This window comes from Mycolicibacter kumamotonensis (genome assembly GCF_002086285.1).
GTDB classification, from domain to species: Bacteria; Actinomycetota; Actinomycetes; order Mycobacteriales; family Mycobacteriaceae; genus Mycobacterium; species Mycobacterium kumamotonense.
This window is the reverse complement of the sequence record NZ_MVHU01000030.1, coordinates 1-53,864: the sequence shown is the minus strand read 5'-3', so window position 1 is coordinate 53,864 and position 53,864 is coordinate 1. Positions and strand designations below refer to the sequence as shown.

Genomic DNA, 53,864 nt, shown 5'->3' with positions numbered 1-53,864 from the left:
GGCCAACGGTGGAACCGGCGGCAACGGCGCTGCCGGTGGTCACGCCGGCAACGGCGGTGCCGGCGGCTCGATCTCCGGTAACGGTGGTCAGGGCGGTGTCGGTGGTGCCGGCGGCAACGGTGGCGCCGGTGGCGCCGGGGTGCAGGGCATCGCGGGCGCCGACGCCGTCGCAGGTAGCGGTGGTAACGGCTCGGACGGCACCGACGGCGGCAACGGCGGTAACGGTGGCGTCGGCGGCACGGGCGGCAACGGCGGGCACGGCGGTAGCGCGACCAACGGCGTCGCCGGTCTCAACGGCAGCGGCGGGATCGGTGGTAACGGCGGTGCGTCCGGTACTGCCGGCAACGGTGGCGATGGCGGTGCGGGCGCCGGTGGCGGCGCCAACGACACTGCCGGGCACGGCGGCAATGGCGGCGCCGGTGGTGACCGCGGTGTCGGCGGTGCCGCGGGCAAGGGCGGCTTGAACGGTGACGGCGTCACCTACCGTGCGGACGGCGCGATCGGTGCGGACGGCGGCGGCGGCAACGGCGGTAACGGTGGTGCCGGTGGCCACGGCGCACTGCTCGCCGACGGGACGACCGGCCAGGCCGGTGGCTACGGCGGTAACGGCGGTGCGGCCGGATCGATCGGCACCGGTGGCGCCGGTGGCGCCGGCGGTAACGGCGGCAACGGTGTGGTCGGCGGAACCGACCTCGACGGCAACGGAACCACCGGTGGCAACGGCGGCGTCGGCGGTGCCGGCGGTAACGGTGGCCAGGGCGGGACCACGTCGGGCGCCGGCGGCGTCGGCGGTGCCGGTGGCACGGGTGGCAGCGGCGGCAACGGTGGCGATGGCGTCCTGGGTGTGGCCGGCGGCACCGGTGGCAACGGTGGCCTGGGCGGCAACGCGGCCGCCGGTGGCGCCGGTGGCTTGGGCGGCGACGCCACCCACGGCGCCGGTGGTGTCGGTGGCGCCGGCGGTAACGCCGGTAACGCCGGTAACGGTGGCGTGGGCGGCGACGGCGGTGCTGGTGGCACCGGTGCCGCAGCGGGTACCGGCGGTAACGGTGGTGTCGGTGGTGACCGCAGCGTCGGCGGCGCCGGCGGTGCGGGCGGCACGGGCCAGGGTGGCGTTCAGGCCGCCGACGGTGCGATCGGCACCGACGGCGCGGGCGGCGACGGTGGCGCCGGCGGTAACGGTGGTGACGGCCAGCTCTTGCCGGATGGCTCCGCGCAGGACGGCGGCGCCGGCGGTAAGGGCGGCGCGGCCGGTGCGATCGGCACCGGCGGGGCCGGCGGTAACGGCGGCGCCGGCACGGCCGGTGTCGACGGCATCACCAACGGCGACGGTGACGGCACCAACGGCACCGCAGGCGGTAACGGCGGTAGCGGTGGCGCCGGTGGCGCCGGCGGAACCACGTCGGGCAACGGCGGCGCCGGCGGTCACGGCGGTGTCGGTGGGGCTGGTGGCCACGGCGGGGCCGGCCTCAACGCAACCGATGGCGCTGACGCGGCGGCCAACAGCGGCGGCAATGGTGGCGACGGTGGCGACGCCACCAGCACCAACGGCAGCGGTGGTGCCGGTGGCGCCGGTGGTAACGGCGGCGCCGGCGGTGAGGCCACCAACGGCAACACCGGGGCTGCCGGTGCCGGTGGCGAGGGCGGCGCCGGCGGTAACACCGGCGACGGCGCCAACGGCGGTAACGGCGGTGCGGGTGCCGGCGGCGGCGCCAACCAGGTGGCCGGCAACGGCGGCAACGGCGGCCACGGCGGTATCGCCGGTACGGCCGGCCAGGGTGGCGCCGGCGGCACCGGTGGTGACGGCACGGTGGCGGCCAACGGTGTGGACGGATCCGTGCTCGGCGGCAACGGCGGTAACGGCGGCGCCGGTGGTCACGGTCAGATCGTGGGCGGCGTGAGCCAGGCCGGCGGTAACGGCGGTTCGGGTGGCGCGGCCGGAACGGTCGGCCAGGGTGGCGCCGGCGGTGACGGTGGAGCCGGTGCTGCCGGCCTGGCCGGAACGACGGATGTCGACGGCAACGGCAGCGACGGTACGGCCGGCGCGGCCGGCGGCAACGGCGGCGTGGGCGGTGCCGGTGGCACCAACGGCGGTGACGGCGGCGCCGGCGGTAAGGGCGGCATCGGTGGTGCCGGCGGTGTCGGCGGCAATGCCGCGAACGGCACCGCGGGTACTAACGCCGCGGCCGGCAGCGGCGCCAACGGCGGCAACGGCGGTGACGCCTCCGGCGCGGCCGGCAACGGCGGTGCCGGTGGTGCCGGCGGCAACGGTGGCGTCGGCGGTGTGGCCAACGTCGGCAACAACGGTGCCGACGGCGAGGGCGGCGTCGGTGGCGACGGTGGCGCGGGCGGCAACGCCGGTGTCGGTGGCCGCGGTGGCGACGGCGCCGGTGGCGGAAGCAATGCGGTTGCGGGCAGCGGCGGTAACGGCGGCAACAGCAACAGCACCGCGGGTGCCGGCGGCGAGGCCGGGGCCGGTGGTCTCGCCGGCGACGGCATCACCGAGGCCGACAGCGGCGCCGCTGGTGCCGCGGGTGCGATCGCCGCCGGCGGCACCGGCGGTAACGGCGGCAACGGCGTGACGCTGGGCAACGGCCAGGCGCAGGCCGGCGGGCACGGCGGCACCGGCGGCAACGCCACCGGCGAGTTCGGTAACGGCGGTGCCGGTGGTAACGGCGGCAACGGCGCCAACGGCACCAACGGCACCAACGCCGTCAACGGCGCCGGCGCGGCCGGAGGTAACGGCGGCAACGGCGGTGCGGCCGGACAGCACGGCACCGGTGGCACCGGCGGTAATGCCGGCAACGGCGGCAACGCGGGCGCCAACACCTCGGTCGGCGCTAACGGAGCCGCGGGCGTCAACGCCCCGAAGGACCCCCAGGGCCAGGTCATGGCCGGTGGAACCGGCGGCAACGGCGCCAAGGGTGCCACCGGGTTCGCCGGTGGTGCGGGCGGTGTCGGCGGCGTGGGTGGTGCCGGCGGCACCATCTCCGGCGACGGCGGCCAGGGCGGCCTCGGCGGTGACGGCGGTATGGGCGGCAAGGGCGGCACCGGCGGTAACGGCGGCGTCGGCGGTACCGGTGGTGCCGGCGGCCTCGGCTTGCCCGGGCGCCAAGGCGGTACCGGCGGCGAAGGCGGCCAGGGCGGTGACGGTGGCGTCGGCGGTAACGCCGGGCAGGGCGGCGCCGGTGGTGTCGCGCTGGGTGACGGCAAGTCCGGTGCGCACGGCGCCGGTGGTGAAGCCGGCAAGGGCGGCCTGGGCGGTAACGCCGGGGTCGGCGGCGCCGGCGGCGCCGGTGGTGCCGGCTACAACGGCCTTGCCGGTCAGGGCACCGGTGGTGGTGGCGCCGGCGGTGCGGGCGGCAACGGCGGTGTCGGCGGTACCGGCGGCCAGGGCGGTCTCAACACCGACGGCACCCACGGCCAGGGCGGCTCCGGCGGTCAGGGTGGTGCCGGCGGTAAGGGCTCCAACGGTGCCTCCAAGCCCAGCAAGGCCGGCTTCGCCGGTCGGGGTGGCAACGGCGGCGACGGTGGGGCCGGTGGTGCCAACGGCGACGGCGTCCTCGGTTCGCCGGGTAAGGCCGGTGTCCCCGGTGGCAACTCCAGCGGTAGCACTGTGGGTACGGGCGGCGCCGGTGGCGCCGGCGGAACGGGCGCGCCCTAGGCCGTCGCCCGAACCCGACCGAGGCCCGGTCCGGCACCTGTCGGACCGGGCCGCCCCTTCTTACCCGAGGCCCCTTTTCCCGCGAGGCTCCCCTTTTCCCGCGAGGCTCCCCTTTTCCCGCGAGGCTCCCCTTTTCCCGCGAGCGTGCGTGTTTGCACACCGACACGCCGCAAATCGCGGCAGTCTGCGCACGCTCGCCACGAGGACCGTGGCCACGAGGGCCGTCGCGCAGTGGGGGGCGGTCAGTCGAGGGTCAGCACGACCTTGCCGGTCACCTCACCCGACGACAGCAGCCGGTGCGCCTCGCCCGCCTGCTCGACGGGCACCCGCGCGCCGATCACCGGTTTGATCCGACCGTCACCGAGCATCGGCCATACCTTCTCGGTCACCGCCGCGACGACGGCGCCCTTCCCATGCGGACCCTCGACCGGCCGGCCGCGCAACGCGGTGCCGATCACCGCGGCGCGTTTGCCGATCAGCTTGCCCAAGTTCAGCTCTCCCTTGACCCCGCCCTGCATCCCGATGACGATCAGGCGCCCGTCGTTGGCCAGCGCGTCGATATTGCGGTCCAGGTAGGCCGCCCCGATGATGTCCAGGATCACGTCGGCTCCGCCGGCCTCGAGGATCCGTGCCACGAAGTCCTCGTCGTGATAGTTGATGGTGACCTCGGCGCCCAGTTCGCGGCAGAACGCCAGCTTGGCCTCCGACCCGGCGGTGACGGCCACCCACGCCCCGAGCTGGCGGGCCACCTGGATGGCGTGGCTGCCCACACCGCTCGCGCCGCCGTGCACCAGCAACTGCTGGCCCTCGCCCAGTCCCGCCGTCTGCACCAGGTTCGACCACACCGTGCAGGCCACCTCCGGCAGGCCGGCGGCGTCCACCAGGTCCACGCCGTCGGGAATCGGCAGTACCTGCGGCGCCGGCACCGCCACGTACTCGGCGTAACCGCCGCCGGCCAGCAAGGCGCAAACCTGTTGTCCCACAGTCCAGTCCGATACCCCTTCGCCCACCGCGGCGATCACACCGGAGACCTCCAGCCCGATGGTCTCACTGGCCCCCGGGGGCGGCGGATACTTGCCCGCCGCTTGCAGCAGATCAGCCCGGTTCACCCCGGCCGCGGCGACCCGGATCAGTACCTCGCCGGCGGCAGGCCGCACGTCATCGACCTCTTGCCAGGACAACACCTCGGGGGATTCAGCGACGATGGCATACATGTCGGCCAGCGTACGATTCCCGCGGCGGCGTGGCAGAGTGGCCTGATGTACTGGCCGGTGAAACCAAGAGACGGCTAACACCGTCCGGGGGGGCGAACCACCCCGCCGCCGCTAATCTGCCCGCCGTCACTGTGAGCTGAGGATCAGGACCACGCTAGCCAACACGTTGTTCGCCGATGTCTCCGAATTCCAAGTCCCGGTTGATGATTCATACCCGTATCGGGTGCTGTCGATCCGAGTCTGCGACGGCACCTACCGTGACCACAACTTCGCGCGCAACTACGCCTGGATGCGCACAGCGCTCGACGACGGTCGGCTGACATTCGGGATCGTCTACACCTACGTGCGGCCGGCGACCTGGCAGTCCAATGCCGACACGGTGAAGGCCATGTTCGCCGCCAATGGCGGGCTGCATCCGCGAGTGGCACTGATGCTCGACGTCGAATCCGGCGGCAACCCGGGCGGTGACCAGTCCGACCCGATCAACCGGCTGTATTGGAATCTGGCCGAGTGGTGCGGTAGCCCGGCGCGGATCATCGGCTACGGCAACGTGGGCGACCTCAACCGGCTGTGGCCGACCAAGCCCGCCGGTATCCGCCTGATCGTGGCAAGCTACGGCGCCAACCCGCCGTATCCGGGCAAGGTGGCCCACCAGTACACCGACGGCCAAGGCTACGGTGGCGGGCTGCCGGAAGGCTGCCCGCCGTTCGGGCGTTGCGACATGAACTCCGCCGACGGACTGACGCCGCAGCAGTTCGCCAGCGCCTGTGGCATCGCACCTGATCGGGGTCGGCCCGCGCCGCCTGCCGACGATCCGCGGATCAACCTGTAGCAAACGGGCACCGCGCCCGGACAGCCCGGTGCAGACGGCGGCGAGGGCCAGCCCGGTTGACCCCGGTACGATTTCCCGCGGTGGCGTGGCAGAGCGGCCTAATGCACTCGCCTTGAAAGCGAGAGACGGCTAAAACCGTCCGGGGGTTCAAATCCCTCCGCCACCGCCGATGTGCGGAGTTCGGTGACAGGTCACCCCGGCCTGGGCGGCCGGCGCTCAGCCGATCAGATCCGGCTCCGGATCACCGTTGAGCTTGCGCCCTAACAGCACCGCCGACCAGCCGTTGTCGACCACCGCGTGGCGCACCGCCTCGACACCGTATTGGCGTAGTGCTGCCAGGAACCACTCCCAGCGCAGATCGGTCCCGGGCTGGCCGGGCTCGGGGTAGACGACCCACGCCCTTCGGCCGGCGCCGACTGCGCTGTAGGCCGCCCGGATCAAGGCCACGTCCACCCGGCGCGTCACAAACGCGATGACAACATCGACGTCGTACGGGTTGGCGCGACTGACGGCGAGCGGTCGCAGCTCCGATTCGGGCGGCGCATTGATCACCGCCACCTTCTGGTGGCGCCCGATCTGCAGAATCTGTTCCAGCTGCGCCAGCCCGGGCCCGCTGGCGGTCTCGTTATACAGGACAGTCGTCATCGGTTGCTGACCCAGCCTTCCTCGCACTCGGCGACTAGCCGCAACATTGCGGAGAACTCGTTCGTCTGATGTGAGACACGGTGGCTGTCAACGGTTTCGGTCGGCGTACCGGAGCCTGCCATGTCCAGCGAATGGTGCCTCGCGCCTTCCAAATGTGTGAAAAGCGTTCACTCAGATGACATTCAGCATGGAAGACGGCGCACGCACTGTCCAATACCTAGATCCACGCGGAGCTATTGGCAGAACCAATACTCCCAGCTAGCGCCGCTCGGCGACCATCGTGGTGAGCATCTCGGCGAAGGCGCACGCCGCTGCGGAGTGGTAGACCCCGGCGCGCTGCAGCACCTGCACGGTGCGGGTGGGCAGCGGCGGGTCCAGGGGGACCGGGTGCAGGTCGAGGCGTTCGCTGGTGATCGCATCCGGCAACACGGTGGCCACGGCGCCGCGTCCCACCAGTTCCAGCAATGCGCTGACCGAGTTCGCCTCGATCGCGATGTTCTGCGGCACTTGGTATGTGGCGAAGTAGGCGTCGACGTGCAGCCGGGTGGCGAAGTCCGAACTGAGCAGCCCGAGAGGCTCGCCGGCCAGTTCGGCGACTGGCACCCGCACGGCACCCGTCTCGAGCGGATGGCCCGAGCCCACCACCAGAACCAACGTCTCGTTGAACAGTGTCCGGGCCTCGATGCCGGCCGCGTGCTGGCCGGCGAAGCCGATCCCGAGGTCGAGTCGATCTGCCAGCAGGTCGGCCTCCATCCGGTCCTGGTTGGTCTCCAGAACCGTCACCCTGATGCCGGGATAGGCCTCCCGATAGCTGTAGATCAGCTGGCCGATCAGATACGCGGTGAAGGTGGGCGTCACCGCGATCCGCAGGTTGCCGCGCGACAGATCCCGCACGTCGTGCACGGCCCGCTCGGCGGCCGCTAGATCCCGCATCGCCAGCCGGGCATGGTAAACGTAGGCCGAGCCGGCGTCGGTGAGCCGGACGGTGCGGCCGGACCGGTCGAACAGCTGCACCCCGAGCGTGTGCTCGAGTTGCTTGATCTGTTGAGACAGCGTCGGCTGGGAGATGTGCAGCGCTTCGGCGGCCCGGGTGAAATTTTGATGGTCGGCGACCGCCAGCAGGTATTTGATGTGCCGCAGCTCCATCGATCGACTATAGGAATACGGTGTCGTCGGCGTTGCGATACCGGGCCGAACTGTTGCCGTCGACCCGGCGGGGTCGCGGCGCCCGGATCGGATGTCGGCGAACGCACTCCATGAGCGTCACCGGGCGCGCGGGATCTCCGCGGCGATGGTGTCCATCAGCGCGGTGTAACGCTTGGCCTCCGGGTCGCGGCCGGGCTTGCCGCTGGAGATCAGCCCGGCGGCCAGCCCGCGGGCCGGGTCCGCCCAGATGGCGACATTGACCAGGCCCAGGTGCCCGAACGCCGACGGCGCGGCGCGCCCGAACGGGCCGAACCGCTCCGAGCCGAGCATGTAGCCGGTGCCCCAGCGCAGCGGCACCAACCCGGTCGCCACATCCGGGCGTAGCCGCCGGCACTGGGCCGTCGCCGCGGTCATGGTCTCCGGCGAGACCACCCGCACTCCGTCGAGTTCACCCCCGCGGCGCCAGATCTCGGCGAACTTCGACAGCTCGAACGCCGTGGAGATGGTGTTCGACGACGGGATGACGCTGGTCAGATACAGCGGGGTGTTGGTGAACGGGATGATCTCGTGCATCGTCCCGCCGATGGCCCGCCGGAACACCGCGGCCACCGGCCCTGGAAGCGGGCGGCCGGTGGCGTGACTGGGCGCCACTAGCGGCACATCGGCTTCGGCGACACCGAAATTCGTCCAGCGGAAGCCCAGCGGATCCAGTATCTCCGTCGCCAGGATCTCGCGGATCTGCCGCCCGGTGGCCGCCGAGACGATCTCGCGCATCAGCGGGCCCCAGGTCAGCGCGTGGTACATGTGCGCCCAACCCGGGGGATAGATCGCCCGCAGGTTCGCCAGCTGCTGCCGGGTGTACTCGCTGTCATCGACGCGATGCACGTCCGGCCGCGGCCCGGTGGCGAACGGCACCCCGGCGCTGTGGGTCAGCACCTGGCGGATCGTGGTGCGGCCCTTGCCGTGTCGACCGTACCCGGGCAGATAGTCGGCCACCCGGTCGTCGAGCGAGAAGCAGCCCCGCTCGACGAGCATGTGTACCACGGTGGAGGTGATCGCCTTGGCGGCCGAGTACGCGCAGAACGGGGTGTCCACGCCCACCGGGACCTGCTCGGCGTCGGCGGGATCGGTGGGGGCATTACCCCAACCGTGCCCGATCGCGCGGTTGAGCACGACGCGGCCGTTGTGGCGCAGGCACAACTGGATCGCCGGGTGCATACCGGCGGCATACCAGTGCCGCGCCGCCTGCCAGATCCGTTCCACCGCAGCAGGATCGAGACCAGACGAATCCTCGTCACCGACAGTGGTCACCGCGTCCAGATCGGCCGGAACACGGATCCGCCCATCGGGTGTGGTCATCTCGGGGATCTCCGGTTTCACCGCTGCCGCCCTTCGCCCCGCCCGAAGTACAGTTCCTGGGTCGCAAAGCAGACCAGCTGGCCTGCCCGGTTGTACATCGTCGAACTGGTCAGACCGCGCCCGGCGACGCCGCTGGGCGTGAACTGGTCGGACAATACCCAATCCGACAGGTCGACGGGCCGCTGAAACCACAGCGCATGGTCGATCAGTGCGTTGAACACGCTGGTCTTGGTGGCGCGCCGCATGGCGACCGCCGTCTCGACCATGGTGGTGCCGGACAGGTAGATCACCAGGGCGCTGTGCAGCGCGGGGTCCGCCGGTATCTCCGCAACAGGCTTCCACCACAACCGGATCCGCGGTGACAGCTCGCCACGGTCCAGCGCCAGGCGTGGCGGCGGGTCGACGTAGCGCAGGTCGAACGGATGCGGCTGCACCCAGTAGCCGCCCAGTTCGTCGGCGTAGTCCGCGAGTTGCTGCTGTACCGGCGGCACGGAATCCGGATCGGGCACTTCAGGCAGCGGCTGCTGGTATTCGGGCGCGTCGACGTCGGCACTGAACGACGACAGCACTTCCAGCAGGATCTCGCCGTCCTGGCGGGCGGTGACCTGGCGGGTGGACAGCGTGCCCCCGTCGCGGGCCACGTCGACGTGCAGGTCGACCGGGCGGCGGGCGTCACCGGCGCGCAGGTAGTAGACGTGCAGGCTGTGCGGTGTGCGCCCCGGGGCGGTGCGGCTGGCCGCCATCAGTGCCTGCCCGGCGATGTGCCCGCCGACGATGTGGTGGCGCGGGTTGTCCAGTTGGGTGGCCACGAACTGGTGCTCACCGGTCTGTTCGACGTCGAGGGTGGAGACGATGTCGGCCAGCGCCGGTTGCGGGAAGGACACGCCGGTCACGCGTGCGCCCCGTACTCCAACAGGTACACCCCGGCGCCGATCAGCACGACGCCGCCGGCCATCACCGGTGTGAACGGGTCGGCGAACAGGAACCGGGCCAGCGCCGCGGTCAACGCCACCCCGACGCCGGACCAGACCCCGTAGGCCACGCCGACCGGGATCCCGCGCTTGAGCACCAGCGCCAGCAGCACGAACGACACCAGGTAGCCGACGGTCACCGGGATCGCCCACTGCCATCGGCTGAAACCCTCGGAGGCCCGCAACGACAGCGTCCCGGCGACTTCGAACCCGATCGCCCCGAACAGCAGAATCCAGGCCATCACTCGCCGGTGAACTCGGGCTTGCGTTTGCCCATGACGGCGCCGATCCCCTCCATCAGATCCTTGGATGCCAGGAACGCCGAGTTCCACGCCGCGACGTAGCGCAGGCTGGCCGCCACCCGGTCGGTGCGCTGCTCATCGAGCACATCCTTGACGCCGGCCACGGTCAGCGGCGGGTTGGCGGCGATCTCGGCAGCGGTGGCGTGCGCGGCGGCCAGGCAGGCGTCGGCGTCGGCAAAGACGTCGTTGACCAGGCCGATCTTCTCCGCCCGGGCGGCGTCGATGTCTTTGCCGGTCAGCGCCAGCTCGCGCAGATGCCCGTCGGACAAAATCAACGGAAGCCGGGCCAGGCTGCCGACGTCGGCGACGATCGCGAGTTTGACCTCGCGCACGCTGAACTTGGCATCGGCCGACGCGTAGCGGATGTCGACCGCGGAGATCAGGTCCACCCCGCCGCCGATGCACCAGCCCTGGACCGCCGCGATCGTCGGGGTGCGGCAGTCGGCGACCGCGGTGATCGCATCCTGCATGCCGCGCAGGTCGCGGTGGAAGTCCGCCCGCTGTCGGGCCAGCGCACCCTCGGCCAGCATCGGGGTCAGGGTGCCGCCCATCGCGGCCAGGTCCAGCCCGTAGCTGAAATTCTTGCCGGATCCGGTCAGCACGATCGCGCGCACGTCGCGGTCGGCGTCCAGCTCGGCGAAGACCCGCGGCAGCTCCGACCAGAACGCCGGGCCCATCGCATTGCCCTTGCCCGGACCGATCAGGGTCACCTGGGCGACGTGATCCTTGGTCTCGACGGTGACGGATTCATAGGACTCGGTCATACCCAGACCGTAGCGTGGGCACATGGCCTCCGATCTACGACCCGGTCCCGACGCGCCCCCCGCCGATGAGCTGGCCGGTGCCGAAGCCACCCTCGCGGTGCTGGCACAGGTGCTGCATCACATCAGCGGCGACGAGCTGTCCAAACAGACGCCGTGCTCGGAATTCGACGTCGCGCAGCTGACCGATCACCTGCTGAACTCCATCACCGTCCTCGGTGGCGCGGCCGGCGCACAGTTTCCGGCCCGCGACGCCACCGAGCCGCCCGAACGGCAGGTCCTCGCCGCGGCCCGGCCCGCCCTGGACGCCTGGCACGACCGCGGCCTGGACGGCACCGTCACGATCGGCCCCAATGAGCTACCGGCACGGATGGCGGCCGGAATCCTGTCGGTCGAATTCCTGGTGCACGCGTGGGACTATGCGACGGCGACGGGCCGCACGGTGGACGTGGCCGAACCGCTGGCCGAGTACGTGTTGGATCTGGCGCACGCGATCATCACCCCGGCGGGCCGGGTCCGAGCGGGGTTCGACGAGCCCGTCGAGGTCGCCGACTCCGCCCCGACCCTGCAGCGGCTGATCGCATTCACCGGCCGGTCATAGCCCCGCTACCTGCGCGTCAGCCCGATGTCGCCCGACCTGCCTACCGTTGGTAGGACATGGACGTTTCCGGATGGTTATGGGCATTGACGATCGTCGGCCTGGTGGGGCTCCTGGCGTTCGACTTCTTCGCGCATGTCCGCAGGGCGCATGTTCCGACATTGGCCGAGGCCGCGGCCTGGTCCGTCGGCTACATCGCGATCGCCGTGCTGTTCGGCCTCGGCATGTTCGTCTTCGGCGGAGCCGATGCGGGCTCGGAGTACTTCGCCGGGTACCTCACCGAGAAGGCGCTGTCGGTCGACAACCTGTTCGTCTTCCTGGTCATCATGGCCGGCTTCCGGGTGCCCCGCGTCGACCAGCAGAAGGTGCTGCTGTTCGGGATCGTGATGGCCCTGGCCGCGCGGACCGGCTTCATCCTGCTCGGCGCCGCGCTGATCCACCGGTTCTCCTGGGTTTTCTACTTTTTCGGCCTGCTCCTGCTGCTGGCGGCGGGCAACATGCTCAGGTCGGGTGGCACCGGGGTGTCTCCACGCCTCCCCGATGCCATCGTCGGATTGGTGCAGAAGGTGGTGCCCACCAGCGCGCGGTATGACGGCGACCGGTTGTTTACCCGGATCGGCGGGCGCTGGGTGATCACCCCGATGTTGTTGGTGATGCTGGCGATCGCCGGCACCGATGTGCTCTTCGCGCTGGACTCGATCCCGGCGATCTTCGGCCTGACCCAGAACACCTACATCGTGTTCACCGCGACGGCGTTTTCGCTGCTGGGTCTGCGCCAGCTCTACTTCCTGATCGATGGCCTGCTCGACCGGCTGGTGTACCTGTCCCATGGCCTGTCGGTGATCCTCGGCTTCATCGGCGTGAAGCTGATCATGCACGCGATGCACGAACAGGGCGCCGGCGGCATCGAGATCGGCACCGGGACGTCGCTGCTGGTGATCGTCGGCGTGCTCGCCGCCACGGTCATCGCCTCCCTGCGGCACCGCCGCCACGCACCCCGCAACGAGCCCGAGCGCGAGCTAGCGCTGCGGCGCTGACTACACCCGCTCGAGGTAGAAGTAGAAGTAGCGGCCGTTATCCAGTACGCCCGCCTTGCCGTTCATGATGCCCATCACGGTGTCGTCGTCGACGCGCTTGAAGTGGTCGTGGGTGGGCTGGCCGTCGTAGACCATGGTGGCCACCACCTCGCCGCGGAACTCCTCGTTCCACAGGCTGGCCTCGCCCTTGCCGAGTTGGACGTTGGAGAACTTGTTGCCGTCCTCGTCGAGGCAGACCAGCGGCTGCACGTCGGTGACCGAGCGGAACGTCTTACCGAACCAGCGCGCCTTTTCCAGCAGGCCGTTCATCTTGTGGCCGGTGACGAACTCCCCGCCACGCCACTCGCCGATCATCTGCTCGAGGGTGGCCGGCGGCAGCGTCGCCCAGAACTCGTCGAGTTCGGCGTCGGCGATGGTGTCGGTGCGCTGTTTGAACGCGGTGAACCTGGTGCGGGCCTGCTCGTCGCTCATCGTGCTCACCCGGCCTTCTTGACGGCCCGCTTCAGAGCGAACAGCAGCCCGTGCGCCAGCACCGCGGCCACCCCGGGCAGCGGGTTGTCGGCGCGGACGGTGTAGCTGATCTCGGTGCCCGAACCGGCCGGGCGAAGCACCACGTCGCCGACGTAGTTGCGGAACGGGATGCCCGACACCCCCCGGTAGCTCAGCCGCTGATCGGGCTCGAAGGCGATGACCTCCTCGACCATCGGCGCCATCCCGGGCACCGCCTGGATGCGGCGCTGCGCGCCCACGCCGTTGGGCTCGGGAGCGCCGGGCTTCACCAGGGTGATCTTCAGGCCGGGCGCCCACGAGGACATGCCCTCGTGGTCGGAGAGCACAGTCCACACCCGGGACGCGGGTGCTGCGACGGTGGCGGTAGCGGTGGCGTGCATAGAAGTCCTCCTCAGATCCAGCCCTGAGCGAACCGTAACAGCGCGTCGTTCTCCTCCGGCGCGCCGATGGTCACCCGGACCCCGTCGGAGCCGTAGGGGCGCACCACGATGCGGGCCTCGGCGGCGGCGGTCACGAACTCGGCGGTGCGCTGCGCCAGCGGCAGCCACACGAAGTTGGCCTGCGACTCCGGCAGCTCGAACCCGGCGTCCCGCAGCGCCGCGGAGACCCGGGTCCGCTCGGCGACCACCGCGTCGGTGCGGGCCAGCAGTTCGTCGGCGGCATCCATCGAGGCGATCCCGGCGATCTGCGCCACGGTGGACACCGTGAACGGCACGTAGACCTTGCCCAGGGCGGTGATGATCTCCGCATCCCCGACCGCATAGCCCAGCCGCAGCCCGGCCAGCCCGTAGGCCTTCGAAAACGTCCGTAGCACAACCACATTCGGATATTCGCGAACCAACCCCAGGCTGTCGGGCGCCATGCCGTCCCGGGTGTACTCCACATAGGCCTCGTCGATGGCGACCAGGATGTGCGGCGGCACCGCGGCCACGAACCGGGCCAGCGCCTCGGGGTCGACGACGGTGGAGGTCGGATTGTTCGGGTTGCAGACGAAGATCAGCCGGGTGCGCTCGGTGATGGCGTCGAGCATCGCGTCCAGGTCGTAGGTGTGCTCGCGCAGCGGCACCTGCACCGGCACGGCACCGGCGGTGCGGACCTGCAGCGGATAGATCTCGAAGCTGCGCCAGCCGAACACCACCTCCTCGCCCGCACCGGCGCTGATCTGGATCAGCTGCTGGCACAGGCTCACCGATCCGGCGCCCGCGGCGACGTTCTCCGGGGCGAACCCGACATGTTCGGCCAGCCGGGCCCTCAGCGCGGCGTAGCCGTTGTCCGGGTAACGGTTGGTCCCGGCCAGCGCGGCTTCGACGGCCTTGACCACGCTGGGCAGCGGTGGCTGCACCGTCTCGTTGCTGGCCAGCTTGATCGATCCCGGCACCGTCTTACCCTCGACGTAGGCGGGCAGTGCAGCGATCTCAGGGCGCAGACGGGCGGTCACGGACCACAGCATATGTGCGCCGCCGGCCCGCTTGAACCCGCGGTTTCGAAGCCGGGGCATCGATCCGGTACCCTCAACGAGTTCGAGGAGGCGTGCCAGAGCGGCCGAATGGGACTCACTGCTAATGAGTTGTCCTCTTACCGGGGACCGGAGGTTCAAATCCTCTCGCCTCCGCCACGGTCGAGCTTGCTCGTCCGACAACTGAAGACCGGCGCCCGTAGCTCAACGGATAGAGCATCTGACTACGGATCAGAAGGTTGGGGGTTCGAATCCCTTCGGGCGCACTTGCAGCACAGGTCAGAGCGGTGTTTAGCCCCGCTCACTAACCCTGAACCGCCTCGCTCGAACGGTTATCGAACGAAAACGGATCGAAGCGCTCCAACGCCGCGCTGTGGTCAGCCACTTCGATGGCGCGGCGGATGTAATGCCGCCGTGTCACATCAGGGGAGGCGTGCCCCAGCTGTGCCGCCGCCGCGTCAGCCCCGTACTCCGCCTCTACCGCCGTGGCGGCGGTCTTGCGGAAGGAGCGCGGGACGACCCAGTCGTAGTCTGCACCCCTGATCTCGCGCCAGGTGCGGTTCACGTTGTTGTTCCATCGCGGCGTGCCCGCCCGTGACGGGAAGACCCACGGGAAGGGGAGTCCCCGCGCCCGCATACGCAGCAGGGCTTCCCGCCCGTACGAGGGGAGTTGCAGGGTCCTGTAGCCGTGCTCTGACTTGGGGAAGAGCTCGTACTTGCCGTGTGAGACCTTCCCCGCGATAGTCACGGCGGCGGGGCGGGTCTCGTCGTCCAGGTACGCCACATCCTCCCAGCGCAGCCCGAGCACCTCGCCTGTGCGCTCGCCCGTCGCCATCAGCAGGGCGATGATCTCCAAGATGTCGCTACCGCGAGGGGGTCCACCCTTCCCTGGCGGGCGCTGCGTGTACTCCACGGTTCGACGGGCGAGCTCCATGATGTCGTCCACGTCGAGCACGCGGCGGTCGGGCCGTGACGGGGGAGGCGGTTCGGTGTCCCGTACGGGGTTGTGCGTGAGCGCCCCCATTCGTACGCCCCACGTACAGGCTTGCATGAGCACGGTCCTGATGTGGTGGCGGTTCGACGTGGTCTTCGACAGGTACGCCTGGGCGCGCTGCGTGGAGAGCTCCCGCAGGCGTACCGCGCCCATGCCAGGGATGACGAACCGCTCGGCGGTGTCAATGTACGAGTCGACCGTCCCGTCAGCCAGGGAGCCTGCGCGGACCTCGGTCACGCTGCGGCGTTTCGGCTCCAGCGTGGCGAGCCATTGCCGTACCAGGGCTTCCACCGTGGAGTCGGGCGTGAGGGTGTCGGATTCGGTGCGGGCAGCGCGGTCTCGGAGGCGCTCGCGCAGGGCCGCCTTCGCCTTCGCGGCCGTAGCGCCGCGCGCGCCCACCTTGCGGGTCTTGCCGTCAGAGTCGCGGTAGCGGGTCGCCGCTTCGTACACGCCCTCCTTCCCTTTCACGGGGTACACGGCGATGTCGCCGTGCGTGCCAATCTCCAGTGTCGGTCGTCCAGCCATGCGCTACGTCTCCCAAGTCCAGGGCGGGGTGGAACGGCGGCGGAACGTCGCCCGCTCGTAAGCGTCCAGGGTCTCGTCGTTCAGAGCCTGCTCGCCTCGCAGCCAGCGGTACAGCGACGCGGCGGGACGTGACGGGGTACCCGTGAGGGCGATAACCGCGTCGGGGTACTCGGGCAGCGGGGTGAGCAGCGCGAGCGGTGACACCCCGAGGCACACCGCCAGGGCGGTGAGTTGGTCCACGCTCACGGCGCGGCGTCCCCTCTCTATGTCGGTGATCCCGCTGGACGACATACGCAGCCCCGTCGCGCCCACCTCAGCGGCGAGGGTGCGCGTTGTATGGCGGGTATCGGCGCGGAGCCGCGCCAGATTCACGCCCACCACCGCCGAGGTGTCGCGGGGCGGGGTATCGGCGGTCATGCTCTGAAGGTAGCACGTGCCCGTTCTGTATCACGGAGCAACTCCTGTGTCACACGTGATATGCTCTGGCAAACAGACCAAGGAGAACGAACACATGCCCAACCCGCCCCAGCGGCGGACGCCCACCCCAGAGGAGGCAGTCCACCGCGTACGTACCCTTCCCGCCATTGATCTGACCGATCTCGCCGCGTTGCTCGGCGTGAGCCTGTCCACGGTTAACCGCCAGGCGCGGGACGAGGCTCTCCCCGTTCCCTGTTTTCGTATCGGGCAGCGCTGGTGTGTGCCCTCCGCGCCCGTGGCGGCGCTGCTCCACCTCGGGGACTTGGCGGCGGTGTAACCCGCTCCCCGTTCCCCCTGTACCCGCCCTCCGCGCCGAGGGCGGGTTCTTCTTTGCCCACGGCGGGAGGGGAGGGGGCGTAGATACTCCCAGGTCAGGGGGTTTTGGAACCCGCGCCCCGCGCCGTGGAGCGTGTACACAGGGCGCGGGGGCGAGCATGGAGCGGGTCTTGGCGGGCTACGCGGCCCAGGCGGAGTTGTCCACGCCGTCGGCGGGGCACCACAGCTCGCCCAGCGCCTTGAGGTACTGCTCGCGGTACTCGGCGCGGTACTCGGGCGTGTGCAGCATCTGCGCGCCTACGAGCCACGCGGCGGCGATGCCCAGCAGGGTCGGGGTCACGCGGAGCTCCTCGGCGTCGAAGTACGCGAGGTCCAGGCGGAGGGCGTCGCGCCCGTCGAATCCAGGCACCACCGCCATCCAGTCGGTGTTGTCGGCGTCGGGCAGGGCGGCGTTGTCGTCGGTAGCGGCGGTCAGGTATTCGCGGAGGGCGTCTTCGGTACCCGCAGCGGCGTAGCGGAGGAGGGCGGTCAGGTCGGTGTTGAAGATCTCGTTGTTCATGCTTAAAGTGTATCTTGAAACCTAACCCAAGGGTTAAGACACGCCCCTTTAGAGTTTTGCCATAATGACAGGTAGGATGTACATTTCATCAACCCACGGGTTAAGGTTATGCTATACTTAGTCCATGAGATACTTTCCCACTGAAGCAGAGCATGAGGCTCTGGTTGAAATGCGGCGGCTGACCCGCCGCGCGGCGGCGTACACCGAGAAACGCCGCGCCATCACCCGTGAACGCGGCGAGCTGATCAGGGCTCACGCGGGAATCCCACCGACCCGCGTCGCCGAAGCGTGCGGGTTTTCCCCCGCGCAGGTTTCCAAGATCAGGCGCGGCGAGAAGGACTGACACAGTGAATCTTGGAAACGCCCCCGAAGAGGAACAGATCGCGTGGACGCGCGCCGTGGCGACGGTGTCCGACCCGTCGAGCGCCGAGGTGGACTGGCTCGACGCGGCGCGCGAAGCGTGGGAGGTGTGCCGCGAGCAGGAGTGGCCCGTGGAGATGTTCCAGGGGATGCTTCCCGCTGCCAGTTGATCCACAACGGAAAACGCCCCGCTGGAAGGAGGGAGCCCCGAAACAAACAAGAGAAAGAGAGACCCCCAACGTGAACATCGAAACCCCAGAACACCTCGAAATCCTCGCGGAGACAATGAAGAACGAGGTCCACGCCTCATGGACCCTGCTCCCGCGGCTCCATGAGCTCGACGCCCTCAGCGACGCCTGCACCCGCGCGGCCGTGACGCTAGCCGTTGCGCGCGCCGAGGATGACGCGCCCGAGGCGCGTGTGACCGTGGAGCGCCTCGCGCGGCTCGGAGAGGAGTTCTACCGCGCCCAGGCACTCGTGACAGAGGGCATCACGCTCCTGCGCGGCGACATGGAAGCGTCCACGACGCGCCTGCACGAGCGGGTACGGGCGGGCGAGTCCCTCGCCGCCGTGCACGGGACGCTGGACGGGAAACTCTGGCTCTTCGACTACAGCCGCGCGCTGGAGCTGCTCGACCAGTACGAGGAGACGGGCGCGTGGACCGTGGACCGCACAGCCCTGCACGCCATCGTGGAGGCGATGGGCGCGGCGGAGGTGGCGGTGGTAACTCCCTGACCCCTGAACGCGAAACGGGAGCCTGGTCAACCAGACCAGGCTCCCGTTTGCGTGTGTCGGGGTTACTTCACAGCCGCGCAGGTACTCCACACGGCGGCGGGGTTGGACACGTCGTATCCCGAGGCGAACGCTTCGAGGAGATCATCGTGTGCGCCCGAACGCGAGTCCACGGCGGCGATGGCCGTACCCGCGCCCCGTCCCGCCTCGGCGGCGGGCACACCTTGCGCGCGTACGAACGCGCCCGCGAGGCACTCAGCCTGAAGCTCATTGTGGGTGTCGGCGTCCTTGACCGTCTGTGCGATGTGCCCGAGCTCGTGACCCATCAGCGCCATCACGCTGTACACGCGGTGTACGGAGTCCCCGCCGTCACGCATCTTCGCCACGTACACCTCGCTCCACTGGATCTGGAGCGACGCGGGGCACGCACGCGCGGCGTCGGTGTGGGTGCGCGAGTCGCCCGCGCACTTCAGCTGAGTCAGATCGGTCGGGTCCAGCCGTACGGTTGGCATGGATACGCCCAGATCAGCGACGTACCAGCTCTTCGCTGCCTTTGCCACGGCTTCCACGGCGTCGCCGTCGGACATGCCCGCCACCGCTGAGACGTTGACCCGCTCCATGACCGCCCGCTTGGTGGTCGGGGTACCCGTCACGCTGGGGGTGTACTCGTACGGAGATGCAGCCGTTGACGGAGCCACGCTCACGGCTGCGTGTCCGTCCGTGTGAGACGAACACGCAGCGGAGGAGATAGCCGCGAGGGCGATAAACCCCGCCGCCATTACCTTTTGCTTTCTCGTGTTCATATGCACTAGAATACCGTCTCTTTTGTATTTCATTTCCTAATTCCCGTTTCGGCGTAGGGACGTGCCATTTTCAGGCACGTTTCCGCAGCTCACGTCATCGGTGATTGTTGTCGCGGTTCTGATCTGGAGTCAAGTCCTTGTCAAACTCCAAATTATTCCCCGCCCATTCATCAGGGCTCTTGTAGTCGGCGTTCGAGCGCTGCACGATCCCGCCCTCGACCGTCCGCGCGAGTACGTCCGCGCCGACCTGTTTCGGGTCGATGTAGCGAGAGGGGTCACCCTCCGCTTTCCGAGACTTTCCGCCGCCAGCGCCACCACCGCCCATGCCTCCCATACCGCCACCGCCCATGCCCCCAGCGCGGCGCTGCAAGTCGCCAGGGGAACCTGGGATCGGTCCCTTCGCGCCAATCGGCGTAGGTGCGGTGAGTCCCGCGCCTGAAATCTTGGTGTTGGTTCCGACACCACTCACGGACGAACCGACACCCCCAGCCGCGGCGGCTGCACCAGCGGCTCCGCCCGCCGCTGCGCCCGCGCCGTAGGCGGGCAAGTCGTCCTTCGGGTCTCGCTTCTTCTTGTCGTCTTTCGGCAACGTCGCGCCAGGGGTACCCAGCATGTTCCCTGCACCAGTGCTCGGCGCGCCGGTGCCGCCGCCTGGTTGTGCGCCCTGACCCTGCGGTTGACCCTGTCCCTGCTGAAGGGCTGACGGGTTCTGTCCGGCGTTGTTGTCTCCGCTGAGCTGCGTTCCCGCTTTCGAGGGGTCGTTGCTGGGGTCGTCTCCACCGCCTGTTGACGGTGAACTGGAGGACGGTCCGCCGCCAGTTGACGGGTCGCCAGCACCATCCGTGTCGGAGGGAGAGCTGGACGGGGGATTGTTCATCGGCTGCGCCTCGGTCGGGACCCCGTCTCCGAGGCTTCCCGAGCCCTCTTCCCCTCCTGTCGGGGCACTGAACGGCTTTGAAGGGTCGTACGTCGGGCTGCCTGGGATGTTCGGCGCGGTGGGCGGCGTGAGTCCGTTCATCTTCGCGGCGGTTTCCGTGGACGCCGCCTCGTGTTTCGCGAGAGCCGCCTCACGCTGCTGGCGGGTGTCGTCGGCGTCGGTTTGGGCTGCCTTCGCCGCCGTCTTGTTGGCGGAGGTCGGAGTCGCCTTGGCGCGCATCTCCAGCACCTTCGCCTTATTCTCCTTCGCCTCGACAACCTTGGGCTTCGGAGCCTTGTCGAGGTCTCCGTCCGCTGTGCCCTGCGTGGACGTGATCGTGCCCATGCTGCTCAGATGATCCGCGGTGGACGCCAAGAACTGGTTCATCGCCGCGTTCATCTCTTGAAGTTTGGTCGCGGTCGCGCCCTGGAAATTCTCAGGGAACGGAATGTTGATGTTCCCCAGCTTCGTCGACGCGGCTGTGTATACCTCACTCATTTCCACGTGTGGCGAACTTGCCATCTTCATTTACCTTTCGTCGCGCTGTGCGATAACAGCGGGAAGTTCATATCTAAATTTACCTCTCTACCAGGGCTTATACGTCGATGGCGTGCACTCGCGCCGCCATCCGTCGTTCTTTGTCGATATCCGCTTTCACTTCCGCGTGCAGAATCTTCGCGTCGTGACGCAGCCGCTCGGTGAGCGTGCGGGTATTCGCCGCGTGCTTCTTCTTCATCTCCACGAGGGCCGCCGTGAAATCCTGATATACGGGAGGGATGTTTCCCTCCACCTTCAGTGATTCCACCGTCTCGTCGTACACCGCTGCGCGGGTCTTCATGTCGTCCTCGATCTGATCCGCCAGCCCCTCCAGGGCGTCCGCCAGCGCGGTGCACACGTCGTGATCCATCGCGATGACGCCGCGGTTACCGCCGCTGACGTAGTCGTGGCAGAGCTCCCCGTTCGTCATCGGTGCCCGCCCTTCTCGGGGAGGAGCCCAATCGGCGGGGCTGCGGGGTCGGCGTGCTCGCCCTCACACACGCCAGGGTCCGCGGCGGGCTGCGTGAGGCACACCGCGCCCGCCGTGACCCCCTCGGGGCACGGCGCGGGGGTGAGAGTCTCAGCCGTGCTCGATTGCGGGGGCGGGCAGGCACAGTGCGGGGCGGGGTGCGCCAGGGCAACCCCTGCCACCGTCACGGCCACAACCGCCACGCCCCACGGGGCGGCTCGGCGTGCGCGCTGTGCGAGGTTCGCTGTGCGCTCTTTCGTTGTCATTCTGTAATCCTTTGTCTCGGTTGATAGTTCACTCGAAGTTCGCGTTGATGAGGAGGTGCGTGCAGTGCGCCACCGCCGAGCCAGTTCCCTCGTTCTTCTCGAAGAGGTAGCCCTTAGCCGCGGCGTGAAGTCTCATGTTGAGGTACGCCGAGAGGAGCTCGCCGTCGTCGGGTACCGGGCTGAATTCCCACTGCAACACCGCCGCGCCCACCGCCTCGTCGATACCCGCGTGCGCCATGTACGCCCCAGCCAGGCAAACTGCGCTGAGCTGGTGCGAGTACGGTCGCGCGGTGTCCCAGGTAGCCTCGCCCACCGCGCGCTGCGCCTGCGCCAATCCCGCGGCGGTTCCCGCCACCAAGTGCAGGTAAGCGTCGCGGGTCTCCTCTACAGGGTGTCCCGTCTGCTCAGCTGCGCCATCGGGCGTGACGTTCCCGTTCCCCCCGTAGGTAAGGTCGATACGGCAGGAGGAGGAGTTGAAGAAGTACAGCCCCTGCATGTCTTCGGGGTCGCAGGGCATCGTGTCCAGCGTCGGGGGAATCCACGCAGCGGCATCCGCCATGATCGCCTGGAACGGGTCCGCGTCACTCGGGGCTGCGGGAGTCTCCTGCGCGGTGTTCGGGGCGGGGGCGGGGACTTTGGTTCCGTCGTAGACGGAGACGTGCTCAGCGGTCGGCGTGTACACCGCCGCGCCCACCACGGCCGCAATCGCCGCGGCGCTGGTGAGCTTTCCCATGCGCGAGGTACCGTCCCACTTCGCCTTCGCCCTGGACTTCCATCCTCGCCACGGCGCGGTCGGCTCGGTGCCCTCGGCGGGTACGTCGCCGTCGGCGGGGGTCTCGGTGTCCACGGCGGGGGTCTCCGTGTCGGGTTCATCCGCCGCGTCGGTCAGCCGTTCCGCCAGTCTCTCAGTGTTGATCTTCACTTCACGCTCTCGTTCTCTCTGGTCTCCTGCACTACGCGGTGGACCGTGCTTTTCCCCACTCCCAGCGCCGCGGCTATCCGTACGCAGCTCCACCCCGCCGTGTGCGCTTTCGCCACGGCGCGGCGGTATTCGTCCCGCGCCACGGCGCGGTTCGCGGCTGCGCGCTGGAGCATCGTCAGCGCTTCCTCTTCGCTCATACATTCGAAGGTAACTCTGCGCGTCCCATTTTCGGGACGTGGCGCGTACAGGGGGGGTGTACAGCGCGCCAACGGGAAACGCCCCGCGGTGGTATGTCCACGGCGGGGCGCGTCCAGGGGCGGGGGTTACCTACACCGCCAGCTTCAGCCCTGACGGGTACTGGATCATCGCGTTACCAGCGCCGCGTACGAGCTCCTTCCGCGCGGCGTTGAGCGGGACTCCCGCGTCGATTCCCACCGCCTGCGCGGCTATCGCGCAGAGGGCGAGTACGGGGTAGCGGTAGATCACCCGCCGCGTGATCTCGTGAGCTTCCTTACCGTCCTTCTCGGGCACTTCGAGGGTTTCCATGACGGGCTCGATCCCCCAGCCCGAGTCCTCGAAGACCCACCGCTCCAGTTCCTTCATCGGGTGACTCCCCACCATTCCAGGGTCGAGGGTTCCCTTCGCCCACCGCGCAGCGGTGATGTACGGGTACTCCGCCACGGGGACACCCGCCGCGTGGAGTCCGTCCTCGATGTAGCTCTGAAGCTGGAGGCGGCGCTGAGCGGTGCTGTCCTTCGTCTGCCCCGCCGCCGAGGCGGGGAAGGCTCCCCAGGTCGCCTTGCTGAGCATCACAAGCTGGACATCCGCTGCGTCGGCGGTGATCTTCGCCACCACCTGATCCGCCGCCTTCCGCATCCGTTCCCACTGCGCGCGGGGCGTGTGAGAGTTCACTGACGCCGCGTGCACAACCCCCATCGCGGGGACGGGACGTGTCGAGTCGATACGGGCGAGGGACACGGTCCCCGCGAGCGGGTCCACCGCCCATACGCTGCGGGTGCTCATAGGGTGAATCCTCCTGTGGTCGACCCGCTCGTCTTCTTCGGCGCGGGGTTCGGGGTTGTCTTCTCGGTCTTCTTCGGGGCGCTCTTACGCGGGCGCGGTTTCGCTTTCGGTTCATCCTTCGGCGCGGCTGTGCTGATCTCGGGTTCCGTCACGGCCGCAGCGGGGGTCGGCTCAGGTTCCACGTCCACCACTTCGGCGTCGATTACGCCATCGCCGCCCACGGCAAAGACTGACGGGGTCGGCACGGGTTCCGCCTTCGCCGCGGCGGGTTCAGGTTCCGTCACTACGCGCGGCTCGGGCTTCGGCTCGGGCTTCGGCTCGGGCTTCGGCTCGGGTTCGGGTTCCGCACGCGGCTCTGCCTTCGGGGCGGGTTCGGGTGTCGGTTCAGCCTCGGCGTCGAGGGAGTCGAAGTCGAAGTCATGCACTGGACTTCCGCCGCCACCGCCCGCACTCTTCCGTCCCAGCCACTCCAGGCTCGACGGGTCGTACTTCGCCATCCCGTCTCGAAGGTTCCCGCTGCGGTCTGTGATCGGCACTAGCGGCGTCGTGTATACCTCCGCCAGCTTTCCCTCACGCCACTCTGGACCGCTGGCTTTGATCCCCACACGCGGCGCGAGCCAGGACACGGCGGCGCTGATCGGCTGCCACCGCTCCCAGGACGCGCGCACTTCGGGGGTCGGCGGAGACACTTTCGGGTCCGCCCCCGCCGCCAGGCTGGTCGTTCCAGGGCTCCATGTATAGAACGACTGGAACTCGGTTACGGTGTCGTTTTCACGGTCCACGGTCAAACCGCGTCCCTTCTTCCCCTTCAACCGAGCACCCATGAACGCAGCCCGTTCACGGGTGCTCGCGGTGAAGGCGTCACTCCCCAGAGTGATCTCTGACGGCGCTCCGAGGGAGACCGTCAGCCCCAGGTTTTCTTGCCACGAGCCTGGAACGGCTCCCGCGCCCGTCTTGCGAATCGTCTGACTGAGCAGCACGGCGTGAATTCGGCACTCGCGCCCGAGGCGCAAGATTAAGTCGATATCCTGCTCGAACCCTTCGGCTTCCTTTCCGTACGACCCCGTCATTTTGATAGCCGTGGACCCCCACTCGTCGAGGAGCAGAAGCCACGGCTGCATCCCAGCAAACGCTGAGGCGTCGTTCCCTCTACGCTTCTCGTCACCCGCTCGTGCAAATCGACGCTCCACCTCCTCCCGAACGCGGCGGACCATCACGGCTACCTGTGCTGGGTCCGTTCCAGGGGCAACCATCGCCACTCCTGGCAGACCCTCAAGCGAGGCGAAGTCGCTGCCCTTACCATCTGAAATGAACGCGAGCCACCCGCCGCCCGCATCACGTCCCGTCTCGGGGTCGCGGTATCCCGTCCGCAGAGACTCGATTAGTGAGCGCGCCCACACGCTCTTACCGCCGCCGGTTCCACCCGTGACGAGCACATGCGGGTACGTCTCGATAGGAAAGCTCACGGGGTCTCCGAGGGCGTCCACGCCGAGCATCCACCGCGTGAGCGGGTAACGCCTGATCGCGTCGTCCACGCTCACCGCCGCGCGGGTCGGAGGCTCGGCGCTGATCGCAAGTGGGAAGACTGACTCAGCGTCATCGAACCGCAGCAGCACGTCCCCACGTTCCGTGTCGTGAACCGTGAGGCTGTCCGCGTTCACGCCCATGTTCTTGAACGCGGCGCGGAGCTCGGGAAGCCGCTTGTTCCAGTCAGACGAAGATCGCCCAGCCATGTGCGCGTAGGTCATCTCCAACCCGCCACGGCCTACCGTGACGGAGAGCAGGGTCGGCACGTTAACCGTCGTCACGTCTCGGGTGTATCGCCCGTACTCGCCCTCCACGTCTTCGCGCGTCTTCGTCTCGGCGGTCAGTCCCACCTCCCTGAAGAAGCCCGCCATGCGGCGGTCGTCGCGGAGGTGCTCAAGGAGGCGGTACTTCTCCATCACGTCACGGAGCGCCTCGCCCACGCGCTTCTTGTAGTCCGCGTCCGTCCGCAGCGAGGGAAACCTGCCCATCATCTTCGGCGCTACCACGCTGGCGCGTGTGATCCCGCCGCCACGCTGGAGTGCCAGGAGCGGTCCGCCGTGCTTGTCGGAGAGCTTCTTCCCCGCTGGGAGGTTGAGCTTGTCCGCGGGCAGCGCGGCGTGCCAGTGACGTACCACGAGGGGCTTCTCCAACTTGTGCGTGCCACCCGTGAAGCGCGTTATCGGCTTCGACAGGAGGGACTTCTCCTCCGCCGCCGCCTCCTTGTCGATGGCGCTGATTATCGGCGCGTATTCCTTCTCTACGCCCTTGCGCGCCTTCGACACTTCTGCGTCAGTGCCGCGGTAGATCTTGCGGCTCGCGTCGATATCCCGCTGGTGCTCTTTCTCAACGTCCTTGTTCGTCTTGTACTTTGATGTCGCCATTACTCCCAGGCTCCGTCCTCATCCGCCAGTTCACGCGCGCGGGCACGGGAGGCGGCGGCACGTTCCCGCGCGGCTGCCTCTTCCTGTTCCATTCGCTCGCGTTCCTTGTCCTCTTCGCGCTGTGCTCTCGCCCGCGCCTTGTCTTCGTTCCGTTGTTCCTTCACCGCCGCCTTCTCGCGCTCCGCCGTCCCACGGCGTACGTATCCCTCCGCCTCTTCACGGGTACGGGGCGGTCCCCACTCCCGCTCCTTCTCACGCAGCCACAGCAACGCCTGCACGGTCTCCCGCTGCGTGTCGGCGTCCATCAGTGCAAAGTCCTCATACGGCGGGGCGGGGTACATTCCGAGCAGCGCCTCGTATTTCTTGCGGGAGGGGGCGAGCACGGCGGGCTTCAGCGGTTTACCGTCGCCGCCGTCACCCTCACGGCGGGGGCGGTACTCAGTGAACGGCGGGGGCGTGTGATCCCTGCGCCGCCGCTCGCGCGCCTCCGCCTCCCGCCAGAATTTCTGAGCCGCTTCGGAGTATCCCGTCTGAAGGCGGTTCGTGTACTCCTCGAACTCGCGAGCGTCCATCCGTCAGCTCCACGCGCCGTCGTCCCGCTCGGCGCGGCGTCTGGCACGTTCGGCGGCGCGTTGCGCCCGTGCGCGCGCCGCCTCCGCTTCCCGCTCCTTGATCCGCCTCTGCGTCTCCTCGCCCTCCCTGATCTGGCGGGCGCGGGAGTCTTCCGCCTTCTCGGTGCGGGAGGTGTGGCTGGCGAGGTCGTGACTCCCGCCACCCTCGCCCGCTGCTGCGGCCCATGCTCCCCGCACAATGAGCCAGCACACCACGAGGAAGGCAATTCCCAAGAGGATGTCCACGGCTACTCGTCCTCTCCGACGAAGTCGAGGTAGTCCTCCACGTTGCCCCAGCCGTGTGCCTTGTCCTTCTCCTTCGCTTCCTCGGCACGTTCACGGGCGGCACGGCGCTCATCCTCGGCGCGCTGGGCCGCGGCGGCTTCCGCTTCCTCCTGCGCCTTCTTCCGCGCCTCCTCGGCTTCGGCTTCCTTGATCGCGCCCTTTACCTTCTTCACTCCTTCCGCCACTCCCGAGAGGGCATAGAGGGAGGCGATAATCACTACGCTGCCCAGAACAATGGCGGCGATAATCGTGAACCACACGCGCGGCTGTGTGAGCGCGCCAACGCCGCCGTGTGGGTCCTTGTGCTCGAACGGCGGGGGGCTCCCCTCACGCCGAGCCTTGATGTTCGCGCATTCCTGAGCGCTGAAGGTCTTCATGCACTCGTCCATGGACCATGACCCGCCGCCCTTACTGGGCGAGGGGGTCGGCGTGACGGTCACGGTGTGCGTCGGTCCCGCGTATGCGGCGGGTGTGGTAACGCCCACCGCTACGGGCGCGAGGCTGAATGTCGCGGCGGCTACAAGCGTCGTCAATCGACTCTGTGCTTTCATTTCATGCTCCTGTTTGTCTAAAGGGCGGCGGGAGCCGCCCTTCTCCGTTAAACCGCGTTGGACTTGGAAGTGAGGGAAAGTCCAACGCGGGGCTGAAGTAATTCTATAAAATTTCCCCGCCTTTTGTTATGACACGCCGTGTTGTGTTCTTGCGTGTCGTTTAACGGTGTGCTAGGGAATCGCGGCGTGTCGGCTTACACGCCACGAGTTCCGCGTTCCACGTTCACTGGGAGCGGTTCCCGCTTATCCGTTCACTGGGCAAGGGGAATGCGCCGCGCGGTTCGGGGAGCGTGTACCGCGCGGCGCTGATCCATTCACGGCCTCGCGTTCCACATTCCCCTGTCCATGTCCACCCGCCGCGTTGATCAGGGGGATACGTTCGAGGTTGCTGTTACCCATTTCTTGCCCCTTCTTTACCCCTTACTTGCCCCTTCCAACTCGCCAAGGTTTGCATCAGATGGCGCGGCGCGTGTCCTCAAGGGGTGTTAATTCACGTGTTCTAGGCGTTTTCTGAGGGATTGAGGGCACATCTGCCCTTAATTGAGGTCCGCCATCAGGCGGGAAAGGCAGGGGTAGAAAACGCCCGCCTGGGCGGGGTCCAGGCGGGCGTGTATTAGGGGAATAGGGGCGGGGCTATCCGTTCACCAATGACAAAGCGGCGGGGATATCCTCGCGGCGGTTATCCATCAGGCGGCGTACCTTGTCAATCGTTCCCGCGCCGCCGAGTCCGTCCTTCTTCAGTCGGTTAGTCGAGTGGCCCGCGTTGATCCCGTCAATGATCCGCGCCAGGTTCGCGCGGTCAATCTTCGGAGCCTCCCCGCTGTGGAGGAGCTGTTCCGCCTCCTCCATCGCGGCGTCCGAGGGGGGAGGGAGGTCATCCTCGGGTTCCACGGGACGCTCCACGGGGAGGGTCGGCACGGGAGCGGGAGCCTCCCTCACTTCCTCCACGGGAGCCGCGAGGGGAGGCTCCGAGGGAGAGGCGGGGGAGGGAGCGGGAGCCTCCACCCTCCCCTCCACGGGGAGGTTCGGCGGAGGTTCCAGTCGACGCTCCACGGAGGAGAGGGCTCTGTCCTGGGCTTTCGCCGCGAGGAGGCGCAGGCGGGAGGGCTCGCGGGAGGGGGTGTCAGAGCCATCCCGCTTCACCCGCAGCCCAATCAGCAGCACCGTGCAAACCGTCATGACCACGTCAGGCACCGCCGCGGCCGCTGCGTTCACGGCAAACGGGGAGGAGGGAGTCCACCGCAGGATCACCTCAAGAATCGCCAGGTATGACTGGACGAGGGAGATCCCCGCCACCACTCCCAGCCCGAGGAGGCTGATCCATCGGTAGGCGCGCGGGAGCTTGCTCAGCACCGAGAGCTCGAAGAGTACGAGTGTGACGAGCACCACTCCAGGCACCGCGGCGTGGTACCACTGGTTCGAGTTCTCGATTCGCGCAAATTCTGCGTTGATCCATGAGCTCGCCGCGGCGCTGCCGAGGAGCACCGCCCACGCAAAGGCGGAGGTTGGTCTGTGCCAGCGGGTCACCGAGGGCGTAACCGCTGCGGGGGTCCTGCTCATATCTCATCCGCCAATCCGTCGAGGTCCTCGTCGTCATCCTCAGCTGCGCTGGAGGGTAACTCCGCCCCGTGACTGGGCGGGGCTGTGTCCACCGTCACACCAGCGGGCGGCGGGGGTACGGGGAGCCCGTTCGCGCGGGCCGTACGCACCTCCGCCGCGTACGCCTCGAACTCCCGCCAAGCGGCGCTCTGGTCGACGGTCACGGTCACGAGCGCGTCAAGGTGTCGCTGGGGCGTGTACCACGCGGGGTCCATCAGTCTCTGGTCAAACATTCGCTTCTTCCTTCGTCTTGTTTCGGTTCCTCCCTGCCAATCGGCGCGCTTCCACCGCGGCGTTGAACTCGTCCTTGGTTCTGAAGCCCGCCAAGAGCGGGTCAGCAAGCTTCCACTGGCAGCCCTGCTGAAGCTTCGGGGTCGGTCGAAACGCGCCGAGCTTCCAGCCGTTCTCCAATGCGGCGGCGGTAAGAGGCTTCCACCGCTTCCCTATCTTGTTGGTCCTGATCTCCGTTACGGTCAGCCCTTTGCTGTACTGCCCAAGAACGGCAGCCACCTCACGCACCGCGTCCAGTTCCTCCTCGGTCAGTAACCCTTCCGCGTCGGGGTCGGGGAGGTCACCCGCGCCGCGCAGGGCGGTCGAGCGCATCCTGAAGAGCTCTCCCCTGATCTCACGGGTCGTTCCCGTCAACTCCGCCAGTTCCCGCACCAGCGCAGCCACGAGGGAGTCTTCGCTCACGTCCACCGCCGCGCTGGTCTGCTTCGCGGGTACAAGCTCCCCCGTCACCGCGGTAGGGGCGGGCGGCGTGTACTCGTCCACGCCCGCAAAGCTCACGGGTACGGCGAGGAGCTCACGGGTCAGCGTCACCGTTCCCGTGTCCGCCACCGTCACGAGTCCCTCGCGCCCGAGCCACGCCACGGCGTCGGGGATAGCCACGGGGTCCACGCGGTACGCGCCCTGTCGTGTGATCGTCGCCAGTACGCGGCGGAGGGAGTCGACGGGTACGGGGAGCTGATTTAACTGGTACCGCCCGTCACGGTAAACCACCACGCGGGGCGGGGCGAGGAGCGCACTGATCACCTCGGGCGCGGCTTCCGTCACGCCCGCTTCGGGCAGGGTTCCCGCGTCGAGGAGCCTGAGCAGAATCTCCGCGCGCGGGTCGCTGGACACCAGCACCGCGGCGCTCGGCGCGGGGAGAGTCCAGGGGAGGTCGGTCGGGGTCGCCCGCTTCTTGTCACGGGCAACGTCGCTCAAGCGCACCTCGCCGTCGTGCACGGTCACCGTGCCCGTCGCGCGGAGGTGTGACAGCGCGGCGTTGAGGAGGGTCTCTGCGTTCTCGAAGTTCGGCTCGCGGGTTCGCACGGCGGCGCGGAGCGTGTCCACGCGCAGGGCGTCGTTGTCCAGCAGGTACGCAACCACGGCGCGGGTCACCACCACCTCTTCGCGCCGCGCGGGGTCCTCGGTCAGGCGCAGGGCGCTCTTCGCCACCACCGCCAGCCCCGTGTCGAGGCAGCGGTTGATGACACGCGCCGCGTCAAGCCCAGCGGCGTTACGCACCGCCTGCTTCGTCACGCCTCCGCGCGTGTACACGGCGAGCATGGTTCTGGTCACGAGGGGGTCCACGTCGGGCTGCACGGGCGGAGTCGGGCGGGACGTGCTCACCATCGCGTCGAGCGCCGCCTGCGGGTCGGTCTCGGCGGGAGGGGGAGCGGGAGCCTCGGTCTCCGTCTCCGCTTCGGGTTCGACGGCAGCGGGCGCGGGGTCGACGCTGGACAGCAGCGTGACGGTTCTCCACGCTGCTCGGTCGGCGGGGTCGGTCAGAGCCGCGCCGTACGCTTCAAGCTCAGCGTCCCCAACGCCGCGGCTTCGCTGAGCCTCGAACTCGGCGCGCTGGCGTGCCATGGCCTCGCGGCTCCCTATGTAGAAGAATTCTCCCTTGGCAACCGTCACCTCGCCGCGGTCAATGGCGGCGGTCAGCGCGGCGTGGGCCGCCTCGCCGTCAGCTTCGGGGAGCGTGGTTATCACCTCGCGCAGGTCCTCTATCGTGGCACGGCTCCGCTCCTTCAGGAGGTCCAGGAGGGCGGTCATGATTCACCGCCCTCGCTGACAAGGTCGAACAAGCTGTCCAGCTTCGACTGTGAGTTGCTGATCATCGCTTCCAGCGCCGCCTGCGGGTCGGAGCGCGGGAATGGCGCGGTGTCCTCGTCGTCCATCCACACGGGCTGGGCACGCGGGGCAATGTATATCTCCGCCCCAGCTATCACGGTTGACAGGGAAGGGAGCACACCAGCCGCGTCGAACCACTCGCCGCGCGGGCGGCGGGCGTAGGAAAACGCATCGTGCAGGTTGATCTCCAGCAGTGCGCTGTCGCGCGTGTACCAAACCACGAGTGGGGTCAGCTCCACGCCGCTCGCGTTTTCGAGATCACGCCACCGCTTACGCAGCTCGCCTGTTCGTCCAATCTTCACGGAGTCGTTCTCGGCGTTGTGCAGGACGTAGCACATACTCCCGCTGAAATCGCACCGCTGCGCCTTGCCCGTGTCATGAAAGCGTCGCATCGCGTCGCGCAGAATGAGCCCGCAAACGCGGTCTTCCTCGATCAGCACCGCGAATTTATCGAACGGTGCGGGAATCGGCAGCGCAGTGTAAGTGAGGGTAGGGAGGATCACGCCTGCGCCTCTTCCGCCTCAACGCCGCGCAGGTTACGCAGAATCACGGTAACGCTGCCTGGAGCCAAACCGAGGAGCCGTGCAATCACGGTCACGGGCATGCCCTCTTTGCGCGCAAAGTAGATCATCTTGTTTCGGGCGTCCACCGCCTCGTTCCACTCCAGGCGGCGCATTTCCACAAACTTGCGGGTCGCCTCTAGGCTGCGGGCGCGCTCTTCCATTCCAACGGGCAACTCGCTGTGTGGCCGTCCTCGTGCCGCCCTTTCGTGAGTATTGGTCATGACTCTCGCTTTCGTTTGATCGTCCATATAACGTACCTCGGACTATCGAATAAATGGTTCGGATAACATGACACGCGGTACACCCTCCCTATACACCGCGGGCGGCGGAGGGAATGAGGGTAACGCGCCGCGCGATCAGCGGGGACGTGCCATTTTCGCGCGGTGCATCTTCCCTGGTCACGCTGCGGGTTTCGCCATTCCCGCGTGCCCCGTTCCCGCCAATCCACGGCGTAATTCACCCTCCACTTTCACAGGTTGACTCGGTACAATATCCCTACACACAACCACCCACCAATCACACAACTGGAAGGCTCACACATGACCACATCTCTCTCTTTCACCATGCCCGCATTCGCCCGTACCTCTCGCGGTACCCGTGCCGCCGTCGCCATGATTCGCGCAGCCATGCACCCCGCCGTGGTCCTCGCCCTCGGGACTGTCGCCGTGGCGCTCGGCGTGTACGCCGCCACTCACCCGCTCACGGTGTACGTGCCCGTGCCTGAGTTGGCGGTACATGATGACGGGTACAACGTGAACGCCTCGGGCACGGCGGGGCTGGGGCATTGGACACAAGACCAGCTCAAATCCTGGTACGAGTACCGCTCCCACTTCGGGCAGGGTGTGCTCATCTGAGCGGTGTACCGCGCGGCGGGGTATGCTTGAGGCGCTTTCAATTCATGCTCACGTTTGACACAAGAGCGCCCCGTCCCTGCATGAGCAGCCAGGGAGGGGCGCTTCTTTTTGTGTCGGGGCGGGTTACGGGTTACGCGGCGGTGTTACGGGTCCACCCCCACTCGAACGTCCACAGCTCGGGGACTGTGTCTTCGCCCTCCGCCACGGCGGCGAAGGTCGCGGTGTGCACGAGCCGCTCGTCGGTTATCGTCACGTCCCACGCCACGGGTTCCGCCGTGAGGGCGGGTTCGCCGTCGTGGGCGGGGAGCGTGAGGTCCTTGTCGCTCCAGAGCCTGTCCAGCGCCGCGCGTACCACTCGCTGCTCCTCGGCGGGAGTCAGGTACGGGTCCACCGCCTCAGCGGCGTCCAGCGCGGTGTACGTGGAGGACGCGGTCAGCTTCTCCCACGTCGCCCGTACCCCGCTCTGGGCGGGGGTGTACTCGGCGGGGTTGTCGTATGTCATCGGGTCTCTCTTTCCTATCGGTTTCGGGTCTCCCTCCTTCCACGTTTCGGGGTACCCCGTAGGCCGTAACGGGTACGGCCTACGGGGCGGGGTCACGGGGCGCGTGTCACCTCTCCCCGCAGCTCCTCCAGGGCGTTCAGTTCTTCCACGGGCAGGGCGAGGAGGGCGGGGTCGGCGCGGAGCACCGCCCGCCTGAAGTCCTGCCAGGCTCGGCTGGACAACACGGCGCGCATGACCTCCACTTGGATATCGGCGAGTTCCTCGTCCAGGGCGGATGGCACGTCCCGACCGTGGAGGGATGCGAAGGAGGCGGCGAGGGTTGCGTGGAGGGCGGTCATGCTGCGCTCACCCCCGCTGCATACGTGAACGTCCAGCGGGTCGTGGAGTCGTCGGGGGCGAGCACGTTCCACACCGTGCGAACCTCGACAACCCCGTCTTCGAAGGTCACCCTGTGACGCAGCGGCTGAGCAACCACCATCCTGGGCGGCGGGTACACGAGCGACGCCCCGCCGCCCCACAGCCGCTTCAGTCGGGAAACCATCTCCCGCCTTCCCGCGGCCGTGGCGAGGTTGAGCCCGTCGATCACCGCATCGAACGACTCGGTCATCGTCTCGTGGTAGCGACGGTCCAAGTCATCGTGAATCCCACGCATGTACTCGTTCATTGCGGCGCGGCTCATTTCATCGCCGCCGCGGCCGCCTGGACACGCGCGAACTTGTCGGCGGGAAGAAAGTTGCCGTCCTTCAGCGCCCACAGCATCGGGTCGCCGTGCGCGTCGGGACGTACTGCAATCTGCTCCGATTTTTCGAGGTACTCCATCCCCGCCGCGTAGTACGCACGCTTACTCCAGCGATCCCGTAGGTACTTGTCCTTCGGGAAGGGTCCGTGCTCCGACAACTTATTCCAGAATGTGTCGGCGGCAACGATGGCATGAGCCTGTTCCAGCGCGTCCTTCGCGTTGTTTGCCGCGAACATCTCCGCGCCGCGCTGCTCCCCCACCTTCCTCGCGTCGCGTTCCATGGCATCCATCATTTCGTCGTAGGCGAAAGCGGCGGTGGCACGAGATACCATCATTTGTGCCTTGGCGAGCACCCAGTCCATGTCAGTCGGCTCGGGTCGTCCATCCAGCCACGCGAAGAGCACGGCTTGCTTGATTCGGGTCAGCGTCCCGTGCGAGTTCGTGATAACACGTTCCAGCTCCTCACGCTCTTCATCGGTAAGCGCCAACCACTCGTCACGGTTCGACTTCGTAGCCAGCGCGGCGTCCTGACGCTCCTGCAACTCCGCGAGTTCCAACTGCATCAGGGGGGCGCGCCCGTACCCTATCCAGACGGGATCGGGTAGCACCGTGTCATCTTTTACCTCCGAGGGCAGCGCCGTTTCCTCTGAGCCTCCACCGAACACGTTCCCGCCAATGTTCCAGGTTGGCTTCGGGAACGTCACACCAGGCGGCGGGATAACGCGCTTCGGCGCGCGTGCCTTGGTGCGCTGCTCCAGGGAAGGTGCCCACACAAATCGCTGCGGGGTGCCGTCGGCCACTCCGTCCATGATCCCTTTGGAGTTCTCAGGCTGTACGCCCCAGGCAGCGTGGATTCGGTACGTGTTGTCGATGAGCAGTGTCTGACGGTTTACGTCACTCGTCATGTTGCCTGTCGTCTCACCAGACCACATCGACCGCATCATGGCGTCGGTCTGGGAGCCCTCGCGTAGAAACTCTGCATTTAGCTTTTTCACCTCGGGTGAGTTAACCAGCAGCATGTGTCGGCGGTACTGCGTGACGTAGTACGGTTCCTTGAGGGGCTTCCCGTCCTCGTCGCGTGTGATTTTCACAACCTCGGCAAATTGCTTGATCAGCCCCTGCCCTGTTCCATCGGTGATGGGGCGCATAAACGGCTTCACTACCTCACGCGCCGCCTTAAAGGTCTTGCTTTTACCGCCACCACTCAGTGACGTGAGCGCCACATAGGTCGACAGACTCGTCCCTGATTCGAGACTCTTTCCCTCTGATCCGTCACTCTTCACCAGTACGTGCGTTGCATCAACCCACGTTGCCATGTTCATCTGGCACACCGCCAACATCCCCCACGCGGAGACTCGCTCCAGCGCAGCTGTGTATGCAATCTCCTGAAGCTTCGGAGAGGCAGTGAAGATATGTGACGCCCGCTCGATATCGTCCAGCATCTTCGCGCTGAGCGGTACACCAAACGGGTTAGGGCGCGGCTTGGCTTTAACGCCACGGGAGAGTTGCTGTTTCACCAGAGCGTTGAGGTACTGCTTCTCCAGTTCGTCCAGGTCGTTGGAAATACGCTGCGCGCTAGAGTTCACCTTCGCGCGTAGGGCAGCGCGGTCGGCTTCCTTCTGGCGCTGCGTTTCGAGTTCCACCTCCTCCGCGTCGAACAAGTCGCGCGGGTTCGTGTTGAAGTCGACGTTGTAGTTGTCGTCGTTTACTGATACAATGGGCGTAGTCATCTTGTAGTCCAGCTTCCACGGCTAGCATCACCCCGCATAGCGTCCCCACGCGGCGGGGTTTTTGCTTTCAAGCGGTAGCCAGTTCCCCCTTATCGGCGTCGTCCAGCAGGTATCCCCAGAGCAGCGCGGCGTCCTCGGGACGGATCAAGAAGCTCTCCTTCTGTGATTCGTTCTTCAGGCGGGTCGCGGGGAGCTTTCCCGCGTGAATAGCCGCGAATACGCGGCTGCGGCTCACACCGAAATTCTCGGCTACCCATCCTGTGCCCGCGTACTCGGGAATGCGGTCGTCGTCCATTGCATCGCGCAGAATGGCGCGCATGCGCGGCTTGCTAAGCATTGTTTGTCCTTTCGACGTTGTATAGCTTGTCTTAGTAGTATATCTCAGATTTCAGAAATCATCTGTCGAAGACACGACACGCCGAGAGGTATGTCTGCTGTGCATCCCGCCGCGTGATACATTCCACGGCCGCTGCGTCCATAAACGGCACCACAGCGCCGTTCCAGCAAACTTCAGGAGGGGTCAAGAGGGCGGCAGTATTTTGCCGCTTCTGGTCTTCGCGGAAAAGTAGGGCGGCAAACATAGTGCCGCCCCTGTTTCTGTTTTCAGAACAAATCAGTACGTTATTGCAGGTCAGGGGTAGGGAGGCAAATATAGTGCCTCCTTTGCCCCTTCGCCGCGTCGCCCATCTCTGACACCCGCAGCGTGAAAGAGAGGTCAATAAGCGTATAAGCGCAGGTCAGAGTACGTAAATATAAAGTGTCACGTCCCATGTTCTTAATTAAGATATGTCTATTAAGTCGTGTTTCTACGGTGCCCTGAGCCGCGCGGGGTGCGACACCCCCCAAAGGAGGCACTATATCTGCCGCCCAGCCGTTCTTCACGTGAAGTCAGCTAATCTTCCGACACGCGGCGGGGTTGTAGTTAACCTTCAGCCGCGCCAACCCGCCAACCGTCACCCGTTCCCCTCCAACGCGCAGCGGTGGTAGCTTCCAGAACCATGCCCCAGTACAAGTCCGTAGCCGTGCACAGTGGAAGTTGGACCGCCGATGTGGACAAGGCGGTAGCCGAGGAGGCGACCCGCCAGGGTAAGGACGGGTGGCGGATAAACAACATCATGAAGCAGGGCGAGCGGGACGCCATCGTGGAGTTCGTGAAGGACTGACAGGGCTCACGCTGCGTAGAAGCGGGGCGCGTGTTCCCACGGGCCCGCGTACCCATCCACGCCGCGCGACTGAAGCCGCGCATCCGTGTCTACGCCCCCATCCACACGCCGCGCGGGACAATAGGAGCATGTGCAGATCACGTGACGCAGGCGGGCGGCGGTGTACGGGCGAGCGGTGCGTGCAGTCACGCCGCGCGCGCCAGTTGCGCTACGTTCACGCGAAGCGTGAAGCCGAGTACGCCATCCGTGACGCCCGCGCCGAGGCTGAGCGTGACTACACGCGGCGCGTACACCGCGCCCATACCCGCCCCACAGGGCTGAGCGACCCGTACAGGGGCGGGTACGGGGAACACCGCCCCTCGGGGCGGGTACACGGGGCGGGGTGCGCTGTAGTAGTACAGGGGCACGTGGAGCGTGTACCAGGCGCGTGGGGACGTAGACAGGAACGCGCGGCGGGTGACGGGCAAGGGGAACACGCCCCACGGCGCGGGCGTACCGCTCCCGAGTCACGCGGAGACGAGTCCCGCGCCGTGTACGGCCACCCCGCCGAGCGGGGCGAGTCTTCCCCACGGCGCGGGGTGCGTACCAGGCGCGGCTACATCCTCCATCCCACGGTCCACGCCCCGCGTACCGCGCGCCGCGGGAGCCCGTCACCTGTCCAGCGTGCCTGTCTACGTCCCCACAGCGCGCGGTACGGGGGAAATGACCCGATCTGCTACTACAGCACGCTCAGCGCCCACGGAGCCCGTTCAGGTCGAACTTCCCGCGCGCCGTGGCGGGGTACTCACGCAGGGCGCGTGGGGACTCGCCCCTGAACGCCCTCGTTGGCTACGCCAACACCTACGCGCTCACGGGGCGGCGGGTACCCCGAAACGGGGAACGGTACCCGCCCCGCCGATACGGGGAGCGGGTACCGCCCTGAGCTCTCGTTCACACACAACACACCGAAGGCTCACGCTCAGGGTAGCTGCGAGGCGGGGTCCAGGGGAAGCGGGATGTGTCTCCGCGTCAGGTGTGATACCGCCGCGTGTGACGGTCCCGCGTTCCCCGCGCCGAGTCGACCAGAGCGTCGACCAGGGCACGCGCCGCGTGGTCTAGGGTGCCCGTCCCGCCCGTCACGGGCGGAGCGTCCCGCGTCACCCGCTCCGCCAGCTCCTCCAGCGCCCGCTCCGTAACCTCACTTACGGGAGCCGCGGGCGGGAGGAACTCCGCCATCCGCCGCTCCAGATCAGCCCGCTCAGGGGTACCCGCCGCGTAGAGCCGCCGTACCGCCCCCGCCTGATCTGCCCCGCTGAACTCCGCCACCCGTCACCCTTCCCTCGCCGCCGTGTACGGGAACGGTACCGCGGGAGGAGGGGATCGTAGATATGGATATGAGGGGCGCTGGGACGGTACCCGCGCCGCGGGAACGGGAAGCTCAGCCGAGCCGCGCCCTCCCCACTCCCTGCGCGATTCCCCACGCGCCAAGACAGACGCGCTCGGGCCGTGGCGCGTGGAGCGTGGAGCAGCGCCTTCCTCGTCGTCTAGTCCCGTGTCCCCACGGCGCGCGGGTCACGGCCGCGTTCGCCCGTGCCGCAAGGCTCAGGCAGAATCCCCTCATGAGTGATTACCCCAAGCACCTCACCGTGAATCCCGACGACGTAGACCGTGCCCTGGCGCGGGTCGAGGTACTCGTGGACGACAACCACCGCAGCGCGGTGAAGAAGGCACTGACACGGCTCCCTCACCTGGGGCAATTCGGCGCGCTGGACGAGGACGACGACAGCCGCGCCACCTCCGCCGTGACTGCCGCCGCCACGTCCGCCGCAGCCGCGTTCATCGACGCCCTCTACGGAGGGCTCCCCGATGACATCCTGGACGTGGACCGCCCCGAGACCGTCGAGACCCGCATCCGTCTCGCATGGAGCCTGCGCGAAGACGTGATCTCGGCGCTCGTGAAGGGCTTCACGGCATACGCCGCTAAGGAGACGGAGTCCGCCTGACGGGTCACTCGTACCCGCCCTCCGCCTCCCACGGTTCGAGTACCCACGGCGGCGCTGACGGGTCAGGGTCCCAGCGGCGGTACCACGACGCGAGGCGGGGGTCGAGGTCCACCGCCCAGCCCTCCACGTCCCCGTCTGCGAGGGACGGGGTCCATCGCGCGGCGTCAGTCCAGGGGAAGAGGTCGGGCTCGCCCTCCGCGAGGACTTCATCTATAGCCGCGAGTACCCATTCCAGTTCATCCACGCGGCGCGGTCAACTCCACGCGCAGCGTCCCATCAGGGCAGTGCAACGTGGCCCACGGCGCGAGGGAAAGTTGGCGGTACAGCTTCGCTGACACCGCCAGCACGAACTCGTCAGTGAACCAGTCGACGGGCAAATCCAGCTCTGGGGCGGCGTCCCATATACCGCAGCGCAGGGCGGGGGAGCCGTTCACCACGTCGAGGTAGTCGCCCACGGCGCGGGCAGTCTCGCCGTTCACGCGCCACGTCCATGTGGCTTCACACCACACATGCTCGGGGTTGGACTGGTCGAGGTACGGGGCGAGGTCATACAGGGCTGCGGTCATGCGGTCCAGGGTTGCTCCGCGCGGCGGCAGAAGGGAAGCGCTGCGCGGGAATCGTCACGTCCCACCCCTGCGCCAAGCGATCCGTGGTCCGTGGGCGCGGAGCGTGTCAATCCCTGCAAACGCGCAGGTAAGATACGGTTTTTGTATGACTGACAGCCCCGTTAACGAGAAGCGCCAGATGTTCCGCCGCGTGGCGAAACTGACTGAGCTCTTTCAGGAGTTCCTCGGAGGAGAGCTATTTTTCGTCCTGCAATCATGCGTCAAACAGACAATGGTTGGAGCCATTGAGGCTGGCGTGACGGATGAAGAGGTATCGGAGGCGTTGGCCACTCTGGCGGATGTGCACGAGTTCCCTCCCGAGGTCAACGCCGCGTGGATGCCCTCCTGGCTCACCCCGCTGGCGGATGCGCTGTGGCGCAGGAGCAACGGTGAACATGTAGGCGTGCGTGTCTACTACTCCTGATGCCCCAATAACCGTTCGAGCGCCCTCCCCTCGAACGCTTATCGAACGATATTGAAGCCTCGCAACACGATACTTTGGCACACATGACGACATACCCGCTGGTAGCGCGGCGCACGTAATGCTCTGTGACACAGAGCAGCGCAAACCGACGCACTCGTCCCCTAACAGAAGGTTGGGGGTTCGAATCCCTTCGGGCGCACTTAAGAAATTTCCCGCTCGCTCTGCGAGCTCCCACCTTGGCGGGAGGCATTCGGCGAGAACCAGGCGGTCTTGGCCCGCCAGGATCGCGCCAGCCCGTAGGCGAAGATCGCCACCGACAAGCAGATGCAGGCCCAGATCGCCGGCCCGGCGTAACCGCCGACCCAGATCGAGACGATCGCGATCAGGCAGGCCAGCACCGTGAACGCCATCGACGCCAGATACAGGTCGACCGTCCTCTTGGCCCGCGGATCGTGGCGCAGGACCAACATCAGCCGGCCGACGTAGCCGCTGAGGTAGAGCACCAGCCAGCAGGCGGCCACCTCGAAGGCGGTCAGCCAGGCATCGCCGGTCAGGCCGGCGAACAGGTCGGGCTCATGGCCCCGTTCGATCTTGACGAAGCTGACCAGCAGCACCAACACGCCCAGCCCCACCGGCAGCCGCAGATGCCTGCGCATCAGCGGCCGTACCTGCTCGGGGTCGGCGAGTCGCACCAGCATGTGATAGATGTTCGCGATCACCGCGATGATCAGGCAGAAGCCGCCGACCAGCTGCTGGACATTCCACATTCCCAGCCACTGGTGCAGCAGGGGGCTGAGTTCGGCACCGGCCCACGGCGACAGCAGCAGCAGCGCACAGCCTTCCATCGCGATGGCGAAGGTGGCGGCCGCTTCCCAGCGCGACCACCAAGTGTCGCGTCGCACCCACAGGCTGTAGAGGATCACCGCGAGGGTGGCGGTGATGAAAACCGGGGTCATTGCGTACCGATTGCCCTGCCGCCCCCCGAGGTAAACCATGCGCTCTTCGCCTGCCAGGATCGCGCCGACCCGAACGCGAAGGTCCCCACCGCCAGACAGATGCACACCCAGATCGCCAGACTGGCGTGGTCCCCACCACGCCATGCCGAGCCGATCACGATCAGACAGGCCGCCGCGGCGAACGCCATCGACACCAGGAAGAGGTCGATGGTGGCTTTGGCCCGTGGATCTGTCCGCAAAATCAGCATCAGCCGGCTGACGTAGGCGCTGAGGTAGAGCACCACGGCGGAGCCGACCAGTTCATAGACGGTCAGCCACGAATCGGTGGGTGCGGCGGCAAACATGTCGGTTCGGTACTCCTGGTCGGCGAGCAGGTAGGAGGGCACCATCAGCGCAATGCCGGTCCATACCGGGATTATCAGCTGGCGGCGCATTATCGAGCGCACCTGCTCAGGATCGGCGAGCCGGACCAGCATGTGGTAGATGTTCGCCAAGATGGCCACGATCAGGCACAGGTGACCGAGCATCTGCTGCACGTTCCACACGCCCAGGCCGCGGTGCAGGATGGGGCCGATCGTGGTGGCGCCCCACGGCGACATCAACAGCAGCGCGCAGCCCTCTAACACCAGCGCCAGGGAGGCCGCGGCCTCCCAGCGTGACCACCAGGTGTCACGGCGAACCCACGAGCTGTAACAGATCAGCGCCAGCGTGGCGACGATGAGTGGTGACATCACCGCGCTCTTTCACGACAGCGCTTGCGGTGGATTGGGCTCCTTGACGGGTCGACTGCGGGAGGCGAACCAGGCCGCCTTGGCCTTCCACGAGCGGGCCGAGCCGTAGGCGAAGATGGTCACCGAAACGCACCCGCACAACCACACCAGCGAACTCACATCGGATTGGCTCCAGGTGGTGCTCAACTGCGCGACCAATGCCGCCAGCGCGAACGCCGATGAGGCGGTGTAGAGCTCGACGGTCTCCTTGGCGCGGGGATCGGACCGTACCAGCAGCAGCAGCCGAGTTGCGTAGCTGGACAAGAAGATCAGCAGACCGCAGAACAACACCCAGTACACGCTCGCCCAGACGCCGCCGCCACCACTCGTCGAGAAACCGTCCGGGCGGTAGCCGGCGTCAGCGGTGACGAACACCGCCACCATCGCCACCACGCCGATCCACACGGGCCACTCCACGTGCCGGCGGAACAACGGTCGGATCCGGTCGAAGTCGGCCAAGCGCGGCAGCACGTGGTAGATGTTGGCGGCGACCGCGACGACGAAGCAGATGTGGCCGGCCAGCTGCTGCAGGTTCCACATCCGCGTGGCGCGCTGCACCCATGGGCCGAGCGTTTCGGCCGCCCACGGCGACATCAACACCAAAGCACAGGCCTCCAATGTGATGGCCAGGGTGATGCCGATCTCCCAGCGTGACCACCACGTATCGCGGCGCACCCACAAGCTGTAGAGCGCCACAAGAACGGTGGCGCCGATGAAGACCGACGTCATGCGTCGACGTTACTGCCCGGCGGCCCGGTTAGACCGGCGGTTTGTCCAGATCCGCTTTGAGATCGCCGAGGCGCAGTGGCCGCGAGGACGATTCCAGATATTCCGCGACGGCGTCGTGCTCGATCAGCCCGAACCGGACCTGCAGGTCGACCGGGTTCAACCCGAAGTATCTGGCGACCCTGATCAGATTGTCGGCGCTGATCAGTCGGCCCTCGTGGGCCGCCTTGTAGTAGGCCGACTTGCGGTAACCGAATGCCTCGTAGACCTCGGTGGCTCCGAGTGGCCGTCCGACGAGGTAGGGGAGCACTACGGTTGGATCTTTGTGACGATCGTCCACAGCAATAAACCTTAGCTCGGCTTCGTAGACCGCACAACCGTTAGTCAGAACGGCCGTGCGCAAATCACGCGTCAATCTACCCGGTAGCCAGCAGCTCCAGCATCGCCAGAGCCGCGATTCGCGCACCCAATGGGATCGCGGCCAGGTCGACGACGTAGTCGGGGGAGTGCGGAGAGTAGGGGAACAACTTGCCCTGCGCGGCGGCGTCGGCATACACCTGCGGGTCGGCCACCCCGACCAATAGGTAGGCCAGCGGGACGTCGCGGTGCGGGCCTTTGAGCAGGTGACAGTCCTCCGACCCGGTTATCGCCGGCAGGTCGGTGATGACGTTCTGCTCGCCGAGCACACCGCCGAGTGTGGCGGCCACCCGGGCGGTCAGGGCCGCGTCGTTGACCAGCGGGGTGGAGCCGCCGCCCATCGTGATGACCGGCATCAGCTCGTCGGGCATCCCGGCGCCGCGGGCGATGCCCTCGCTGATCGCCCGGATCCCGCTGAGTAGTTGCTCGCGGACCTGCGGGTTGAACCAGCGCAGGTTGGCCAGTAGCCGGGCCCGGTCCGGGATGACGTTGTAGCTGGCGCCGGCCTGCACCGAGCCCACCGTAAGCACCGCGCTCTCGTGCGGGGCGATGCTGCGGCTGATGATGCTTTGGAACGCCACCACGGCCTGGGCGGCCATCAGCACCGGGTCCTTGGCCAGCTGCGGCAGTGACCCGTGCCCGCCGATGCCGTGGAACACGATCTCCAGCTGGTCGGTGCCCGCCATCCGTTCACCGCCCACGGCGGCCACCATGCCCACCGGGACCGGCGCGGTGTGCATCGCGACGAACGAATCCGGTTGCGGCGCTACGGCGTAGAGCCCGCCATCGACCATCGCCCGGGCGCCGGAGATCAGCTCCTCGGCCGGTTGGCCGATCAGCACCGCGGTGCCCGACCAGGCGGTCTCGGCGAGCACCTTGGCCATCCCGAGCATCCAGGTGACGTGCGCGTCATGGCCGCAGACATGCCCGACCGGTGACTGGCTGCCGTCGTCGTTGGTCACCCGCACGGTGCTGGCGTAGTCCAAGCCGCTGGTCTCCCGCACGGCCAGCGCGTCCATATCGGCCCGGTACATCACCACCGGGCCCGGGCCGCGCTCCAGGATCGCCACCACCCCGGTGCCGCCGATGCCGGTCGTCACGGTGAACCCGAGATCGGTCAGGGCCTGCGCGACGATCCCGGCGGTGCGGATTTCGGCGAAGCCCAGCTCGGGGTTGCGGTGCAGGTCTTTGAACACCTCGATCAGCCGGGGTGTCTCGGCGGCCACGATCCGTTCGACATCCCGGCGGTGCTCATGCCGCGTCACGACTCAGCCGTCCAGCATCGTCAGCGCGCGTTGGAACAACCACACCGCCGCCTCGTGCAATTGATCGCCGACTTCCTTCTGCGCCTTGCCCGCCGACGCCCGGGCCAGCGTCCCCTCGATCACGATCGCCAGCTTGAAACAGGCCAGCACCGTGTACCAGCCGATCTGCGACAAGTCGCGGGAGCTGCCGGCGGCGTACCGCTCCAACAGGTCATCGGTGGAGGCCAGCCCGTCCATTCCGGTCAGGGTGTGGCCGAACACGCTGGAGCCGTCGTCTTGCCGCCAGGTGGCCAGCAGCCAGCCCAGGTCCAGCAGCGGATCCCCGATCGTCGACATCTCCCAGTCCAGGATCGCCGCCAGCTGCGGCCCGGTGCGGGAGAACATCACGTTGGCCACGTGGTAGTCGCCGTGCAGGATGCCGGGTTGCCAGGACGCCGGTACGTTGCGCTGCAGCCACGAGGCGACCTCGTCGACGCCGGGCAGGTCGGGACCCGGGTAGTTCTCGAATTGGCGATAGGAGTCCAACTCCGAAAGCCAGCGCGGCACTTGGCGTTCCAGGAATCCGTCCGGCTTGCCGTAGTCGGCCAGCCCCACCGCGACGTGGTCGACGGCACCGAGCTTGGCCAGCGCGTCGGCCATCGACAGGCCCATCTCGTAGCGCACCGCCGGGTCGCCGGCGTGCAGGGCGGGCAGCTCCTCACCGGCGTTGAACCCGTCGATGGGCTCCATGAGATAGAACACCGCGTCACCGAGCACCGCCGGGTCCGCGCAGGTCGCGATCAATCGCGGGTGCGGCACATCGGTGTCGGCCAGCGCTGCCAGCACCCGGGTCTCGCGCAGCATCACCGCATTGCTACGTGGACGCAGATGCAGCGGGCCGCGCCGCAGCACATAGCTGCGGCCGGATCGGGTGAACCGCAGCATGACGTTCTGGGTCCCGCCCGACAATTCGGTGACGTCCTCCAAAGGGCCCTCGCCGAGGCGCTGGTCGGACATCCATCGCGCGACCGGTTCCAGGTCCATTCGTCGGTCAGCCCTTGGGGCGTGCCAGCTGGGAGATGGTCTGGACCCGGATCGAGTCGTCGCCGAACACGAAGGTGTCCACGCCGTCGACCTGGAAGCCCGGCGAGTCCAGCGTCCACTCCAGCAGCAGGATCTCGCCGTGATAGGTCTTCGTCTTGATGTCGAACACCGCCGAGGCCAGCGTGTCGGCGAACTGGCTGAATCCGGCCCTGATGCTGTCGCGGCCCTGCGCCACACCGGCGGGGGTGATCAGCACCGAATCGTCGTCGTAGTCGACGAGCAGCTCGTCGATGTTGCGGGCGACCAGTGCGTGAAGGTGGTGATCGAAGATCTCCTGCGGTGTGCGGGCCATGCCTCGACGATATCGGTTCACAGCGCGCCCATAGTGTCGATACACCGATGACACATCGGCGTGGACATACTGGAATGCGATGACTGCGCCACGTGGGTCGGTGGAACGTGTCGTGATGGCGCGCGCCGACGGCAAACCGATCACCGTGCTGGTGGTCGACGATGAGACGGTGCTGGCCGAAATGGTGTCGATGGCGCTGCGCTACGAGGGCTGGACCGTCGCGACCGCCGGCGACGGCGCCTCGGCGATCGCGTCGGCGAAAGCCGAACGCCCCGACGCGGTGGTGCTCGACGTGATGCTGCCCGACATGAGCGGGCTGGACGTCCTGCGCAAGCTGCGCGAGATCAACCCGCGCCTGCCGGTGCTGTTCTTGACCGCCAAGGACGCGTTGGAGGACCGCATCGCGGGGCTGACCGCCGGCGGTGACGACTATGTGACCAAACCCTTCAGCATCGAAGAGGTGGTGCTGCGGCTGCGAGCGCTGCTGCGCCGCACCGGGGTGAGCACCGCCGAGGCCGGCGCCCAGATCGTGGTCGGTGATCTGGTTCTCGACGAGGACTCTCACGAGGTCACCCGCGGCGGTGACCCGATCACGTTGACCTCCACCGAATTCGAGCTGCTGCGCTACCTGATGCACAACGCCAAACGGGTGCTGTCCAAGGCGCAGATCCTGGACCGGGTGTGGGACTACGACTTCGGGGGCCGGGCCAACATCGTCGAGCTCTACATCTCTTACCTGCGCAAGAAGATCGACAACGGCCGAGAACCGATGATCCACACGTTGCGCGGCGCCGGCTATGTGCTCAAGCCGGCTCCCTGACATCCGGCGGCCCTGGTCGCTGCGGGCGCGGTTGCTGGCAGGTCAGATCGCGTTGCTGACCGTGGCCTGTCTGGGCATCGGCGCGGTGACGGAGCTGGCGCTCTACCAATATCTGGTCAGCCAGCTCGACCACCAGCTGCATGACGCCGCGCGCCGTTCGGCGCGGCTGCACGGCCAGCCGCCGCCGCAGGCGTGGCATCGGCACCATCGCCCCCGGCCAGGTCCGGGGCCGGACTTCCTCGACGCCCCCGGCCAGCCGGTCGGCATGGTCGGTGCGGTGGTGGGCGCGGTGGACGGCGAAGCCATGATCGTCGACGCCGGCTGCCTGGGCACATCGGGCCAGCGTGAGGATCTGAGCCCTTCGGCCACAACGCAATTGGTCGATGTGGCCGCCGACCCCACACCTGTCACCCGGCGACTGGACGGTATCGGCCGCTACCGGCTGGTCGCAACACCCGCCCGCCACGGTGAGGAGATCATCATCACCGGGCTGCCGCTGGCCGGGGTGGACGCCACCATGGTGCGGGTGCTGCTCATCTTCGGCCTGGTCACCCTTGTCGCGGTGGCCGCCGCCGCCACCGCGGGCAGCGCCGTCATCCGGCGGGCGCTGGCCCCGCTGCGCCGCGTCGCGCAGACCGCCGGCGAGGTCGCCGACCTTCCGTTGGATCGCGGGGAGGCGATGCTGCCGGTGCGGGTCGCCGAATCCGACACCAACCCCCGCACCGAGGTGGGACAACTGGGCGCCGCGGTCAACCGGATGCTCGACCACATCGCTGCCGCGCTGTCGACACGGCAGGCCAGCGAGACCCGGGTGCGCCAATTCGTCGCCGACGCCAGCCATGAGCTGCGCACCCCGCTCACCGCGATCCGCGGTTACACCGAACTGGCCCAACGTATCCCGGCCTCCGACGGGGCGGACTCCGAAGCCCTGGAGCACGCGCTGAGCCGGGTCCAGTCCGAAACCCAGCGGATGACGCAGCTGGTCGAGGATTTGTTGCTGCTGGCCCGGCTGGATTCGGGCCGGCCGCTGGAGCACGACACGGTGGACCTGTCGCGGCTGGCGGTCGATGCGGTCAGCGACGCCCACGTCGGCGGCCCGGACCACCAGTGGCAGCTCGACCTGCCCGAGGAGCCGGTGACGGTGCCCGGCGACGCCGCCCGGCTACATCAGGTGCTGACCAACCTGCTCACCAACGCCCGGGTGCACACCGGCCCGGGAACCGTGGTGCGGATCCGGTTGGGTCTCGAGGGCGACGAGGCGGTGCTGACCGTCACCGACGACGGCCCGGGCATACCCGAGGAGTTCCAGCCGGAGATCTTCGAGCGGTTCGCCCGCGGTGACACCTCCCGGTCCCGCAAGGGCGGCAGCACCGGGCTGGGGCTGGCGATCGCCTCGGCGGTGGTGCGGGCCCATCGCGGAACGATCGGGGTGACCAGCAGGCCCGGCCACACCGAGTTCACCGTCCGGCTGCCCCGATAGCGGGGTTTGCCTGCCCCGGGTGCGGGGTAGGCGACGCGGATGAACCCCGAACTGCCCCCCGAACCGGGAACGCCGGAAGAACCGCCCCACCGGCGGGTTCCCGAGGATCCACCGGAACGCCTGGTGCCCGAGGACCCGCCGGAACGACTGGCGCCCGAAGAGACGCCGGAACGGCTGGTGCCCGAAGACCCACCGGAAAAGTGAGAGCGCATGCGGACGCGAATGCGCCACGTACTGGGCGCCTTAAGCCCGCGGCGCGGGCATCGGGGACACCCCTGACGGCGTCAACTCCCATCGCGCCGGCCACATCGGTGGCACGCTGGTCGCCATGAAGCACCGCCCGGTCAGCGCGGCTGTCGAGGCCGCGCACAACGCCCACCTGACGACGCTGCCATTCGGGGACACAACGGATTTCGAGGACGCCGACCGCGGGTTCATCGCCGCGCTGGAGCCGTGTGTCATCACCGCCGCCGACGGCCGCGTGGTGTGGGATAACGACAGCTACGGCTTTCTCGCCGGTGAGCCCCCGACATCGGTGCATCCCGCCTTGTGGCGGCAATCCCAGCTCGCGGCCAAGCAGGGTCTCTACGAAGTCGTCGACGGTATCTACCAGGTCCGTGGCTTCGACATCTCCAACGTCACCTTCGTCGAGGGCGACACCGGCGTCATCGTCATCGATCCGCTGATCTCCACCGAGGTCGCCGCCGCAGCCTTGGCGCTCTATCGCCGGCACCGCGGCGGTGAGCGCCCCGTCACCGCGGTCATCTACACCCACAGCCACGTCGACCATTTCGGTGGCGTGCTGGGCGTGACCTCGCAGGCCGATGTCGACGCCGGCCGGGTCGCCGTCATCGCCCCGGAGGGCTTCATCGACCATGTGGTGGCCGAGAACGTCTACGCCGGCGCCGCGATGCTGCGCCGCGCCGGCTACATGTACGGCACCACGCTCGAGCGCGGCCCCTACGGGCAGGTCGGCTGCGGCCTGGGCCAGAACACCTCGACCGGGGAGGTGTCGGTGATCGTGCCGACCGTCACCATCTCCGACACCCGTGAGACCCATGTCGTCGACGGGGTGCAAATCGAGTTCCAGATGGCGCCCGGCAGCGAGGCGCCCGCCGAGATGCATTTCTATTTCCCGCAATTCCGGGCGTTGTGCATGGCCGAGAACGCCACCCACACCCAGCACAATCTGCTGACGCTGCGCGGCGCGCTGGTGCGCGACCCGCGTGCTTGGGCGGGATACCTCACCGAGGCCATCGACACCTTCGGCGGGCGATCCGACGTCGTCTTCGCCTCGCACCACTGGCCGATCTGGGGGTCTGAGCGTATCGCCGAATACCTGGCGCTGCAGCGGGATCTCTACGCCTACCTGCACGATCAGACGCTGCGGCTGCTCAACCAGGGCCACACCGGCGCGGAGATCGCCGAGCAGTTCCGGCTGCCGCCGGCGCTGGAACGCGCCTGGCACGCCCGCGGCTATTACGGCTCGGTCAGCCACAACGTCAAAGCCATCTACCAGCGTTACCTGGGCTGGTTCGACGGCAACCCGGCTCGGCTGTGGCCGCACCCGCCGCAGGCGCTCGCGACCCGCTACACCGCGGCGCTGGGCGGGGTGGATCGCGTCGTCGAGCTGGCCGGAGAAGCGTTCAACGACGGTGATTTCCGTTGGGCGGCAACGCTACTCGACCATGCGGTGTTCACCGATCCGGACCACCACGGCGCCAGAGGGCTCTACGCCGACACGCTGGAGCAACTGGCCTACGGTGCGGAGAACGCCACCTGGCGCAACTTCTTTCTCTCCGGTGCCACCGAATTGCGCGGCGGGGTGTTCGGCACCCCCGTGCAGGCCACCTCGATGGCGCTGCTGTCGCAGCTCAGCCCCGAGCAGCTCTTCGACAGCCTGGCGATCCGGGTCGACGGGCCACGCGCCTGGGACCTCGAACTGGCCCTGGACGTCTCGTTCGCCGACACGGGCGTCAACTACCGGCTCACCCTGCGCAACGGCGTGCTGGTGCACCGGAAGGCGCCGCCTGACCCCGACAGCGCGCACGCCGGCGTCACGGTGGCCGGCAAGCCGGCACTGCTGGCGGCACTGCTGGGTCACGGGACACCGGAGATCTCCGGGGATCAGTCGGTGTGGGCGACACTGCGCGGCGTGCTCGACACCGCCGACCCGGGTTTCAACATCGTCACCCCCTGACCGGTGAGCGAAAACGCCCCTTAGGGTGGCAGCGTGCAGTTGCTGCTTATCCGCCACGCGCTCCCGCTGCGCAGCGAGTACGGCCAGGGCTCAGACCCCGAGCTGTCCGAAATCGGCCGCGAGCAGGCCCTGCGGCTGCCCGACGCGCTGGCGCGTCACCCGATCACCCGGCTGGTCAGCAGCCCGCAGCGCCGGGCCGTGCAGACCGCCGAACCGCTGGCCGCCCAGCGCGACCTGGCCATCGATCTCGATGAGCGGTTCGCCGAATACGACCGCGACCTGGCGGGTTATCTGCCCATCGAGCAGCTACGCGTCGAGCGTCCGCAGGACTGGGCCCGGATGGCGCAGGGGCACCTGCCCGCAGACGTCGACGAGGCCGCGTTCTGTGCACGGGTGGCCGCCGCCGTCGCCGATGTGGTGGCCGACTCCGAGCACGACGACACGGTGGCGGTGTTCAGCCACGGCGGTGTCATCAACGTGGTGCTGCACCAGATCCTGGGCACGCAGCGGCTGTTGTCGTTTCCCATCGACTACGTGTCGGTCACGCGGTTGCTGTATTCGCGCTCCGGGCAGGCCGCGGTGGCGTCGACCAACGGTACCGAGCACGTCTGGGATCTGTTGCCGCGCAACCAGTCACGGTTGCCCGGTAACGACGCCGCCGACGCGGCGGGCTGACGGCCGGCCGGTTAGCGCCGGGCAGCCAGGGTCTTCTTGGCTGCGCGGCGCAGCTGGAAGATCCGCGCGGTGCCGGCCAACGCGGTGACCAGTCCGCCGCAGACCGCCGCCAGCAGGATCGCCACCCCCAGCGGCAGGCTCCACGTCCACCCCAGGAACGCCAGGTCGACCGGGCCGGTGTTCTGGGTGACGAACACCAGCAGCACGATCAGAACCAGAAAACCGGCGATCAGCGCGCTCCACAGCGCGCCGGCGCGGGTGAACGGCACCCCGGCCGGTGGCGGCGGTGCCGCGGATTCGCCTCGCGACGGGTCGGCTGGCACGGTCGGGTCGCTGCTCATGGAGGCCATTTTGCCGTTTCGCGCGCGATTATGAACGAGTTCTGGTCAGTTTCCGCATCGGGGTAGGGGGCTGCGAATCGCACTGCGGTCGCTTACGGTGGTCCGGTGAGCGCAGCCCCGTCCGGCTCGTGGCCGGCGATCCTGACCTGGCGGGCGCCCGACGTCCCGCGGATGGAGTCGGTGCGGGTGCAACTGTCCGGCAACAGGATCAGGGCTAACGGCCGGATCGTTGCCGCAGCCACCGACACCCACCCGGCCTTCAGTGCCTACTACGACCTGCAGACCGACGAGTCCGGGGCCACCAAGCGGCTCGGTCTGACCGTGACGGTCGCCGAGCGGGACCGCCAATTGGTGATCGCCCGCGACGAAGAGAACATGTGGCTGATCACCGACGCCCGCGGCCAGTCCCGCGCCGGTTATGACGGGGCATTGGACGTCGACGTGGTGTTCAGCCCGTTCTTCAACGTGCTGCCGATCCGGCGGGCCCGGCTGCATGAGCGGACGGCCACGGTCACCCTCCCGACGGTCTACCTGTGGCTGCCGGAGATGTCGGTGGTCGCGGCCGCCGCCAGCTACAGCAGCAGCGAGTCCGGCATCACGATCCGCACCCCGGGCACCGACCCCGAAGGCACCACCATCACTGTCGACGACGAGGGGTTCGTCATCGACTATCCCGGGTTGGCAGCGCGGATCTGATCACCCCGCCGGCCCGTCCGGCGGCGGCCAGCTCCCGGCGCCAGTCGCGCTCGCCCACCACCACCGTGACGATCTCGGTGCGCGGAAAGTTGTCGTAGCGGGTGCGGGCGGCGTGCCCGTGATTGACCAGCTCGGCGACCGAATCGGCGGCCGACAGCGAATCCCGCGCGTCGGCCAGCAGCGCAATGGCGCGCTCGAGCACCGGCAACAGTTGCAGCCAGTTGGCCTCGCACATCGCCCGGACCAGATCCGGTGCCGTTCCGGCGACCCGGGTGCCGTCCCGGAACGATCCGGCGGCCAGTGCGAACGCCAGCGGCACGTCCGCGGCGGTGACGGCCAGCGCCTCGGCCAGCAGGTGCGGCAGGTGCGAGATCGCGGCCGCGGCCGCGTCGTGTTCCTCGGAGCGGGCCGGCACCGCCACCGAGCCGCAGTCCAGGATCAGCTCCAGCACCGTCGAGAACACCGCCGGGTCCACGTGGTCATCGACGCTGATCACCCACGGTGCGCCCTCGAACAGCTTGGCGTGGCCGGCCGGCCAGCCGGAGTGGGCGGTGCCGGCCATCGGGTGGCCGCCGACGAACCGAGCCTGCAGCCCGGCGGCGGCGACGCCGTCGAGCACCGGCTGCTTGACGCTGGTGACGTCGGTCAGCGGGTTGTCGGGTGCCAGCCGCCGGACGTGGTCGAGCAGCAGCGACAGCGCCGGCACCGGGACGGCCAGCACGATCAGCGCTTCGGTTTCGGCGGCCCGGGTCAGCGCCGCCTCGAGGTCGGTGGTGGCGTCAAAGCCGTCGGCGACGGCGGCCTTCACCCCGTCCGCCGACCGGTTGTAGCCGAACGCCACCCGCCCGGCCGCCGCGGCGGCGCGCAGCACCGAACCGCCGATCAGGCCGAGTCCCAATACGCATACCGGAGTTTTCCCTGCGCTTGCCACCACCTCTCCAGGTTGGCACACGCTGGTCAAGGGCGTAAACGGCGACTACCGTAGGCGGCCATGGGAGCACAGGGCGCGTCCGCACAGGGCCGGCCGGCGGACACGCTGGACGGCTTCGGGGTGGCTGTTGTGCGTGAAGACGGCAAGTGGCGTTGCACGTCGATGCGTGCCGCGGCCCTGACCAGTCTGTCGATGGCCGAGACGGAGTTACGCGAGTTGCGCAGCGCAGGCGCGGTTTTCGGTCTCCTCAACGTCGACGACGAATTCTTCGTGATCGTCCGCCCGGGGCCGGCCGGCACCCGGCTGCTGCTGTCGGATGCCACGGCAGCGCTGGATTACGACATCGCCGACGAGGTGCTCGAGGAGTTGGACGCCGACATCGACGCCGAAGACCTGGAGGACTCCGATCCGTTCGAGGAGGGCGATCTGGGCCTGCTCTCCGATATCGGGCTGCCGGCCGCGGTGCTCGGCGTCATTCTCGACGAATCCGATCTGACCGTCGATGAACAACTGCACCGGATCGCCAGCGAGATGGGGTTCGACGAGCAGCTCTCCGCGGTGCTGCCGCGGCGCCGTCGGTGACCGGCCCGCCCACCGACGAGGACCTGATCCGGGCGGCATTGGCGGCCGCCGGGCAGGCCGGTCCCCGTGATGTTCCGGTGGGGGCGGTGGTGGTCGGCCCCGACGGCACGGTGCTGGCCCGGGCGGCCAACGCCCGCGAAGCCCTCGGTGACCCGACCGCGCACGCCGAGATGCTGGCGATCCGCGAGGCCGCCGCGGTGCTCGGCGACGGCTGGCGGCTGACCGGCGCCACCCTGGCCGTCACCCTGGAGCCGTGCACCATGTGCGCCGGAGCGCTGGTGGCCGCCCGGGTGGCGCGGCTGGTGTTCGGGGCCTTCGAACCCAAGACCGGGGCGGTCGGCTCGCTGTGGGACGTGGTGCGTGATCGCCGGCTCAACCACCGCCCGGAGGTGCGCGGCGGGGTGTTGGCGCAGGAGTGTGCCGCGCCACTGGAGGGGTTCTTCGCCCGGCAGCGATTGGGCTGACGGCGCGATCGTTGGGTAGGCTGTCCCGCGGTGGCGTGTCCGAGCGGCCTAAGGAGCACGCCTCGAAAGCGTGTGTGGGGTAACCCCCCACCGAGGGTTCAAATCCCTCCGCCACCGCCATTGTGATCAGTGCTCGATCGCCCCGGCTGCTGCCGGGGCGATCACTGACTCCCGAGATTGCACCCATGCAGCAAAGGTGCGGGTAACGCCCTGCGTGGATGCAATCTCGCGGGGGTCGGTACCGGATCAAGCGCCGCTCACCGCGGCCGGTCGACCGCATAGGTCCCGGCGTCGTCGGTGAACTCCACCAGCACCTGACGTGGTTGGCCGTCGACAACCACCGCGCAGGTGAAGGTGGCGCCGGTGCGCACCGTCGGGTTGACCCCGTTGTTGCATCGGACATCGGTCACCTGCTCGCGCCCGTAGCCGTTGATCGGGTCGGTGAGCACCCGGCGGACACCGTCTTGGGCGTCGGTGACGTCGAGTTCGACCGGTCCCGGGCCGCCGACGACCCCGCGCAGCACCAGCATCACCAGCATCGCCAGGGTCAGCACCGCGGTGACGACGACCCCGGTCAGCACCATGTTCCGGTTCGACTGTTGTTGCGTGTCAGCAGGTTTGGGCGGTGCCGGACGCGGCGGGGGCGCAGGCCGGGGCCCGAAATCCGGTGGCCGGGGC

Annotated in this window: 63 protein-coding genes and 4 tRNA genes (1 of these 67 running past the window's edge); 23 read left to right on the top strand and 44 right to left on the bottom strand. The window is 68.0% G+C overall.

The window, feature by feature from the left end; all coding sequences use genetic code 11:
• Positions 1 to 3,661, top strand: the 3' portion of a protein-coding gene (locus BST28_RS25140; protein WP_165758097.1) for a PE family protein. It extends 3,467 nt beyond the left edge of the window; 3,661 of the gene's 7,128 nt are visible here — the last part of the coding sequence; the start codon falls outside the window, past its left edge; the stop codon is at positions 3,659 to 3,661.
• A 242-nt stretch (positions 3,662 to 3,903) separates the two neighbouring features.
• Here the strand turns inward: BST28_RS25140 and BST28_RS17705 are convergent, their stop codons facing one another.
• A complete protein-coding gene (locus BST28_RS17705; RefSeq protein WP_083082155.1) occupies positions 3,904 to 4,875 on the bottom strand; it encodes an NAD(P)H-quinone oxidoreductase in 972 nt (323 codons plus the stop codon).
• A 166-nt stretch (positions 4,876 to 5,041) separates the two neighbouring features.
• Between BST28_RS17705 and BST28_RS17700 the strand changes: the two genes are divergently transcribed.
• Both BST28_RS17700 and BST28_RS17695 read left to right on the top strand, forming a co-directional pair.
• Positions 5,042 to 5,707, top strand: coding sequence for a hypothetical protein (locus tag BST28_RS17700; RefSeq protein WP_019735454.1), 666 nt, complete (start codon positions 5,042 to 5,044; stop codon positions 5,705 to 5,707).
• Positions 5,708 to 5,786: 79 nt separating this feature from the next.
• A tRNA-Ser gene (locus tag BST28_RS17695) sits at positions 5,787 to 5,873 on the top strand.
• Between the two features lie 50 nt (positions 5,874 to 5,923).
• Here BST28_RS17695 and BST28_RS17690 read toward each other — a convergent pair.
• The 6 genes from BST28_RS17690 to BST28_RS17665 form a co-directional block, all read right to left on the bottom strand.
• A complete protein-coding gene (locus tag BST28_RS17690) occupies positions 5,924 to 6,352 on the bottom strand; it encodes a hypothetical protein (protein ID WP_019735455.1) in 429 nt (142 codons plus the stop codon).
• Between the two features lie 258 nt (positions 6,353 to 6,610).
• Positions 6,611 to 7,498: a transcriptional regulator CynR gene (gene cynR / locus BST28_RS17685; protein WP_019735456.1), complete on the bottom strand. Its 888-nt coding sequence runs from the start codon at positions 7,496 to 7,498 to the stop codon at positions 6,611 to 6,613.
• A 117-nt stretch (positions 7,499 to 7,615) separates the two neighbouring features.
• Complete coding sequence (gene lipE, locus BST28_RS17680; protein ID WP_083082161.1) at positions 7,616 to 8,857, bottom strand: lipase LipE; 1,242 nt, start codon at positions 8,855 to 8,857, stop codon at positions 7,616 to 7,618.
• A gap of 17 nt (positions 8,858 to 8,874) precedes the next feature.
• Positions 8,875 to 9,741 (bottom strand): acyl-CoA thioesterase, encoded by an 867-nt coding sequence (locus BST28_RS17675; protein WP_029249232.1) that lies wholly within the window; start codon positions 9,739 to 9,741, stop codon positions 8,875 to 8,877.
• Between the two features lie 5 nt (positions 9,742 to 9,746).
• A complete protein-coding gene (locus tag BST28_RS17670) occupies positions 9,747 to 10,070 on the bottom strand; it encodes a DMT family transporter (RefSeq protein WP_029249233.1) in 324 nt (107 codons plus the stop codon).
• Complete coding sequence (locus BST28_RS17665) at positions 10,070 to 10,894, bottom strand: crotonase/enoyl-CoA hydratase family protein (protein ID WP_083082153.1); 825 nt, start codon at positions 10,892 to 10,894, stop codon at positions 10,070 to 10,072. The genes BST28_RS17670 and BST28_RS17665 overlap by 1 nt, the downstream gene beginning before the upstream one ends.
• Before the next feature lie 22 nt (positions 10,895 to 10,916).
• Here BST28_RS17665 and BST28_RS17660 point away from each other — a divergent pair, with 22 nt between their 5' ends.
• A complete protein-coding gene (locus tag BST28_RS17660; protein WP_083082151.1) occupies positions 10,917 to 11,492 on the top strand; it encodes a TIGR03086 family metal-binding protein in 576 nt (191 codons plus the stop codon).
• 56 nt (positions 11,493 to 11,548) lie between these two features.
• The gene (locus BST28_RS17655; RefSeq protein WP_083082149.1) at positions 11,549 to 12,526 is read left to right on the top strand and encodes a TerC/Alx family metal homeostasis membrane protein; all 978 of its coding nucleotides are present in this window, start codon (positions 11,549 to 11,551) and stop codon (positions 12,524 to 12,526) included.
• Here BST28_RS17655 and BST28_RS17650 read toward each other — a convergent pair whose 3' ends face one another.
• From BST28_RS17650 to hisC, 3 genes are read right to left on the bottom strand one after another with little or no spacing between them, the layout of a single operon-like run.
• Positions 12,527 to 12,997, bottom strand: coding sequence for a DUF4334 domain-containing protein (locus tag BST28_RS17650; RefSeq protein WP_083082159.1), 471 nt, complete (start codon positions 12,995 to 12,997; stop codon positions 12,527 to 12,529). It lies immediately after the preceding gene.
• Positions 12,998 to 13,002: 5 nt separating this feature from the next.
• Positions 13,003 to 13,416 carry an SRPBCC family protein gene (locus BST28_RS17645; protein WP_019737283.1) on the bottom strand — a complete coding sequence of 138 codons (414 nt, stop codon included), beginning with the start codon at positions 13,414 to 13,416 and terminating at the stop codon, positions 13,003 to 13,005.
• A gap of 11 nt (positions 13,417 to 13,427) precedes the next feature.
• Entirely contained in the window at positions 13,428 to 14,474 is a 1,047-nt protein-coding gene (hisC, locus tag BST28_RS17640; protein ID WP_083082157.1) for a histidinol-phosphate transaminase, read from the bottom strand.
• 86 nt (positions 14,475 to 14,560) lie between these two features.
• Between hisC and BST28_RS17635 the strand changes: the two genes are divergently transcribed.
• Both BST28_RS17635 and BST28_RS17630 read left to right on the top strand, forming a co-directional pair.
• Positions 14,561 to 14,651: transfer RNA gene (locus tag BST28_RS17635), tRNA-Ser, on the top strand.
• A gap of 34 nt (positions 14,652 to 14,685) precedes the next feature.
• Positions 14,686 to 14,758: transfer RNA gene (locus tag BST28_RS17630), tRNA-Arg, on the top strand.
• Positions 14,759 to 14,796: 38 nt separating this feature from the next.
• On the opposite strand, the gene BST28_RS17625 is transcribed toward BST28_RS17630, so the two are convergent.
• The 3 genes from BST28_RS17625 to BST28_RS17610 all read right to left on the bottom strand — a co-directional run bounded on the left by BST28_RS17625 (position 14,797) and on the right by BST28_RS17610 (position 17,323).
• Entirely contained in the window at positions 14,797 to 16,011 is a 1,215-nt protein-coding gene (locus BST28_RS17625) for a tyrosine-type recombinase/integrase (protein ID WP_083082147.1), read from the bottom strand.
• A 3-nt stretch (positions 16,012 to 16,014) separates the two neighbouring features.
• On the bottom strand, positions 16,015 to 16,428 hold the full coding sequence (locus tag BST28_RS17620) for a helix-turn-helix domain-containing protein (protein WP_083082146.1): 414 nt from the start codon (positions 16,426 to 16,428) through the stop codon (positions 16,015 to 16,017).
• A 514-nt stretch (positions 16,429 to 16,942) separates the two neighbouring features.
• A complete protein-coding gene (locus BST28_RS17610) occupies positions 16,943 to 17,323 on the bottom strand; it encodes a hypothetical protein (protein ID WP_083082144.1) in 381 nt (126 codons plus the stop codon).
• Positions 17,324 to 17,447: 124 nt separating this feature from the next.
• Here BST28_RS17610 and BST28_RS23730 point away from each other — a divergent pair, with 124 nt between their 5' ends.
• From BST28_RS23730 to BST28_RS17600, 3 genes are all read left to right on the top strand, one after another.
• Positions 17,448 to 17,666 (top strand): helix-turn-helix domain-containing protein, encoded by a 219-nt coding sequence (locus BST28_RS23730; RefSeq protein WP_133054316.1) that lies wholly within the window; start codon positions 17,448 to 17,450, stop codon positions 17,664 to 17,666.
• Between the two features lie 4 nt (positions 17,667 to 17,670).
• Entirely contained in the window at positions 17,671 to 17,853 is a 183-nt protein-coding gene (locus BST28_RS17605; protein WP_083082143.1) for a hypothetical protein, read from the top strand.
• A 70-nt stretch (positions 17,854 to 17,923) separates the two neighbouring features.
• On the top strand, positions 17,924 to 18,418 hold the full coding sequence (locus tag BST28_RS17600; protein WP_133054315.1) for a hypothetical protein: 495 nt from the start codon (positions 17,924 to 17,926) through the stop codon (positions 18,416 to 18,418).
• 62 nt (positions 18,419 to 18,480) lie between these two features.
• Here BST28_RS17600 and BST28_RS17595 read toward each other — a convergent pair whose 3' ends face one another.
• From BST28_RS17595 to BST28_RS17525, 15 genes are all read right to left on the bottom strand, one after another.
• Entirely contained in the window at positions 18,481 to 19,068 is a 588-nt protein-coding gene (locus BST28_RS17595; protein WP_133054314.1) for a M48 family metalloprotease, read from the bottom strand.
• A 244-nt stretch (positions 19,069 to 19,312) separates the two neighbouring features.
• On the bottom strand, positions 19,313 to 20,656 hold the full coding sequence (locus tag BST28_RS23725; RefSeq protein WP_133054313.1) for a hypothetical protein: 1,344 nt from the start codon (positions 20,654 to 20,656) through the stop codon (positions 19,313 to 19,315).
• A 73-nt stretch (positions 20,657 to 20,729) separates the two neighbouring features.
• Entirely contained in the window at positions 20,730 to 21,101 is a 372-nt protein-coding gene (locus BST28_RS17585) for a hypothetical protein (protein WP_083082139.1), read from the bottom strand.
• A 333-nt stretch (positions 21,102 to 21,434) separates the two neighbouring features.
• The gene (locus tag BST28_RS17580) at positions 21,435 to 22,328 is read right to left on the bottom strand and encodes a hypothetical protein (RefSeq protein WP_083082138.1); all 894 of its coding nucleotides are present in this window, start codon (positions 22,326 to 22,328) and stop codon (positions 21,435 to 21,437) included.
• Complete coding sequence (locus BST28_RS17575) at positions 22,325 to 22,525, bottom strand: helix-turn-helix domain-containing protein (protein WP_083082137.1); 201 nt, start codon at positions 22,523 to 22,525, stop codon at positions 22,325 to 22,327. Before BST28_RS17575 ends, BST28_RS17580 begins: the two co-directional genes overlap by 4 nt.
• A 130-nt stretch (positions 22,526 to 22,655) precedes the next feature.
• Complete coding sequence (locus tag BST28_RS17570; protein ID WP_083082136.1) at positions 22,656 to 23,351, bottom strand: hypothetical protein; 696 nt, start codon at positions 23,349 to 23,351, stop codon at positions 22,656 to 22,658.
• Complete coding sequence (locus BST28_RS17565) at positions 23,348 to 25,759, bottom strand: FtsK/SpoIIIE domain-containing protein (protein ID WP_083082135.1); 2,412 nt, start codon at positions 25,757 to 25,759, stop codon at positions 23,348 to 23,350. The genes BST28_RS17570 and BST28_RS17565 overlap by 4 nt, the downstream gene beginning before the upstream one ends.
• A complete protein-coding gene (locus BST28_RS17560; protein WP_083082134.1) occupies positions 25,759 to 26,331 on the bottom strand; it encodes a hypothetical protein in 573 nt (190 codons plus the stop codon). The genes BST28_RS17565 and BST28_RS17560 overlap by 1 nt, the downstream gene beginning before the upstream one ends.
• Before the next feature lie 3 nt (positions 26,332 to 26,334).
• Positions 26,335 to 26,616, bottom strand: coding sequence for a hypothetical protein (locus tag BST28_RS17555; RefSeq protein ID WP_083082133.1), 282 nt, complete (start codon positions 26,614 to 26,616; stop codon positions 26,335 to 26,337).
• Positions 26,617 to 26,618: 2 nt separating this feature from the next.
• Positions 26,619 to 27,032, bottom strand: coding sequence for a hypothetical protein (locus BST28_RS17550; protein ID WP_133054312.1), 414 nt, complete (start codon positions 27,030 to 27,032; stop codon positions 26,619 to 26,621).
• A gap of 807 nt (positions 27,033 to 27,839) precedes the next feature.
• A complete protein-coding gene (locus BST28_RS17545; protein ID WP_133054311.1) occupies positions 27,840 to 28,766 on the bottom strand; it encodes a hypothetical protein in 927 nt (308 codons plus the stop codon).
• Positions 28,763 to 29,038 carry a hypothetical protein gene (locus BST28_RS17540; RefSeq protein ID WP_083082130.1) on the bottom strand — a complete coding sequence of 92 codons (276 nt, stop codon included), beginning with the start codon at positions 29,036 to 29,038 and terminating at the stop codon, positions 28,763 to 28,765. Before BST28_RS17540 ends, BST28_RS17545 begins: the two co-directional genes overlap by 4 nt.
• Complete coding sequence (locus BST28_RS17535) at positions 29,031 to 30,848, bottom strand: hypothetical protein (RefSeq protein ID WP_083082129.1); 1,818 nt, start codon at positions 30,846 to 30,848, stop codon at positions 29,031 to 29,033. Before BST28_RS17535 ends, BST28_RS17540 begins: the two co-directional genes overlap by 8 nt.
• Positions 30,845 to 31,429 (bottom strand): GIY-YIG nuclease family protein, encoded by a 585-nt coding sequence (locus BST28_RS17530; RefSeq protein WP_083082128.1) that lies wholly within the window; start codon positions 31,427 to 31,429, stop codon positions 30,845 to 30,847. The genes BST28_RS17535 and BST28_RS17530 overlap by 4 nt, the downstream gene beginning before the upstream one ends.
• Positions 31,426 to 31,737 (bottom strand): hypothetical protein, encoded by a 312-nt coding sequence (locus BST28_RS17525; protein WP_133054310.1) that lies wholly within the window; start codon positions 31,735 to 31,737, stop codon positions 31,426 to 31,428. The genes BST28_RS17530 and BST28_RS17525 overlap by 4 nt, the downstream gene beginning before the upstream one ends.
• Positions 31,738 to 32,028: 291 nt before the next feature.
• Between BST28_RS17525 and BST28_RS17520 the strand changes: the two genes are divergently transcribed.
• A complete protein-coding gene (locus BST28_RS17520; RefSeq protein WP_133054309.1) occupies positions 32,029 to 32,343 on the top strand; it encodes a hypothetical protein in 315 nt (104 codons plus the stop codon).
• Between the two features lie 130 nt (positions 32,344 to 32,473).
• Here the strand turns inward: BST28_RS17520 and BST28_RS17515 are convergent, their stop codons facing one another.
• From BST28_RS17515 to BST28_RS17495, 5 genes are all read right to left on the bottom strand, one after another.
• Positions 32,474 to 32,845 (bottom strand): hypothetical protein, encoded by a 372-nt coding sequence (locus BST28_RS17515; RefSeq protein WP_083082125.1) that lies wholly within the window; start codon positions 32,843 to 32,845, stop codon positions 32,474 to 32,476.
• A gap of 92 nt (positions 32,846 to 32,937) precedes the next feature.
• Entirely contained in the window at positions 32,938 to 33,183 is a 246-nt protein-coding gene (locus BST28_RS17510) for a hypothetical protein (protein ID WP_083082123.1), read from the bottom strand.
• Positions 33,180 to 33,524, bottom strand: coding sequence for a hypothetical protein (locus tag BST28_RS17505; protein WP_083082121.1), 345 nt, complete (start codon positions 33,522 to 33,524; stop codon positions 33,180 to 33,182). The genes BST28_RS17510 and BST28_RS17505 overlap by 4 nt, the downstream gene beginning before the upstream one ends.
• On the bottom strand, positions 33,521 to 35,314 hold the full coding sequence (locus tag BST28_RS17500) for a hypothetical protein (RefSeq protein ID WP_083082119.1): 1,794 nt from the start codon (positions 35,312 to 35,314) through the stop codon (positions 33,521 to 33,523). Before BST28_RS17500 ends, BST28_RS17505 begins: the two co-directional genes overlap by 4 nt.
• Before the next feature lie 67 nt (positions 35,315 to 35,381).
• Positions 35,382 to 35,633, bottom strand: coding sequence for a hypothetical protein (locus BST28_RS17495; protein ID WP_083082117.1), 252 nt, complete (start codon positions 35,631 to 35,633; stop codon positions 35,382 to 35,384).
• 679 nt (positions 35,634 to 36,312) lie between these two features.
• Here BST28_RS17495 and BST28_RS24150 point away from each other — a divergent pair.
• On the top strand, positions 36,313 to 36,477 hold the full coding sequence (locus BST28_RS24150; protein ID WP_165758096.1) for a hypothetical protein: 165 nt from the start codon (positions 36,313 to 36,315) through the stop codon (positions 36,475 to 36,477).
• A 1,598-nt stretch (positions 36,478 to 38,075) separates the two neighbouring features.
• Entirely contained in the window at positions 38,076 to 38,459 is a 384-nt protein-coding gene (locus tag BST28_RS17485) for a hypothetical protein (RefSeq protein WP_083082113.1), read from the top strand.
• Between the two features lie 236 nt (positions 38,460 to 38,695).
• On the opposite strand, the gene BST28_RS17475 is transcribed toward BST28_RS17485, so the two are convergent.
• Positions 38,696 to 39,025, bottom strand: coding sequence for a hypothetical protein (locus BST28_RS17475; protein ID WP_083082109.1), 330 nt, complete (start codon positions 39,023 to 39,025; stop codon positions 38,696 to 38,698).
• Positions 39,026 to 39,170: 145 nt separating this feature from the next.
• On the opposite strand from BST28_RS17475, the gene BST28_RS17470 reads away from it, so the two are divergent.
• Positions 39,171 to 39,488 carry a carboxymuconolactone decarboxylase family protein gene (locus tag BST28_RS17470; RefSeq protein ID WP_083082107.1) on the top strand — a complete coding sequence of 106 codons (318 nt, stop codon included), beginning with the start codon at positions 39,171 to 39,173 and terminating at the stop codon, positions 39,486 to 39,488.
• Between the two features lie 200 nt (positions 39,489 to 39,688).
• Here BST28_RS17470 and BST28_RS17465 read toward each other — a convergent pair whose 3' ends face one another.
• The 7 genes from BST28_RS17465 to BST28_RS17435 form a co-directional block, all read right to left on the bottom strand.
• A complete protein-coding gene (locus BST28_RS17465; RefSeq protein ID WP_083082105.1) occupies positions 39,689 to 40,444 on the bottom strand; it encodes a hypothetical protein in 756 nt (251 codons plus the stop codon).
• On the bottom strand, positions 40,441 to 41,175 hold the full coding sequence (locus BST28_RS17460) for a hypothetical protein (RefSeq protein WP_019737955.1): 735 nt from the start codon (positions 41,173 to 41,175) through the stop codon (positions 40,441 to 40,443). The genes BST28_RS17465 and BST28_RS17460 overlap by 4 nt, the downstream gene beginning before the upstream one ends.
• 12 nt (positions 41,176 to 41,187) lie before the next feature.
• Positions 41,188 to 41,943: a hypothetical protein gene (locus tag BST28_RS17455; RefSeq protein WP_019737956.1), complete on the bottom strand. Its 756-nt coding sequence runs from the start codon at positions 41,941 to 41,943 to the stop codon at positions 41,188 to 41,190.
• Positions 41,944 to 41,971: 28 nt separating this feature from the next.
• Complete coding sequence (locus BST28_RS17450; RefSeq protein WP_019737957.1) at positions 41,972 to 42,280, bottom strand: hypothetical protein; 309 nt, start codon at positions 42,278 to 42,280, stop codon at positions 41,972 to 41,974.
• Positions 42,281 to 42,356: 76 nt separating this feature from the next.
• Entirely contained in the window at positions 42,357 to 43,622 is a 1,266-nt protein-coding gene (locus tag BST28_RS17445; RefSeq protein ID WP_019737958.1) for an amidohydrolase, read from the bottom strand.
• Between the two features lie 3 nt (positions 43,623 to 43,625).
• On the bottom strand, positions 43,626 to 44,645 hold the full coding sequence (locus tag BST28_RS17440) for a phosphotransferase family protein (RefSeq protein WP_083082103.1): 1,020 nt from the start codon (positions 44,643 to 44,645) through the stop codon (positions 43,626 to 43,628).
• 7 nt (positions 44,646 to 44,652) lie between these two features.
• Positions 44,653 to 44,997: a nuclear transport factor 2 family protein gene (locus BST28_RS17435; protein WP_019737960.1), complete on the bottom strand. Its 345-nt coding sequence runs from the start codon at positions 44,995 to 44,997 to the stop codon at positions 44,653 to 44,655.
• Positions 44,998 to 45,112: 115 nt separating this feature from the next.
• On the opposite strand from BST28_RS17435, the gene BST28_RS17430 reads away from it, so the two are divergent.
• From BST28_RS17430 to BST28_RS17415, 5 genes are all read left to right on the top strand, one after another.
• Complete coding sequence (locus BST28_RS17430) at positions 45,113 to 45,817, top strand: response regulator transcription factor (RefSeq protein WP_170306773.1); 705 nt, start codon at positions 45,113 to 45,115, stop codon at positions 45,815 to 45,817.
• The gene (locus tag BST28_RS17425) at positions 45,795 to 47,297 is read left to right on the top strand and encodes a sensor histidine kinase (RefSeq protein WP_083082099.1); all 1,503 of its coding nucleotides are present in this window, start codon (positions 45,795 to 45,797) and stop codon (positions 47,295 to 47,297) included. Before BST28_RS17430 ends, BST28_RS17425 begins: the two co-directional genes overlap by 23 nt.
• A gap of 39 nt (positions 47,298 to 47,336) precedes the next feature.
• Positions 47,337 to 47,501 (top strand): hypothetical protein, encoded by a 165-nt coding sequence (locus BST28_RS24145; protein WP_019735406.1) that lies wholly within the window; start codon positions 47,337 to 47,339, stop codon positions 47,499 to 47,501.
• Positions 47,502 to 47,625: 124 nt separating this feature from the next.
• On the top strand, positions 47,626 to 49,497 hold the full coding sequence (locus tag BST28_RS17420; RefSeq protein ID WP_083082096.1) for an alkyl/aryl-sulfatase: 1,872 nt from the start codon (positions 47,626 to 47,628) through the stop codon (positions 49,495 to 49,497).
• Between the two features lie 33 nt (positions 49,498 to 49,530).
• Positions 49,531 to 50,172, top strand: coding sequence for a histidine phosphatase family protein (locus tag BST28_RS17415; protein ID WP_083082094.1), 642 nt, complete (start codon positions 49,531 to 49,533; stop codon positions 50,170 to 50,172).
• 11 nt (positions 50,173 to 50,183) lie between these two features.
• Here the strand turns inward: BST28_RS17415 and BST28_RS17410 are convergent, their stop codons facing one another.
• Positions 50,184 to 50,513 carry a LapA family protein gene (locus BST28_RS17410; protein ID WP_019737607.1) on the bottom strand — a complete coding sequence of 110 codons (330 nt, stop codon included), beginning with the start codon at positions 50,511 to 50,513 and terminating at the stop codon, positions 50,184 to 50,186.
• A gap of 105 nt (positions 50,514 to 50,618) precedes the next feature.
• Between BST28_RS17410 and BST28_RS17405 the strand changes: the two genes are divergently transcribed.
• Positions 50,619 to 51,209: a putative glycolipid-binding domain-containing protein gene (locus BST28_RS17405; protein ID WP_019737608.1), complete on the top strand. Its 591-nt coding sequence runs from the start codon at positions 50,619 to 50,621 to the stop codon at positions 51,207 to 51,209.
• Here BST28_RS17405 and BST28_RS17400 read toward each other — a convergent pair.
• Positions 51,175 to 52,143, bottom strand: a complete 969-nt coding sequence (locus tag BST28_RS17400; RefSeq protein WP_019737609.1) for a prephenate dehydrogenase — start codon at positions 52,141 to 52,143, stop codon at positions 51,175 to 51,177. The genes BST28_RS17405 and BST28_RS17400 overlap by 35 nt on opposite strands.
• 57 nt (positions 52,144 to 52,200) lie before the next feature.
• Here BST28_RS17400 and BST28_RS17395 point away from each other — a divergent pair, with 57 nt between their 5' ends.
• The 3 genes from BST28_RS17395 to BST28_RS17385 all read left to right on the top strand — a co-directional run bounded on the left by BST28_RS17395 (position 52,201) and on the right by BST28_RS17385 (position 53,306).
• The gene (locus BST28_RS17395) at positions 52,201 to 52,722 is read left to right on the top strand and encodes a tRNA adenosine deaminase-associated protein (protein WP_083082093.1); all 522 of its coding nucleotides are present in this window, start codon (positions 52,201 to 52,203) and stop codon (positions 52,720 to 52,722) included.
• Positions 52,719 to 53,186: a nucleoside deaminase gene (locus BST28_RS17390; protein ID WP_019737611.1), complete on the top strand. Its 468-nt coding sequence runs from the start codon at positions 52,719 to 52,721 to the stop codon at positions 53,184 to 53,186. The genes BST28_RS17395 and BST28_RS17390 overlap by 4 nt, the downstream gene beginning before the upstream one ends.
• A gap of 29 nt (positions 53,187 to 53,215) precedes the next feature.
• Positions 53,216 to 53,306, top strand: a tRNA-Ser gene (locus tag BST28_RS17385).
• Between the two features lie 137 nt (positions 53,307 to 53,443).
• Here BST28_RS17385 and BST28_RS17380 read toward each other — a convergent pair.
• The coding region (locus tag BST28_RS17380) for a DUF4333 domain-containing protein (protein WP_234808313.1) at positions 53,444 to 53,864 on the bottom strand (421 nt) is incomplete at its 5' end.

Bases quoted from the DNA above. Each gene is read 5' to 3' on its own strand.
- BST28_RS17705 (WP_083082155.1), bottom strand. From the start codon at position 4,875: ATGTATGCCATCGTCGCTGAATCCCCCGAGGTGTTGTCCTGGCAAGAG.
- BST28_RS17690 (WP_019735455.1), bottom strand. From the start codon at position 6,352: ATGACGACTGTCCTGTATAACGAGACCGCCAGCGGGCCCGGGCTGGCG.
- cynR (WP_019735456.1), bottom strand. From the start codon at position 7,498: ATGGAGCTGCGGCACATCAAATACCTGCTGGCGGTCGCCGACCATCAA.
- lipE (WP_083082161.1), bottom strand. From the start codon at position 8,857: ATGACCACACCCGATGGGCGGATCCGTGTTCCGGCCGATCTGGACGCG.
- BST28_RS17670 (WP_029249233.1), bottom strand. From the start codon at position 10,070: ATGGCCTGGATTCTGCTGTTCGGGGCGATCGGGTTCGAAGTCGCCGGG.
- BST28_RS17665 (WP_083082153.1), bottom strand. From the start codon at position 10,894: ATGACCGAGTCCTATGAATCCGTCACCGTCGAGACCAAGGATCACGTC.
- BST28_RS17660 (WP_083082151.1), top strand. From the start codon at position 10,917: ATGGCCTCCGATCTACGACCCGGTCCCGACGCGCCCCCCGCCGATGAG.
- BST28_RS17655 (WP_083082149.1), top strand. From the start codon at position 11,549: ATGGACGTTTCCGGATGGTTATGGGCATTGACGATCGTCGGCCTGGTG.
- BST28_RS17650 (WP_083082159.1), bottom strand. From the start codon at position 12,997: ATGAGCGACGAGCAGGCCCGCACCAGGTTCACCGCGTTCAAACAGCGC.
- BST28_RS17645 (WP_019737283.1), bottom strand. From the start codon at position 13,416: ATGCACGCCACCGCTACCGCCACCGTCGCAGCACCCGCGTCCCGGGTG.
- BST28_RS17625 (WP_083082147.1), bottom strand. From the start codon at position 16,011: ATGGCTGGACGACCGACACTGGAGATTGGCACGCACGGCGACATCGCC.
- BST28_RS17620 (WP_083082146.1), bottom strand. From the start codon at position 16,428: ATGACCGCCGATACCCCGCCCCGCGACACCTCGGCGGTGGTGGGCGTG.
- BST28_RS17610 (WP_083082144.1), bottom strand. From the start codon at position 17,323: ATGAACAACGAGATCTTCAACACCGACCTGACCGCCCTCCTCCGCTAC.
- BST28_RS23730 (WP_133054316.1), top strand. From the start codon at position 17,448: ATGAGATACTTTCCCACTGAAGCAGAGCATGAGGCTCTGGTTGAAATG.
- BST28_RS23725 (WP_133054313.1), bottom strand. From the start codon at position 20,656: ATGGCAAGTTCGCCACACGTGGAAATGAGTGAGGTATACACAGCCGCG.
- BST28_RS17585 (WP_083082139.1), bottom strand. From the start codon at position 21,101: ATGACGAACGGGGAGCTCTGCCACGACTACGTCAGCGGCGGTAACCGC.
- BST28_RS17575 (WP_083082137.1), bottom strand. From the start codon at position 22,525: ATGAGCGAAGAGGAAGCGCTGACGATGCTCCAGCGCGCAGCCGCGAAC.
- BST28_RS17570 (WP_083082136.1), bottom strand. From the start codon at position 23,351: ATGAGCACCCGCAGCGTATGGGCGGTGGACCCGCTCGCGGGGACCGTG.
- BST28_RS17565 (WP_083082135.1), bottom strand. From the start codon at position 25,759: ATGGCGACATCAAAGTACAAGACGAACAAGGACGTTGAGAAAGAGCAC.
- BST28_RS17560 (WP_083082134.1), bottom strand. From the start codon at position 26,331: ATGGACGCTCGCGAGTTCGAGGAGTACACGAACCGCCTTCAGACGGGA.
- BST28_RS17550 (WP_133054312.1), bottom strand. From the start codon at position 27,032: ATGAAGACCTTCAGCGCTCAGGAATGCGCGAACATCAAGGCTCGGCGT.
- BST28_RS17545 (WP_133054311.1), bottom strand. From the start codon at position 28,766: ATGAGCAGGACCCCCGCAGCGGTTACGCCCTCGGTGACCCGCTGGCAC.
- BST28_RS17540 (WP_083082130.1), bottom strand. From the start codon at position 29,038: ATGTTTGACCAGAGACTGATGGACCCCGCGTGGTACACGCCCCAGCGA.
- BST28_RS17535 (WP_083082129.1), bottom strand. From the start codon at position 30,848: ATGACCGCCCTCCTGGACCTCCTGAAGGAGCGGAGCCGTGCCACGATA.
- BST28_RS17525 (WP_133054310.1), bottom strand. From the start codon at position 31,737: ATGGACGATCAAACGAAAGCGAGAGTCATGACCAATACTCACGAAAGG.
- BST28_RS17520 (WP_133054309.1), top strand. From the start codon at position 32,029: ATGACCACATCTCTCTCTTTCACCATGCCCGCATTCGCCCGTACCTCT.
- BST28_RS17515 (WP_083082125.1), bottom strand. From the start codon at position 32,845: ATGACATACGACAACCCCGCCGAGTACACCCCCGCCCAGAGCGGGGTA.
- BST28_RS17510 (WP_083082123.1), bottom strand. From the start codon at position 33,183: ATGACCGCCCTCCACGCAACCCTCGCCGCCTCCTTCGCATCCCTCCAC.
- BST28_RS17505 (WP_083082121.1), bottom strand. From the start codon at position 33,524: ATGAGCCGCGCCGCAATGAACGAGTACATGCGTGGGATTCACGATGAC.
- BST28_RS17500 (WP_083082119.1), bottom strand. From the start codon at position 35,314: ATGACTACGCCCATTGTATCAGTAAACGACGACAACTACAACGTCGAC.
- BST28_RS17495 (WP_083082117.1), bottom strand. From the start codon at position 35,633: ATGCGCGCCATTCTGCGCGATGCAATGGACGACGACCGCATTCCCGAG.
- BST28_RS24150 (WP_165758096.1), top strand. From the start codon at position 36,313: ATGCCCCAGTACAAGTCCGTAGCCGTGCACAGTGGAAGTTGGACCGCC.
- BST28_RS17485 (WP_083082113.1), top strand. From the start codon at position 38,076: ATGAGTGATTACCCCAAGCACCTCACCGTGAATCCCGACGACGTAGAC.
- BST28_RS17475 (WP_083082109.1), bottom strand. From the start codon at position 39,025: ATGACCGCAGCCCTGTATGACCTCGCCCCGTACCTCGACCAGTCCAAC.
- BST28_RS17470 (WP_083082107.1), top strand. From the start codon at position 39,171: ATGACTGACAGCCCCGTTAACGAGAAGCGCCAGATGTTCCGCCGCGTG.
- BST28_RS17465 (WP_083082105.1), bottom strand. From the start codon at position 40,444: ATGACCCCGGTTTTCATCACCGCCACCCTCGCGGTGATCCTCTACAGC.
- BST28_RS17460 (WP_019737955.1), bottom strand. From the start codon at position 41,175: ATGTCACCACTCATCGTCGCCACGCTGGCGCTGATCTGTTACAGCTCG.
- BST28_RS17455 (WP_019737956.1), bottom strand. From the start codon at position 41,943: ATGACGTCGGTCTTCATCGGCGCCACCGTTCTTGTGGCGCTCTACAGC.
- BST28_RS17440 (WP_083082103.1), bottom strand. From the start codon at position 44,645: ATGGACCTGGAACCGGTCGCGCGATGGATGTCCGACCAGCGCCTCGGC.
- BST28_RS17435 (WP_019737960.1), bottom strand. From the start codon at position 44,997: ATGGCCCGCACACCGCAGGAGATCTTCGATCACCACCTTCACGCACTG.
- BST28_RS17430 (WP_170306773.1), top strand. From the start codon at position 45,113: ATGGCGCGCGCCGACGGCAAACCGATCACCGTGCTGGTGGTCGACGAT.
- BST28_RS17425 (WP_083082099.1), top strand. From the start codon at position 45,795: ATGTGCTCAAGCCGGCTCCCTGACATCCGGCGGCCCTGGTCGCTGCGG.
- BST28_RS24145 (WP_019735406.1), top strand. From the start codon at position 47,337: ATGAACCCCGAACTGCCCCCCGAACCGGGAACGCCGGAAGAACCGCCC.
- BST28_RS17420 (WP_083082096.1), top strand. From the start codon at position 47,626: ATGAAGCACCGCCCGGTCAGCGCGGCTGTCGAGGCCGCGCACAACGCC.
- BST28_RS17410 (WP_019737607.1), bottom strand. From the start codon at position 50,513: ATGAGCAGCGACCCGACCGTGCCAGCCGACCCGTCGCGAGGCGAATCC.
- BST28_RS17395 (WP_083082093.1), top strand. From the start codon at position 52,201: ATGGGAGCACAGGGCGCGTCCGCACAGGGCCGGCCGGCGGACACGCTG.